Raw genomic sequence first — 57,468 nt, forward strand, 5'->3', positions numbered from 1 at the left:
TGCTGGTGATTGCCCTGGTTTTTGGCATCACCATTCAAGTCATGGCGCAATCGCGCGGGGTCGCCGGCTTCTGGAAGGCGCGTGATCATGAGGAACAACTGCATAAGGCCTACCGGGGAATCAGCGAGGGTGCGAAAGAACTGCGCATGCACCGCGCTCGGCGTCGCCGAATCTTCGGCGAACAGATCGAGCGTACTGTCGATGCGATCAGGGACATCAATCGGCGCGCTATCAATACCTATGTGTTGGCGACCGCTTTCGGCTCGGCACTGTTCTTCCTGTTGATCGCCTTGATCCTTGGCTGGGCGGCCTTCCGCACCATGGAGCCCGCGGTGCTCAGCGGGTTCGTGCTGGTGCTGCTCTTTCTCAAAGGGCCGATGGACCAGATCGCAGGCTCCCTTCCGGGCATAGGGCGGGCCAAGGTGGCGTTTCAACGCATTGCAGACCTGTCGGCGCGCTTCGCGAGTCCGGAGCCGCATTTGCACCTGGACCGAGATCCCAGTGAAGTCGATTTGAAGGCGGGGATCGAACTGCGCGGCGTGCGCTACGCCTTTGACGCAGCCGAGGGAGGCGAGCCCTTTGAGTTGGGTCCGATCGATCTGCAACTGCGCAAAGGCGAACTGGTATTCGTTGTCGGGGATAACGGCTCTGGCAAGACGACATTGATCAAGCTGCTGCTCGGGCTGTACGCACCGCAGGCTGGCGAGATATTGCTCGATGGGAAGGCGGTCACGCCGCAGACGCGCGACGACTATCGGCAACTGTTCACCACGGTGTTTTCCGATTTCTACCTGTTCGAGGATCTGGTGGCAGGTGGGGATGGAGCTCAGGTTGAGGCGCTGCCGCAGGCCGCGCTGCCGTATCTGGAGCGGCTGGAGATTGCCCACAAGCTCAGCGTCAAGGACGGTTCTTTCAGCACGATCGACTTGTCCACTGGACAGCGCAAGCGGCTGGCGCTGGTGCATGCTTACCTGGAGGGCCGGCCGGTGCTGGTGTTCGATGAATGGGCCGCTGATCAGGACCCTACCTTCCGCCATCTGTTCTATACCGAACTGTTGCCGGAGTTGCGCGCCAAGGGGCATTTGCTGGTGGTGATTTCGCACGACGACCGCTACTTTCATCTGGCCGATCGACTCGTGTGCATGCGAGCGGGGCAGGTCAAGGAAGAAAAAATCCAGAAGATCAAGGGGACAGAAGGGGCCAGTGAGACCGATGAGCATGTGGGCGATGACGCCCTCATTACCGTCTAAGTTGCTTCTGATCGCATGAACATGCCCAAGACCAAGCTTGTCTATATCTGGTCCCTGAGAAACGCCGCCGCCGATCAGGCTGGGCAGCATGTCCCCTACAAAGGCGGCCTCAGGTATATGAAGTCACCACTGGAGTATCTGGGGGAGGCGCTCGAAAGGACCGCACTGGGAGATGCATACAGCCTGGAAGCCGTGATTTACGACGATGACGAGGAATCGCCACGCGACCGAGAGAAACTTCGGGACTATGGCTTTGCGTATCGGCCTGACAGGCGCTGGTTCTATCCCCCAGAGCTATCGATCCAGGGGCGCAGAGTGAACGATCTCCTGCACGCGATCCCTTCTTCTTATCGACGGGAGCCACTGCATGCCCCGGAACGCGGGCCTGGCAAACAGGCGTTCGAGAAAAACCTGCAGGACAAGCTGATCGACCTGGGGGCTGAACTGGTGTTGCTCGATGGTCTGCTGGTCATTCTCGATCGGCTGGTGCGTCCTGGTGCACCGTTCCATCGCAAGATCGTCAATATCCACCCGGGCATCACCCGGCTGGAATCTCCGTATGAGCGCCGTGGTGCATGTGCGACGCTCGATGCGTTGTACGGTGCTCGTGGTCTTGAAGTCGTGGATTGGACCTCGATGGAAACGCGGGCAGTGCCTCCACTTCTGATGACTGGTGCTTCGTGTCACTACGTGGACAACGGCATTGATTCAGGCGAGGTCATTGCCGACGTTCTGAAGACTGATATTGACCCAGCCGACACCATCCTTGAGCTTCGCTGGAACAATTTCACGAACAGCTTGTTTCCTGCGCTTCAGCAGGGGCTGGAAGTATTGGCTGGGCAGCATCGCAAAGGCCATGCAAGGCATTCAGAGATTGAGAACGCCTGACATCACGCGTGCGCATGAACAATCGAGCGGGATTGGCGAAATCAACCGGGCGATCACCCAGCTGGACCACATGACCCAGCAAAACGCCGCCCTGGTCGAAGAATCCTCGGCGACCGCAGCGGGCCTGAGAGGGCAGGCCCAGGCGCTGTCGCGCACGGTGACGGTGTTCAAGCTCGAGCCTGGCGTTCTTCCCGTGGCCCTGGCGCCCTCGTATCCACCCCCGCGCTGAACCGCCTCACCCTGGCGCCTTGAGCGGCGGGACAGTCCGGACCTGCGGGGCCCGCCACCGCGCGCTTGTCGGTCTGCGCAATGCCTGCCGGTATGGGGGCTTTGCACCGGGGGGGGCGCCGCACTTTTCAAATTGTCCGAATGCAGAATCTTCTCGAGCGCATCGCCAGCGCGGTGCGTCCATTGGCCCGCACGGGCCGCGTGCCCAGCTATATCCCCGGTTTGGCGGATGTAGAACCTTCGCAGTTCGGCATCGCCATTGCCACGCTGGAGGGCGACATCTACGCAGCCGGCGACTCTGACCAGCCGTTCTCGATCCAGAGCATTTCCAAGGTATTTGCGCTCACCCTGGCGATGCGTCTGAAGGACGATGAACTCTGGGCGCGTGTAGGGAGACTGCCCAGCTCGAACCAGTTCAATTCGCTCATCGAACTGGAACTGGAGGAAGGCAAGCCGCGCAACCCGTTTCTCAATCCCGGTGCGCTGGCGGTGTCCGACATGCTCAGCAGCCGCAACACCCAGATGGAACTGGCCGTGCTGTCGCTCCTGCGCGATCTTTCGGGCAATGCGGCGCTGCAGTACGACCTCGATGTGGCAAAAGGCGAGTTCGCGTGCGCGCACAGAAACCTGGCGGCTGCGCACCTGATGAAGAGTTTTGGAAATTTCCGCAACCCGGTCGAGGACGTCGTGAAGGCGTATTGCGCCCAATGCGCGATCGCAGCCAGCTGCAAGGACCTGGCGGTGGCCGCACTGTTTCTTGCCAATGGCGGTGCTGACCTGCGCATGCACCAGGTGCTGGAGGCCCGCTAGGCCCAGCAGTTGTGCGCGCTCATGATGAGCAGCGGGACCTACGAAGCCTCCGGTGAAACTGCATTCAGCATAGGGTTGCCGATCAAGAGCGGAGTCGGTGGTGGCGTCCTCGCCGTGAATCCCCGGTTTGGCGCGGTGTGCTCCTGGTCGCCGCCATTGGACGAGAAGGGAAACTCTGTCGCCGGGTTGAAAGCCATCGAGCTCGTTACTGCCGAACTGGACAGAACGGTTTTTTCTTGACGAGAACCGCAAGCCAACGGGTTGAACCTTCGCCTGGTTCACACCTGCGCCAAGGACGGCGAACTGCATCGCACCGGCCGCACCAGACCATGTTTGATCCGATCACCCTACGAAGATGAGCGGTCCCTCACCAGGCCGTTGAGCTTGAAGTTTGCACCCGCGCGCTGAGTGCAAGTCCATGCTTCAAGTCCCAATGCATGGGGTGCTGCTTTTTCGTTGTGGCGGAGACTGGGTAGCCGGCTATCTAGTCGTAGCAAGGAGCACGCGGACACAAGTTAAGTTAAGTTAAGTTTGTCGTTCATCCTGTAGGCCATGCATCTTCAGCCAATGCCGGGCTGACCAATTGCACGCTCATCGGCAGAGCTGATAGCGTTGTAAAGCCTCTTGCCTAACGTAGTCTGGTTGGCGCGATCAAACGCCTCGGCACCTGCCCATGAGGTACCAAAAGCAACAACGCCAAGCCGTTCCAGAATTGCAAGTGACTCGACCACGTTTTCGCTTGGCAACATGAATTCCCTCTCTTTCTCTTCAGAAGTCGACACCACAACGTCTGGAAGCCCTTTGGTGTAAATCTGCAAGAATTTCCCATCCGGTCCAGAAATACTGTAAATAGACTTAAAAATCCGCGCGTCAAGAGGTGTCATTTCTTTGAGAATCGAAACAAAAGAAACCCTTGGTTCAACGCTATCAATCGAATTGACCATAAGTTGCACCCAAAGGTCTAGCAGACTGTCATCAGTTTGAAGGCTGGCCTGTGTCACTGCTTCACCAACAAAATTAAGCGGTAGCTTTTCTATTGCGGTGTGGGGAAGTTTTCGAGCGTTGAACTCTTCCTCCAATTTTTTGTTGAGCCTGAGTCGATTAAGGGTGCGTTCAGCTTTGAGGTTATCTACGTGTTTTCCAAGCCATTGCTCTAACACCCCTTCCAGGTGCTTGCCGATATAACTGCCTGTCTTTTGTGCGGATTCAAGCAGCGTGTTGGCAGTCTTCGCAACTTCCTGTACTGCCTTAGCGCTTTCCTCAAACGACTTCTCGTCCATAGATTTATCCCCCTGGTATGCCATAGCGCATCGCCATCGATTTCTGACGTTTCCCGACATGTAGAGGACATGCCGACACGACTGCCCGCGCATCGCGCTTGCAAACGATGTGTGCCGACACAGCCGACGAAATTGACATATTAAGCGGGTAGGCGCGGCGAAGTCTCGACCGCGCGCCGCGGTGTATGTCGGGGTTTGGGGGCGATTTCGGGGAGGCGGCGGGGGTGGTGGCCCCGTGCGCGCGGCCGCGGGCACGGCTGCCCTAGGGGCTGGTAGGGGGCGCCGAGGCTGCAGGACAGTGGGGATGTGAGCGCAAAAACTCGCGCTGCGGCGGCCTGTGCAGTGGCCGGTGGGCGCGGGGTTACGGCGCCAAGGCCGGGGCGCTAAGTGCGTCGGTCAGAAGGTAACAGAACACCCAGCTGCGCGAGCCGCTTTCGATCCCGCAAGTACAGCACATTCACCCCGCTGACAGCGTGCGTGCCTTCAGTACGTAGCCTTGAAATCTTCAGGGCGGCATCTCCTAAATCCGCTTAGGCATTGGTTCTGTAGGACATCTAGTGAACGGGGAAAAAAAGCACTCTGCATGGAGTGCTAATTTTTCGTTCTGGCGGAGACTGTGAGATTCGAACTCACGGACGGTTGCCCGTCGGCAGTTTTCAAGACTGCTGGTTTAAACCGCTCACCCAAGTCTCCGCAAACTGGCGCGTATTCTAGCCGGCCTCCACGCCCCGTCCCTGCGCATCAGGCCGCCTGCAGCAGGCCCTTCTTCTCGATGAAGGCCACCACCTCGTCCAGACCCTGCAGGGTTTTCAGATTGGTCATCACGAAGGGCTTGGTGCCGCGCATGCGCGTGGTGTCGGCGGCCATCACGTCCAGGTTGGCGCCCACGTGCGGGGCCAGGTCGGTCTTGTTGATGACGAACAGGTCGCTCTTGGTGATGCCGGGGCCGCCCTTGCGGGGGATCTTCTCGCCGGCGGCCACGTCGATCACGTAGAGCGTGAGGTCGCTCAGCTCGGGGCTGAACGTGGCCGCGAGGTTGTCGCCGCCGCTTTCGATGAAGACGACGTCGGCGTTCGGAAACTGCGCCAGCATGCGGTCGATGGCCTCCAGGTTGATGGAGGCGTCTTCGCGGATGGCGGTGTGGGGGCAGCCACCGGTTTCCACGCCCAGGATGCGTTCCGCGGGCAGGGCGCCGCTCACCGTGAGCAGGCGCTGGTCTTCCTTGGTGTAGATGTCGTTGGTGATGGCGATGAGGTCGTGCTTGTCGCGCATGGCCTTGCACAGCATTTCCAGCAGGGTGGTCTTGCCCGAGCCGACGGGGCCGCCGATGCCCACGCGCAGCGGGGGCAGGGGCTTGGTGCGGTGGGGGATGTGGTGCAGTGCGGTGGTGGTGGTGTTCATGATCGGAAGAGGCGGGAGTATTGGGTTTCATGCTGCGCCGACAGGATGGCGAGCATGGGCGAGAAGGCCTGGCGGTCCGCGTCGCCGGTGTGCAGCGCGGCGTCGGTGGCGGCGGGAATGGCGGCGGCCAGCCGGGCCAGGATGCGCTGGCCCGCGCTCTGGCCCAGGGGAACGGCCTTGAGCGCGGCCTGCACCATGTTCTCGGCCCAGCCGAAGGTGTAGGCCAGCAGCACGTCGCGCGCGCCGGCTTCGGTGCCGGCGGCGGCCAGGGCGAAGGCGACAGGGTAGGTGGGAGTGGGCGGCAGGGCGGCGAGCGCGGCCACGTCGTGCAGCCGGGCGGCGTCGCCCGCGTGCTGGTTGCGCAGCCAGTCGGCGAGCGAGCGGCCCATCTGCTCGGTCTGCAGGCGCATTTCGCTGGTCTCGCGCGTTTGCAGCACCCAGTCGTTCAATTGGCGCACGCGGGCGTGGTCGGCGGCGCGCCAGGCGGCCAGGGCCTGCTGCAGCACGGCCATGTCGCCGCGCGCCTGGGTGAGCTGCAGTTGCGCGGCCAGCCATTCGGCGGCGGCGGCTTCGGTGGTGACGCCGGCGCGCTCCACCGCCACTTCCAGTCCTTCGGAGTACGAGAACCCGCCCACCGGCAGCGCCGGCGAGGCCAGCCAGATGAGCTGCAGCAGGCTGGCGGCGGGCAGGGCCGTGGGGGTTTGGGGTGGTGGGGCGTTGCAGTCGGGGGCCGTCATCCCGGCGTCAATCAATGGTTGTGGTGCGGGTGATCGCACTTCGCATGGTCATGGTCATGGTCGTGACCATGGGCGTGCGCATCGCCGTGATCGTGGCCATGGCTTGCATGGCGGTGCCCGTGGTCATGCCCATCGCCGTGCGCGGGGCCGGCGGCGTCGTGCGAAGGGGCTGCGTGGTCGTGGCCGTGGTCATGGGCGTGACCGTGGTCATGGCCGTGGTGCCCGTGCCCATGGTGCCCGCCCGCCGCATAGGCGCCGCCCTCGGGCTCGAAGGGGGCATCGATCGCGTTCACGATGAGGTGCATGGCGCGCAGCATGTCGGCCAGCACGTGGTCGGGCTCGATCTGCAGGTGGGTGGGCGTGAGTTCGATGGGCACGTGCCGGTTGCCCAGGTGGTAGGCGGCGCGGGTCAGATCGAAGGCGGTGCCGTGGTGGGTGCAATGGGTGATGCGCAGCACCGCCTGGGGCGCGGCGATCACGCGGACCAGGGCGCCGTCCTCGGCCACCAGCACGTCGCCGCCGCGCACGGCGGTGCCCCGGGGCAGGAAGATGCCCAGTTCCCGCCCGGTGGAGTCGGTGGCGGCGAATCGGCTTTTCTGGCGCGTGTCCCAGTCGAGTTCGAGGGTGGCGGCGCGCTTGACGAGCACGGGCGCGAGGCCCTTGCCCTGGGCGATGCGTTTGGAGACTTGAAGCATGCGTGCGATCAGAACAGAAAGTAGCGCTGCGCCATGGGCAGCACGGTCGCGGGCTCGCAGGTGAGCAGCTGGCCGTCGGCGCGCACGGTGTAGGTCTGCGCGTCGATCTCCATGCGCGGCGTGTAGTGGTTGTGCACCATGTGCTGCTTGCGCACGCCGCGCACGCCGCGCACGGCGCTGAGTTGCTTGGCCAGGCCGAAGCGCTCGCCGATGCCCGCGGCCAGCCCGGCCTGCGACACGAAGGTGAGCGAGGTGCGGGCCAGCGCACCGCCGAAGGCGCCGAACATGGGCCGGTAGTGCACGGGCTGCGGCGTGGGGATGGAGGCGTTGGGGTCGCCCATGGCGGCCATGGCGATGAAGCCGCCCTTCAGGATCATGGCGGGCTTGACGCCGAAGAAGGCGGGCTTCCAGATCACGATGTCGGCCCACTTGCCCACCTCCAGGCTGCCCACCTCGTGGCTGATGCCGTGGGCGATGGCGGGGTTGATGGTGTACTTGGCCACGTAGCGCTTGATGCGCGTGTTGTCGTTGCGCGCGGTGTCGCCGTCCAGCGTGCCGCGCTGGGCCTTCATCTTGTGGGCGGTCTGCCAGGTGCGCAGGATGACCTCGCCCACGCGGCCCATGGCCTGGCTGTCGCTGCTCATCATGCTGATGGCGCCCAGGTCGTGCAGCACGTCTTCGGCCGCGATGGTTTCCTTGCGGATGCGGCTCTCCGCGAAGGCCAGGTCTTCGGCGATGGAGGCGTCCAGGTGGTGGCACACCATCAGCATGTCCACATGCTCGTCCAGCGTGTTCACCGTGTAGGGCATGGTGGGGTTGGTGGAAGACGGCAGAAAGTTGGCCTCGCCCACCACGCGCAGGATGTCGGGCGCATGCCCGCCGCCCGCGCCTTCGGTGTGGAAGGCGCAGATGCCGCGGCCCGCCACGGCGGCGATGGTGTTCTCGACGAAGCCGCTCTCGTTGAGCGTGTCGGAGTGGATGGCGACCTGCGTGTCGGTGGCGTCGGCCACGTCCAGGCAGTTGCTGATGGCCGCCGGCGTGGTGCCCCAGTCCTCGTGCAGCTTGAGGCCGATCACGCCCGCGTCGATCTGCTCGTGCAGCGCGTCGGGCAGGCTGGCGTTGCCCTTGCCCAGAAAACCGAGGTTCATGGGAAAGGCGTCGGCCGCCTGCAGCATGCGCTCGATGTTCCAGGGGCCCGAGGTGCAGGTGGTGGCCAGCGTGCCGGTGGCCGGGCCGGTGCCGCCGCCCAGCATGGTGGTCACGCCCGACGCCAGGGCCTCTTCGATCTGCTGTGGGCAGATGAAGTGGATGTGGCTGTCGATGCCGCCCGCGGTGACGATGTTGCCTTCGCAGCTGATGATCTCGGTGCCGGGGCCGATGACGATGTCCACGCCCGGCTGCGTGTCGGGGTTGCCGGCCTTGCCGATGGCGGCGATGCGCCCGCCCTTCAGGCCGATGTCGGCCTTGACGATGCCCCAGTGGTCCAGGATGAGCGCGTTGGTCAGCACCGTGTCCATGGCGCCCCCGGCCGTGGGGCCGGTGCCCTGGCCGTCGCGCGTGCGCTGGCCCTGCGCCATGCCGTCGCGGATGGTCTTGCCGCCGCCGAACTTCACCTCTTCGCCATAGGCGCCGGCGCGCAGCGTGTAGTCCTGCTCCACCTCGGCGATGAGCCCGGTGTCGGCCAGGCGCACGCGGTCGCCGACGGTGGGGCCGAACATCTCGGCATAGGCGCGTTTGGACACAGTGGCCATGGGAATGCTCTCCAGCTCTCTGGCGGTTCGAAAAAGGATGGGGTCGGTGTTCAGGCGGCGGCCGGGGCCGGCGGCTCGCCCAGCGGCCCCTGCGTGAGGCCCCGAAAGCCGTACACCGTGCGGTCGCCCGCGTAGTCCACCAGCTCCACAGTGCGCTGCTGGCCGGGCTCGAAGCGCACGGCCGTGCCGCTGGCGATGTTCAGCCGCATGCCGCGCGCGGCGTCGCGGTCGAAGCCGAGCGCGCCGTTGGTCTCGGCGAAGTGGTAGTGCGAGCCGACCTGGATCGGCCGGTCGGCGGTGTTGCGCACCACCAGGGTGAGGGTGCGGCGGCCGGTGTTGAGCGCGTGCTCGCCGTCGTCGATGAGGAGTTCGCCGGGGATCATGGGGTGGGCTCGCAGTGGGATGGTGCAGTGGTCGATGCGTTGGGCCGCTCAGGCCATGCGCACGAGCAGCGTGGCGCCCAGCAGCGCGGTCGAGGCGCCCGCCGCCACGGCCAGCCAGCGGTGGCGCGCCACCACGGCATGGCCCAGGGCGATGCCGGCGGCGTGCAGCGCGGCGGTGGCGATCACCATGCCGGCCAGGGCCAGCCACTGGCCGCTGCCGCCCAGTTCGGTGCCGTGCGCCGCGCCGTGGAAGAACGCGAACGCGCCCGCCAGCCCCGCGGCCAGCGGCAGGGCCAAGTGGCGGCGCCAGGCGACCAGCAGGCCCAGCACCAGCAGCGAGGCGGCGATCATCGGCTCCACCGCCGGCACCGCCACGCCCAGGAAGCCGGCCGTGGCCCCTGCCACCAGCAGCGCCACGAAGGCGGCGGGCGCCAGCCACACGGGGCGCACGGCCAGTGCGCTCCACACGCCCACGGCCAGCATGGCGGCCAGGTGGTCCAGGCCGGTGAACGGGTGGACTAGGCCGTCGAGGAAGCCGGCGTCGGCATGCAGCGCGTCCTCCGCGCCATGGCCCGGGTGGGCGAAGGCGAGGGCGGGCAACAGCAGCAGCGCGGCGGCGGAGACGAAGGAACGGGTTTTTGCTTCTTTTTTCATAGCATCAAGGGCAATGGGTACTAGGGCATGAAGGGAATTTGGTTCAAAAACCCGTCACACGATGGGCTGGTGCACGGTAACCAGCTTGGTGCCGTCGGGGAAGGTGGCCTCCACCTGGATGTCGGGAATCATCTCGGGCACGCCCTCCATCACGTCGGCCCGCGTGAGCACCGTGCGGCCCTCGCTCATGAGCTGGGCGACGGTCTTGCCGTCGCGCGCACCCTCCATCACGGCGGCGCTGATGAGGGCCATGGATTCGGGGTAGTTGAGCTTGAGTCCGCGCGCGCGGCGCCGCTCGGCGAGCAGCGCGGCGGTGAAGATCAGGAGCTTGTCTTTTTCGCGGGGGGTGAGTTCCATGGCGCAGCGGGCGGTGGGAGGGCAAAGGGGATGGAATGCCGCATGGTAGTCAGCAATCGCCATGCCCGTCCATACGCCGGATGGCGGTGGTGGCCCCGCGTGGCATGGAACCTGCACCCCGCGCCCCTGCCCCCATGACGCCCGCCAGCCCCGCCACCGCCCCCGCGGCCCCTTCCCCGGCCCCTTCGTCGCCAGCGCCCGCCGACCACCTGGCCGCCGTGCCGCAGCAGGTGGTGAAGGTGCGCCGCGACTACAACAGCTGGGTCGCCACCGAGACGATGGAGGACTACGCGCTGCGCTTCACGCCGCAGCGCTTTCGGCGCTGGTCCGAATGGCGGGTGGCCAACACGGCGTTCGGCGCGGCCTCGTTCCTGGTGCTGGAGGCGGTGGGCGCCACGCTGCTGGTGCAGTACGGTTTTTTGAACGCCTTCTGGGCCATCGTGGCCACGGGGCTCATCATCTTCCTGGCGGGCCTGCCGATCAGCGTGTATGCCGCGCGCTACGGAGTGGACATGGACCTGCTCACGCGCGGGGCGGGCTTCGGCTACATCGGCTCGACCATCACCTCGCTGATCTACGCCACCTTCACCTTCATCTTCTTCGCGCTGGAGGCGGCCGTGATGGCCTATGCGCTGGAGCTGGCGCTGGACATCCCGCCGCGCTGGGGCTACCTCATCTGTGCGCTGGCGGTGATCCCGCTGGTCACGCACGGGGTGTCGGCCATCAGCCGGCTGCAGGTCTGGACGCAGCCGCTGTGGCTGGTGATGCTGGTGGTGCCGTTCGTGTACGTGCTGGCGCGCGATCCTGGTGCATTCGCGGGGGTGGTGCACTACGGCGGGGAATCCGGTGCGGTCTCCACGTTCAATCTGCCCTTGTTTGGTGCGGCGCTCACCGTGGGCATCGCCCTCATCACCCAGATGGGCGAGCAGGCCGACTACCTGCGCTTCATGCCCGCGCGCACGCCGGCCAACCGCTGGCGCTGGTGGCTCGGGGTGCTGGCCGGCGGGCCGGGCTGGGTGGTGCTGGGCGTGGTCAAGATGCTGGGCGGCGCGCTGCTGGCGTACCTGGCGATCAGCCACATGGTGCCGGTGGAGCGCGCGGTGGACCCGAACCAGATGTACCTGGCGGCGTACGAATACGTGTTCCCGCACTACGGCTGGGCGGTGGCGGCCACGGCGCTGTTCGTCGTCGTCTCGCAGATCAAGATCAACGTGACCAACGCCTACGCCGGCTCGCTGGCGTGGAGCAATTTCTTCTCGCGCCTGACGCACAGCCACCCGGGGCGGGTGGTGTGGGTGGTGTTCAACACGCTCATCGCGTTCATGCTCATGGAGATGAACGTGTTCAAGGCGCTGGGGCAGGTGCTGGGGCTGTATTCCAACCTCGCCATCGCCTGGATGATGGCCGTGGTGGCCGACCTGGTGGTGAACAAGCCGCTGGGCCTGTCGCCCCGGGGCATCGAGTTCAAGCGCGCGCACCTGTACGACATCAACCCGGTGGGCGTGGGGGCCATGGCGCTGGCTTCGGGGCTGTCCATCGTGGCGCACCTGGGGCTGTTCGGGCCGCTGGCGCAGGCCTTCTCGGCCGTGATCGCCATGGTGACGGCCTTCGTCGCGGCACCGCTCATCGCCTGGGCCACGCGCGGGCGCTATTACCTGGCCCGGCCCGCCGGTGCCCAGGCGCCGGCCGTGGGCACGCCCGGGGCCTGGGCGGTGCAGCGCTGCGTGGTGTGCGAGCGCGAGTACGAGGCGCCCGACATGGCGCAATGCCCCGCCTACCGCGGCACCATCTGCTCGCTGTGCTGCACGCTGGATGCGCGCTGCGGCGACATGTGCAAGCCCCACGCGCACCTGGCCGTGCAGTGGAGCGCGGCCCTGCGCTGGGTGCTGCCGCGGCGCGTGTGGCGCATGCTCGACACGGGCCTGGGTCACTTCCTGCTGCTGATGCTGGTGATCGCGCCGCTGCTGGCCGCGGTGTTCGGGCTGTTCTACCACCAGGAGCTGCAGACGCTCACCCCCCTGGCGCCCGACAGCGGCCCGGGCACCGCCGCCGTGCCGGGCACGCATGCCGCGCTGCGCTCGGGGCTGCTCAAGGCCTATCTGGCGCTGCTGGTCATCTCGGGCATCGTGGCGTGGTGGCTGGTGCTGGCGCACAAGAGCCGCAAGGTCGCGCAGGAAGAATCCAACCGCCAGACCCACCTGCTGCAGCGCGAGATCCACCTGCACCGCCAGACCGACCAGGCCTTGCAGGAGGCCCGCCGCATCGCCGAGCACGCGCGCTCGCAGGCCGAGCAGGCGCGCGGCGTGGCCGAGGAAGCGCGTGAGGAGGCCGAGGGCGCCCGGCTGCTGGCCGACCAGGCCAACCAGGCCAAGAGCCGCTACATCAGCGCCATCAGCCACGAACTGCGCACGCCGCTCAACAGCATCCTGGGCTATGCCCAGCTCATGGGCGAGGACGCCGCCGTGCCGCCGCACCGCCAGCAGGCCGTGAGCGTGATCCGCCGCGGCGGCGAGCATTTGCTGTCGCTCATCGAAGGCACGCTGGACATCGCCCGCATCGAAAGCGGCAAGCTCACGCTGCAGGTGCGTCCCATGCGCTTTGCCGACTGCCTGCACGAGATGTGCGACATGTTCGAGCCGCAGGCGCGCGCCAAGGGGCTGGCGTTCCGCTTCGAGCCGCAGGGCACCTTGCCCGAGTGGGTTCGCGGCGACGACAAGCGCGTGCGCCAGATCCTCATCAACCTCATCGGCAACGCCATCAAGTTCACCGCCAGCGGCCATGTGCGGCTGTCGGTGCGGCACGCGCGCGAGCTGGCCCTGATCGAGATCGAGGACAGCGGCCCGGGCCTCACCGAGGCCGAGCGCGCCAGCATCTTCGAGCCCTTCGCGCGCGGCGCGGCCAGCAGCCAGGGCGCCGCGCCCGGCGCGGGCCTGGGGCTCACCATCGCCAAGATGCTCACCGAGCTGATGGGCGGCGAGATGACGGTGACCAGCACGCCGGGCGCGGGCGCGCTGTTTCGCATCCGCCTGTTCCTGCCCGAGGTGCACCCGGGCGCGGTGGGCGAGGCCCTCGGCCCCGCGCGCCTGCGCGCGCCGCGCCGGGGCTACGCCGGCCCGCGCCGCCGCCTGCTGGTGGTGGACAACGAAGAGGCCGACCGCGAGCTGCTGGTGCAGTTGCTCGCGCCGCTGGGCTTCACCCTGCGCACCGCTGCCAGCGGCCACGACGCTCTGGACCTGATCGCGGCCGGCTACCGGCCCGATGCGGTGTTCATGGACCTCGCCATGCCGGGCATCGACGGCTGGGAGACCATCCGCCGCCTGCGCCAGCTCGAAGGCGCCGTGCAAGGCGCGCAGGCGCCCGCGCACATCGCTGTGGTCTCCGCCAACGCCTTCGACAAGGGGCTGGAGAACGACGTGGGCATCCGCCCCGAGGATTTCATCGTCAAGCCCGTGCGCCACAGCGAGCTGCTGGACTGGCTCGAGCGGCGCCTGGCCCTGGCCTGGATCGAGGACGTGCCGGCGCCGTCCGCGCCACCCGCTGCGGGCCCGACCTCGGAGCCGCCCCGGGGTCCCGCCGCCAAGGCGCTGCCCGATCCGTCCCGCCTGCCGGCCCTGTCCGAAGCCGTCGAGCTGGGCTACTACCGTGGCGTGCTCAACCAGCTGGGCGCCATCGAGGCCGCGCAGCCCGGGTGCGCGGCCTGGGTGGGCGAGGCGCGCGATCATGCGCGGCAGTTCCGGTTCGAGGCCATCGCCCGCATGGTGGCCGAGGCCGCCGCATCCCATCCTCCTTTCCCATGACCGCGATCGCCATGCTCCCCACCGATGTGCTGCCCCTGGATGCCACCGCGCAGGCGCTCGACCGCACCCGTGCCGACGTGGTGCTGATCGTGGACGACGTGCCCGACAACCTCGCCGTGCTGCACGACGCGCTCGACGAGTCCGGCTACACCGTGCTCGTGGCCACCAATGGCGAGACCGCGCTGTCGCGCGCGGCGCAGGCGCTGCCCGACGTGGTGCTGCTCGACGCGATGATGCCGGGCATGGACGGCTTCGAGGTCGCGCGGCGGCTGAAAGGCCTGCCGGCCACCGCGCACATCCCCATCATCTTCATGACCGGCCTGACCGAGACCGAGCACCTGGTCGCCGCGCTGGACGCGGGCGGCGTGGACTACGTGACCAAGCCCATCAAGCCCAAGGAGGTGCTCGCGCGCATGAACGTGCACCTGCAGGGCGCGCGCCGTGCCCGTCAGGAGATCCGCCAGGCCGGCCAGGCGCGCAACGCGCTCGACGCCTTCGGCTACGCCAGCATCACCGTTCGCGCGAGCGACGGCCGGCTCATGTGGCAGACCGCCCTGGCGCGCGAGCTGTTGCACGGCTACTTCGGTGGCGGTGCGGCCACCGGCGCAGCGGGCGGGGCCGTGCCGGTGCCCGCCTTCGCCCCCGCGCCGGTCACCGAGTGGCTGCAGGCGCAGCTGCCACGCCTGGCCGATCTGGCCGCGCAGCAGCTGGAGCCGCCGCGCCTGGTGGTGGAGCAGGGCGCGCGCCGCCTGTCGTTCAGCCTGCACCAGCAGACCGGCGACAGCGAAGGCGGCGGCGACTGGCTGATCGTGATGCGCGAGGTGTCCGACGCCGCCGTGATCGAAGCCATGGGCCTGTCGTTCAAGCTCACCGCCCGCGAGGCCGAGGTGCTGTACTGGCTCGTCAAGGGCAAGACCAACCGCGACATCGGCGACATCCTGGGCGCCAGCCCCGCCACGGTCAAGAAGCACCTGGAGCGCGTGTACGTGAAGCTGGGCGTGGAAACGCGCACCGCCGCGGCCGGCATCGCCATGGCGCGCATCCGGCAGACGCACCCGCAGTTCGAGGGCTGAGCGCCACGGCGCGCGGGCCCCGGTGGCTGCAGCGCTGGGCGCTAGAAACGCACCCCGGTGGACAGCCGCAGCATGTTCTGCGGCGTGAAGTTGACCTGCGGGTCCCACGCGGCGCGCACGAACCACTCGGGCCAGTCGTAGCCCACCGACAGGCCGGTGCGGCGGATGAACCGGCCGTCCACCGTGCCCTGCTTGGCCAGCAGGTCCACGGTGAGCCGCTGGCCGCCCGGCCGCGGGCTGCGCCACACGAGGTGCAGGTTCTGCTGGTCGGGGTTCTGCCGGTTGTCGCGCACCAGCTGCAGCGCCAGGGTGTCGCCGCTGGTGAAGCGGTGGCTGCCGTACACGCTGTAGGCGTCGTTGGGGTCGAAGTTGAGGTTGGCGTAGTTGCGCAGGTTGGTGCGTCCCAGGCCGGCGCCCACCACCCAGGTGGTGCCGGTCTCCACGGCCAGGCTGCCACCGACGAAGCCGCCCGAGGCGATCTGCACCGAGGGCAGCACCCGCCAGTCGCCGAAGGCCAAGGTGCTGTCCCACCCCGCGCGCGGCATGGAAAAGCCCAGCGCGGGCGAGCGGAACGCGCCCACCCACCAGTGGTCGTCGCCGCGGGTGTAGCGCAGGTTCACGTCCAGCCCGGGGCCCGAGGGCAGGCCGCCGCCGGATACCTGGTAGAGGCCCGTGGTCAGCTTGAAGGGCAGGGGCGTTTCGGGATCGGTGTCGGTGGCCGCGTGGACGGCCGGCGCGGCGAGGGCCGCGGTGCCGAGGGCCGTCAGCACGGCGGCGCGCGCCAGGCGGCGCAGCGGGGCGGACGGCCGAGGGGAGGGCAGGGCGTCAACTCGCACGGCGGCCGATCTCGATCAGGCGGTTGTCCGGCAGCCGGAAGTAGTCGGACGCGCGCGCCGCGTTGCGCTGCAGCGATCCGAACACGGCCTTGCGCAGGGCGCCCAGCCCTTCGAGCCGGCCCGTGCCCAGCGAGGCGCGCGAGGTGAAGTACGAGGTGGACATGGACTCGATGTGCAGGCCCTTCTGGTAGGCCAGCAGGCGCAGGTATTCGGGCACGTCGGGCCGCTCCATGAAGCCGTGGCTGGCGGTCACGCACCACACGCCGTGGCCCAGTTCCTGGGCGTGCAGGCGATCGGCGGCCGGCACGCGCGGCACCGGGCGGGTGCGCACGGCCAGCACCACCACGCGCTCGTGCAGCACCTGGTTGTGCTTGAGGTTGTGCAGCAGCGCGTGCGGCACGCTGTCGGCGTCGGCGGTCATGAACACGGCGGTGCCGCGCACGCGGTGCGGCATGCCGTGCGCCAGGGCCTCGATGAAGGGGGCGAGCGGCATGCGCTCCTGCGCCGCCGCCTGCTCGGCCACGCGCCGGCCCTTGGCCCAGGTGGTGAAGACGAACATGACCAGCGCCGCCACCGCCAGGGTCAGCCAGCCGCCGTCGGCGATCTTCAGGCTGTTGGCCACGATGAAGGTCACGTCCACCAGCGCGAAGCAGCCCACGCCCAGGCCCACGGCCAGCGGGTTCCAGCGCCACAGCCGCAGCGCGACCACGCCGGCCAGCAAGGTGGTGGTGAGCATGGTGAGCGACACCGCGATGCCGTAGGCGGCCGACAGCGCGCTGGAGCTGCGAAAGGCCAGCACCAGCAGCAGCACGCCGGCCATGAGCAGCCAGTTCATCGTGGGCAGGTAGATCTGGCCGATGGCGGTGCCCGAGGTCTGCACGATGCGCATGCGCGGCAGGTAGCCCATGCGGATGGCGTGCGCCGTCATGGAGAACGCGCCCGAGATCACGGCCTGCGAGGCAATGACGGTGGCGCAGGCGGCCAGCACCACCACGGGCACGGTGGCCCAGGGGGGAAAGAGCCTGAAGAACGGGTTGTCGATGGCCGCGGGGTTGGCCAGCACCAGCGCGCCCTGGCCGAAGTAGTTCAGCACCAGCGACGGCAGCGCGATGAACAGCCACGCCAGCCGGATGGGCGTGGCGCCGAAATGGCCCATGTCGGCATACAGCGCCTCGCCGCCCGTGAACGCGAGGAACACCGCGCCCAGCACCGCCAGCGACTGCGCTGGGTGCGTGGCCAGGAATTGCACCGCCCAGCGCGGGTCGATGGCCTCCAGCACGTGCGGGTTCTGCGTGATCTGCCAGAGGCCGGACACCGCCAGCACGCCGAACCACAGCACCATCACCGGCCCGAACACGCGGCCCACCGATTCGGTGCCCCGGCGCTGCACGAGGAACAGGCCGATCAGCACCAGCAGCGTGATGGGCACCACGTAAGGCTTGAACACCGGCGTGGCCACCTCCAGCCCCTCGACCGCCGACAGCACCGAGATGGCCGGGGTGATGAGGCTGTCGCCATAGAACATGGCCGCGCCGACCAGGCCCAGCCCGGCGACGGCCTTCCACGCCCACGGGCGGGCGCCGCCGCGCTCCAGCGCCTGCGCGGCCAGGCCCTGCAGCGCCAGGATGCCGCCCTCGCCGTCGTGGTCGGCGCGCAGCACGAACACCACGTACTTGAGGGTGACCACCAGCATCAGGCCCCACAGCACCAGCGACAGCAGGCCCAGCACCGCGGCGCGGTCCAGCGCCACGCCGTGCTCGGGGTTCAGGCATTCCTTGAAGGCGTAGAGCGGCGAGGTGCCGATGTCGCCGAACACCACCCCGAGTGCGGCGATCATCAGGGCGGATCGGGCGGCGAAGCCGCGGGCAGCGGGCGCGTGGCCGGGCGCCGGAGTGGAGGTCATTGCGGAGTGCGGGGCAGTGAAGGGTCGGCGCATTGTGCGCCGGCGGCTGCGCGCGGTCACGGGCGGCGCGAACCCGGTGATGCCGGCGCGCAACGCTGTGGGAAGGCTTGGGGCCGAAAAGGCCTCCAGCGCAATTTCAACTAGGGCGTATTGCTATCAATTGAATAGCATTTCGGCGGCCGTGCCTTCGTGGCCCGGCACCGTATCGGCCCGCCCCGCCGTCACATGCCCAGCGATTTGAGCAAGTCGTCCGTGTCGCTGGACGACGCGGCGGCCGGCACCGGGGCCGCGGCCTTGGGCTCGCCGGCCTGGGCGATCAGCGCGTCGGGATCGGGGGCTTCCTGCGGCTCGAAATCGACGAGCTTGATGAACTCGGTGCGGTCGATCGCCAGCTCGAGGTAGAAGATGTGGTTGCTGGCCGTGTAGAAGGTCACGCGGCGCGCCTCGGGCTTGTCCAGGTTGGCGTCCACGCTCAGCATCACCTGCTTGTTCAGCGCCAGCATCTTGGGCTGGTTCTGCGTGATGTGCGTCTGCAGCTCGCGGCGCACCTTGCCGGTGAAGTCGCCCACCACCTGGTTCATCAGCTCGCCCATCACGTTCGACACCTCGTCCGAGGTGTAGGAGCTGGCCAGGTCGTCCTTGGACATGCCCATGCTCAGCAGGTAGCTCTGGTAGAGCTCCATCGCCGCTTCCTTCGAGAAATTGATGATCACCAGGCCCGAGAACCCGCCGTCGAACAGCACGAAGCAGCCGATGTCGGGGCGCAGGCAGGTCTTGGTGATGCGCTGCACCATGCCGGAGTAGTGGATGGGGCTCTGCGTGGCCACGCTGAGCACGCGGGTCACCGAGTTGCAGAGGCTGATCAGCAGGTCTTCGGTGCCGTAGACGATGGAGGGGGTTTGTGCGCTCATGGTGTGCAAGGGGAAGGGGAGGGGGACGAAAAAGGGGCTCTGGAAAAAAGGCCGGGGCGGTTCAGCGCTCCGGGGTGTCGGAGATGCGCCGGGCATACACAGCCAGCACGATGCGCTCCGAATGCACGAGGTACTCGTTGAGCTGGTCCGAGGCCTCGCGCAGCTTGCCCGCCTCGAACAGATCGACGATCCTGACGTTCATGTCCACGTACGGCGCGTGCAGGAACTCGGGGTCGTTCAGCAGCCCGAAGGCCAGCCGCAGTTCGGCCAGGATGTGCGAGAACATCACGTTCAGGCGCTCGCTGTCGGCCAGCTCCACGATGGCCATGTGGAACTCCATGTTGGCCGTGCCCACGCCCTGCCAGTCGGCCGCCTCGCGGCAGCGCACCGCCGAATCCACCGCCTCGCGCAGGTGCTTCTTGGCGGGGTGGCGCGGGTAGGCCTGGGCGATGGCCTGGCATTCGATGAGCCGGCGCACGCGGTAGATGTCGATGATCGAGGCGATGCTCGGGATGGCCACCGAGACGCCGCGGTTGGGCTCGTACTTGACCAGGCCTTCCTTGGTCAGCAGGCGGAAGACCTCGCGCAGGGTGTTGCGCGAAATCTCCAGGCTTTCGCTCAAGGCGGCCTCGGACAACCGCTGGCCGGGCGAGAACTCGCCCTTCACGATCTTCTGGCGGATCAGCTCCGCCGTGCGTTCGTTCAGGGTCTGGGCGTTCGTGGGGGTTTCGATGGTCATGCCTGGGCGGTTCGGGGTGGGCGTGCGGCACGGCGTGCGCAGGCCGGGATCGGGTTTCGCACTTTGTAGCAGATCGGCCTGCTTCGCAAGAATCCACCCTGTGGAATACCGCTTTCTAACCCCTTTTCCTAGGGTTTGTCCGGGTCGGTTGCCCGCCCTGTTGTTGGGCAAAATCGACCAATCGTGAAACAAATTGGTGCCGGTTGTCTCTTCATAGTGCATCGATTGTTCAACAACTTGAAGTTTTTCAAGGGTTGATCCCCGATTTGTTGTTCATGGATTGGCATGCAATTTGCGTTGTGTGTCGTGCCGGTCCAGACCGCGCTCGGGCAGCAACCTCCCATTGCCCGCGCGCTGCCAGGCCGGCAATGGGGCCCTACGGTTGTCCGCACCTCTTCGCCAACGGCGGCGGGGCGCACGCGAAGACCGGACCGGCCAGGGCTGTACGTATTCAAGGAAGTTCAAGATGCAAAACGTAGTCAATCTGTGGCCGCTCATCGGGGTGGCGGTCATCATCGTGGGGTTCATCCTGCGGTTCAACCCGATGCTGGTGGTGATCGTCACGGCCATCGCGACGGCGTTTGCCGCCGGATTTCCGATCGACAAGATCCTGGCCACCATCGGCACCGGTTTCATCAAGACGCGCAACCTGCCGCTCATCATCCTGCTGCCCCTGGCGGTGATCGGGCTGCTGGAGCGCCATGGCCTGCGCCAGCATGCGCAGAACTGGATCAGCAGCATCAAGTCGGCCACCGCCGGCCGCCTGCTCATCGTGTACCTGGGTGCCCGCCAGCTCACGGCCGCCATCGGCCTGACCAGCCTGGGCGGCCACCCCCAGATGGTGCGCCCGCTGCTCGCCCCCATGGCCGAAGGCGCCACCGAGGCGCGCTACGGCAAGCTGCCCGACCGCATCCGCCACAAGCTGCGCGCCTTCTCGGCGGCCACCGACAACGTGGGCCTGTTCTTCGGTGAGGACATCTTCGTGGCCTTCGGCGCCATCGTGCTGATGTCCACCTTCCTGCACGAGGCCGGCATCGACGTCGAGCCGATCCACATCGCGCTGTGGGGCATTCCGACCGCGATCTGCGCGTTCGCCATCCACGCCTGGCGCCTGCACCGCCTGGACGGCGTGCTGGCCCGTGAACTGGCCGCGCACGCCGCCGAAACCGCTGGCCGCAATGGCAACGGGAACGGCAATGGCGACGGCACCCTCTCCAGCGCCAAGGGAGCATGAACATGACACTGACCATCCAACACCTGTACTACCTCGTCGGCGCCATCCTGGCCATCACCGCGGTGATGACCGTGGCCGACCGTGACAACCCCAAGCGCTTTTCCAGCGGACTGTTCTGGGCCCTGTATTCCCTGGTCTTCCTCATCGGCGACCTGCTGCCGCCCATCTGGGTGGGCGCCGGCGCCGTGGTGATGGCGCTCATCGCCGGCTTCGGCGGCGTGGGCGCGGGCAAGCACACCCCCCGCACCCCCGCCGAGTACCAGACCAGCGCCAAGCGCCTGGGCAACCGCCTGTTCATTCCCGCGCTGGCGATTCCGCTCATCACGATGATCGGTACGCTGTCGGCCAAGCACCTGTCCGTGGGCGGCGTGCCGCTGATCGACCCCAAGAACACCACCCTGGTGAGCCTGGGCGTGGGCTGCGTGCTGTCGCTGGCCCTGGCCTGCTGGCTGACCCGCGAGAGCCCCGTGCAGGGCCTGCGCGAATCGCGCCGCCTGACCGACGCGCTGGGCTGGGCCCTGGTGCTGCCGCAGATGCTGGGCATGCTCGGCCTGGTGTTCTCCGACGCCGGTGTGGGCAAGGCCGTGGCGTACATCACCACCAGCTACATCAACATGGACATCCGCTTCGTGGCCTGTGCCGTGTACGTGATCGGCATGGCGCTGTTCACCATCATCATGGGCAACGGCTTCGCCGCCTTCCCCGTCATGACGGGCGGCGTGGGCGTGCCGATCCTGCTGGGCGTTTACCACGGCGACCCCGCCGTGATGGCCGCGATCGGCATGCTCTCGGGCTACTGCGGCACGCTGCTGACCCCGATGGCCGCCAACTTCAACATCGTGCCCGCCGCGCTGCTGGAGCTTCCGGACAAGAATGCGGTGATCCGCGCACAGGTGCCGACGGCCCTCGCGCTGCTCACGTGCAACGTGTTCCTGATGTACTTCCTGATGTTCCGATAGTCCGAAGAAAGGCCGCCCCGTGTCCGACGCCGCCCCCCACACTGTGCTGCTCACCGGCTTCGAGCCCTTCGAGCGCGATCCGGTCAACCCCTCGTGGGAGGTGGCGCGTGCGCTGGACGGCTGGCAGCATGGGGGCGCCACGGTGCGCTCCGTGCAGCTGCCCTGCGTGTTCGGCAAGGCCGCGCAGGCGCTCGATGCGGCGCTGGCGCAGTGGCGGCCCTCGCTGGTGATCTGCCTGGGCCTGGCCGGTGGCCGCGCCGAGGTGTCGCTGGAGCGCGTGGCCATCAACCTGGACGATGCGCGCATCGCCGACAACGCCGGGCAGCAGCCGGTGGACACCGCCGTGGTGCCGGGCGCCCCGGCGGCGTACTTTTCCACGCTGCCCATCAAGGCGATCGTGCGCGACCTGCGCGCCGAAGGGCTGCCGGCCGCGGTGTCCAACACCGCGGGCACCTTCGTGTGCAACCACATCTTCTACGCGCTGATGCACCGCCTGGCGCAGCAGGCCGCAGGCGCCGCCACGCTGCCGGGCATTGCGGCGCCTGCGCGCGGCGGTTTCATCCACGTGCCGTACCTGCCCGAGCAGGCCGCGCGCGTGGGTGGCGGCGCGCCCAGCGTGGCGCTGGACACGCAGGCACAGGCCCTGCGCGCCGTCATCCGCACGGCGCTGTCCGTGCGCGAGGACGTTCGCGAAACCGCCGGGCAATTGCATTGACCGGCATGGGCATATAGACGGGGCGCTGCGCGCAGCGCTCCGCGGGTTTGAGATATCGGCGGCACCGACCGCCAGGAGAACGACGATGAAAATGGATCTGAACAGCGACCTGGGCGAGAGCCTCGGCGCATGGCGCATGGGCGATGACGCGGCCATGCTGGGCATCGTGAGCAGCGCCAACGTGGCCTGCGGCTTCCACGCCGGCGATGCCGCCGGCATCCTGCGCACGCTGCGCGAGGCCCAGGCCCGCGGCGTGGTGGTGGGGGCGCACGTGGCCTATCGCGATCTGGTCGGTTTCGGTCGCCGCAACATGGACGTGGAAAGCGCCGACCTCGTGGCCGACGTGATCTACCAGATCGGCGCGCTGCAGGGCCTGGCCAAGGCCGCCGGCACCGAGGTGCGCTACGTGAAGCCCCACGGCGCGCTCTACAACACCATCGCCCACGACGCCCGCCAGGCGCGCGACGTGATCACCGCGCTGCGCGAGATCGACGACCGCCTGGTGCTGGTGGCGCTGGCCGGCTCGCCGCTGATCGGCTGGGCGCGCGACGCCGGCCTGCGCGTGGTGGCCGAAGCCTTTGCCGACCGCGCCTACACCCCGGCCGGCACGCTGGTGTCGCGCCGCGAAAAGGGCGCCGTGCTGCACGACGCCGCGCTGATCGCCGAGCGCATGCTGCGCCTGGTGTCCGACGGCGTGATCGAGGCCATCGACGGCAGCCAGGTGCGCATCGGTGCCGACTCGATCTGCGTGCACGGCGACAGCCCCGACGCCGTCGCGATCGCGCAGCAGGTGCGCCAGCGCTTCGAGCAGGCCGGCGTGACCATCACGTCGTTCGCAGGGCAGTCCGCAGCATGATGCGCTTCCTGCCCGTCAACCTGAATGCGGTCATGGTCGAGCTGGACGACCTCGACCAGACGCTGGCGCTGCTCGCCTCGCTGCGGCGCGAGCCCATCGACGGCATCGAGGAAATGGTGCCCGCCGCGCGCACCATCCTCATCCACTTCCGCCCCGCCGTGCAGTCGCTGCCCGCGCTGGTGGACGCCATCGCCCGGCGCGACGTGAGCGCGCAGGCCGAGCGCAGCACCACGCTGATCGAGATCCCCGTGCACTACGACGGGGAAGACCTGGCCGAAGTGGCGCACATGCTGGGCATCACCCCCGAAGAGGTGATCGCGCGCCACACGGGCAGCGAATACACCGTGGCGTTCACCGGCTTCGCGCCGGGCTTCGGCTACCTGACCGGCGGCCACCCCAGCCTGAACGTGCCGCGCCGCACCACGCCGCGCACCCGCATCCCGGCGGGCGCGGTGGGGCTGGCGGGCACCTTCAGCGGCGTCTATCCGCAGGCCAGCCCGGGCGGCTGGCAGATCATCGGCACCACGCCCACGGCCATGTGGGACCTGGGGCGCCCCGTGCCGGCGCTGCTGCAGCCCGGCGACCGCGTGCGCTTCGTGGATATTGCTACTAAAAATGTAGCAGAATGCCCTAGTGAAACATGTGCTGAGGGCCAAAAAGGCACTGAAACCGCACCGGCACCCGCCGGGCCCCCTGCGGCCACCGCGCTCGAAGTGGTCTCGGCCGGCCTGCAGACCCTGTTCCAGGACGTGGGCCGCCACGGCCAGGCGGGCCAGGGCGTCTCGGCCTCGGGCGCCATGGACCAGGCCGCCTGCAAGGCCGCCAACCGCCTGGCCGGCAATGCCTCCGACGGCGCCTGCCTGGAGACGGTCAACGGTGGCCTGCAGCTGCGCAGCCGAGGCGACACCGTCGTGGCCGTGACCGGCGCCGATGCACCGCTGACCCTCACCAACGCGGCCGGCCTGCGCTGGCCCGTGCCGAACTACCAGCCCATCGCCCTGGGCGACGGCGACACGCTCACCGTGGGCGAACCGGTGGCCGGCACGCGCTGCTACGTGGCGGTGCGCGGCGGCTTCGCCGTGCAGCCGGTGCTGGGCAGCTGCGCCACCGACACACTGGCCCGCGTGGGCCCGGCGGCGGTGGCCGGCGGCGACGTGCTCGGCGTGCTCGGCGTGCGGCCCGTGGTGGGCAGCGCCGTGGTCGGCGCGCCCGAGGTGCCGCCGGCCGGCCTGCCCACGGTGCACGAAGACATCACGCTCGACGTGGTGCTCGGCCCGCGCACCGACTGGTTCACGCCCGATGCCGTCGCCCTGCTGGCGGCGCAGCGCTGGCGCGTCACGCCGCAGTCCAACCGCGTGGGCATCCGCCTGGCGGGCGACGAGCCGCTGGCGCGCGCCGTGGGCGGCGAGCTGCCCAGCGAAGGCACCTGCATCGGCGCCATCCAGGTGCCGCCGAGCGGCCAGCCCGTGCTGTTCCTGGCCGACCACCCGCTCACGGGCGGCTATCCGGTCATCGGCACCGTCGCGCCCCACCACCTGGACCGCGCGGGCCAGATCCCGGTCAACGCCTGGGTGCGTTTCAACCCGATCCGCGAATTCGAAGCCATCACGCGCGGCGCTGCCGCCTGACGGGCCTGAACGAGCACCCCCTTACCGAACACCGATTACCGAGTCCCTGACATGAAAAAAGTCCTCATTGCCAACCGTGGCGAGATCGCCGTCCGCATCGCCCGTGCCTGCGCCGACTACGGCGTGGCCTCCGTGGCCGTCTATGCCAATGCCGACATCGACGCCGTGCACGCCCGCATGGCGGGCGAGGCCTACGGCCTGGACGGCGACCGGCCGGCCGACACCTACCTGAACATCGAAAAGCTGCTGGCCGTGGCCCAACGCAGCGGCGCCGACGCGGTGCACCCGGGCTACGGCTTCCTGTCGGAAAGCGCCGCCTTCGCGCAGGCCGTGATCGACGCGGGCCTGACCTGGATCGGCCCCTCGCCCGAGGCCATCGCGCGCCTGGGCGACAAGGTCGAGGCCCGCAAGATCGCGCTCAAGGTCGGCGCGCCGCTGGTGGCCGGCACCTCCGAGCCCGTCAAGGACGCCAGCGAGGTCATCGCCTTCGCCGAGCAGCACGGCCTGCCCATCATCATCAAGGCCGCGTTCGGCGGCGGCGGCCGGGGCATGAAGGTCGCCTGGCGCATGGACGAAGTGGCCGAGCTGTACGACTCCGCCGTGCGCGAGGCCGTCACCGCCTTCGGGCGCGGCGAGTGCTTCGTCGAGCAGTTCCTCGACCGTCCCCGCCACATTGAGGCGCAAGTGCTGGCCGACACCCACGGCAACGTGCTGGTGCTGGGCACGCGCGACTGCTCGCTGCAGCGGCGCAACCAGAAGCTGGTGGAAGAGGCGCCCGCGCCCTTCCTCTCCGACGACCAGCGCGCGCGCATCCACCAGGCGGCGCATGACATCTGCGCCGAGGCGGGCTACGCCAGCGCGGGCACGGTGGAGTTTCTGCTCAGCGGCAGCGGCGCCATCTCGTTCCTCGAAGTGAACACGCGCCTGCAGGTGGAGCACCCCGTGACCGAGCAGACCACGGGCATCGACCTGGTGGTGGAGCAGTTGCGCATCGCCGATGGCCACCCACTGGCCGTCACCGAAACGCCGCGCCCGCTGGGTCATTCCATCGAGTTCCGCATCAACGCCGAGGACGTGGGCCGGGGCTTCCTGCCCACGCCCGGCCCGGTCGTCTCGTTCGCCGCGCCGTCCGGCCCCGGCGTTCGGGTGGACAGCGGCGTGCAGTCCGGCTCCACGGTGCCGGGCACGTTCGATTCGCTGATGGCCAAGCTCATCGTCTCGGGCGCCACGCGCGAGCAGGCGATCGCCCGCGCACAGCGCGCGCTGCGCGAGTTCAAGATCGAAGGCGTGGCCTCGGTGCTGCCGTTCCACCGCGCGGTCATCGGCCACGCGGATTTCGTGGGCGGCGACGGCTTCAAGGTCCACACCCGCTGGATCGAGACCGACTTCGCCCCCGACCTGGCCGCCGCCCTGCGCGCCGAACCGGTGGCCGACACTACCCTGATCCGCACTGCGATGGAGATCGACGGACGCCGCGTCTCCCTGGGCCTGCCGCCCGAGCTGCTGCGCGGCCTGCAGTCCGTGCCGGGCGGCGCCCCGGCTGCACCGGGCGCGGGCGGCAGCGACAAGGCGGAGCAGGACCCCAATGCCGTCGGCGCCCCCATCGCCGGCACGCTGCAGACCTGGAAAGTGGCCGAAGGCGACACCGTGGCCAAGGGCGACGTGATCGCCGTGATGGAAGCCATGAAGATGGAAATGCAGGTTACCGCGCACCGCGCGGGCAAGATCGCCCTGAGCGCGGCGGCCGGCAGCTACCACGCGGCCGGCACGGCCATCGCGCGCATCCAGGACTGAAGAAGCCCTGGCGCCTGAACGGAGCGGCCTTTGGAGCCTTCCTCCAGCAGGGCTTTTCGGCGATCCGTCGCCGGAAAGCCCATCTTTCGATTGCTGCCCGCGCTGGAGGCCCCGGCGTCGGCGGCTATTTTTTTGTTGAAGGGTTCGCGCTGTGTGCGCGCCTTGCTTTCTTTCGCTTGTCCCATCGAGTGCCGTCGGGTCGGCGGGCCGCCATGGTGGACCCTCATGGAGGGCTTGGCCGATGGCACAGAGGAGGGTAGTCTTCGGGCTCGGCTGCGAGCCCGTGCTGCCCTCGCCGCTCCCCTGCGGGCGCCTTCAGCGCGGCGGCCCAGGCGGGTTGAGCATTCACATTTTTTGAATCATTGCGTCAATTCCATTGAAACTTGACGCACAAAAGGCTATCTACACTGCGCCATGCCTGAGTGTTGCATCGCAGCATTCCACCCCACGAAACCCAGACCACCATCCATGACGCCTCCTCTGCCACGATCGTCCCGCTACGGGGGCATGGCCATCGCCCTGCACTGGATCCTCGCTCTGGCGCTCATCGGCATCTTCGCGGTGGGGTTGTACATGACGGGCTTGCCGTTCTCGCCCCAGCGCCTGAAGCTCTACAACTGGCACAAGTGGGCCGGCGTGACGATCCTGGCGCTGTCCACCCTGCGGCTGATCTGGCGCCTCACGCACCGCCCACCCGCGCTGCCGCCGGCCGTGCAAGCGGCCATGCCCCGCTGGCAGCACATCGCGCACCACGGCACGCATCACCTGATGTACGCACTCTTTTTCATCGTGCCGCTGGTCGGCTGGGCCTACAGCTCGGCGGCCGGCTTTCCCATCGTGTTCCTCGGCGTGCTGCCGCTGCCCAGCTTCGTGCCCGTGAGCCCCGAGCTGGCCGAGGCCATCAAGCCCTGGCATGAAATCACCGCCTATGCCCTGGCGGCGCTGGTCGTGCTGCACGTGGCGGCCGTGGTCAAGCACCAGGTCATCGACCGCGACGGCCTGCTGTCGCGCATGCTGCCGGGCCGGGGCTGATCGATCGTTTCGCTGGCCGTGCAGGCGCCGGGGTGCCCGGCCTCTCGGCCGGTTCTTCCTGAATTTTTGGTTTGTTGTTGACTGACGGAGTCCTGTCCATGAAATATTCGATGACGCTGGCTGGCCTCGCGCTGGCATCCACCACGCTGCTGGCGGCCGCACCGGCATTCGCCCAGCAAAAACTCGTGCCCGAGCAAAGCGAGATCACCTTCGTGAGCAAGCAGATGGGCGTGCCGGTGGAAGGCAAGTTCAAAAAGTTTGATGCCCAGGTCGCGTTCGATCCGGCCAAGCTGGCCACCAGCAAGATCGCCTTCACCGTCGATACCGGCAGCGCCACCCTGGGCGTGAAGGAGTCCGACGCCGAACTGCCCAAGGCCACGTGGTTCAACGTGCCCAAGTTCCCGCAGGCCACCTTCCAGTCCACCGCCATCAAGGCCCTGGGCGCCGGCAAGTACGAAGTGGCCGGCAAGCTCAGCATCAAGGGCGCCACGCAGGACGTCACCGTGCCCGTCACGCTCGCCCAGAGCGGCGCGACCACCACGGCCACCGGCGCCTTCGCCATCAAGCGCCTGGCCTTCAAGATCGGCGAGAACGAATGGGCCGATACGTCCATGGTGGCCGACGACGTGCAGGTCAAGTTCAAGCTCGCGCTGACCGGCGTGGGCAAGCTCTGAGCCTCGGCTTTCGCCCGCTGAACCCCGTTTCTTGTTTCTTGTTCCCGTTTCTGTTTTTTCAACCCGGAGATATCGACATGCGCAAATCCCTCTTCGCCCTCGCCGCCGTGGCTGCAACCCTGGCCGCCGGCGCCGTGCAGGCCCAGACCGCCACGTATGCCGTGGACCCGACCCACACCTTCGCCACGTTCGAGATCAGCCACTTCGGCGCCAGCGTGAACCGCGGCCGCTTCGACAAGAAGGAAGGCACCGTGCAGCTGGACAAGGCCGCCAAGACGGGCAAGGTGGAACTGACGATCGACATCACCTCGATCAACACGGGCGTGGCACCGTTCGACAAGCACCTGCAAAGCGCCGACATCTTCGACGCCGCCAAGCACCCCACGGCCAAGTTCGTGGGGGACAAGTTCACGTTCGACGGCGACAAGCTGGTGTCCGTGGCCGGCGACCTGACCATCAAGGGCAAGACCCAGCCCGTGACCTTCAAGGCCAACCAGTTCGCCTGCTACCAAAGCCCCATGCTCAAGCGTGAAGTGTGCGGCGGCGACTTCGAAACCACCATCGACCGCACCCAGTTCGGCGCCGACTACGGCGTGCAGTACGGCTTCCCCAAGAACGTGCGCATCGTGGCGCAGATCGAAGCCGTCAAGCAGTAAACCTTTCCCCCATGGCCTTCGGGCCGTGGGCGGCCAGGGCCGGGCCCCGCGTGCACGCCGCTGCGCGGGACCGGCCCTTTTTCGTGGCCGCGCGCCCGCGGCGCCTGCCGGCAAAGCGGGGGTGCGTGCCTTGGCTTCTTTTCCGAATGAACGAGGATGAAACAGGTTTTATGAGACCCCTGATGAAACGATGCATGCCGGCCGCCCGCCAGGCCCTGGCCATGGCGGTGATGGCGGGCGCCGCCGCCGGCGCCTGGGCGGGCGAGGAGGCGGCACGCATTCCCGCCATCAAGCTGTACTCCACCCCGGACCACCACGCTGCCTTCGTGCGCGGCACGGTGCCGGCGCTGCACAAGATTCCCAGCCAGCAGTTCTGGCTGAGCAACTCGGTGGAGCTGTGGGAGCAAAACACCCACCCGGCGCCCCGCCGGCAATACGTGGTGCCGCTGCAGGGCGTGCTGGAGTTTCGCGTGAGCGACGGCTCCACCTTTCGCCTGGCTCCGGGCACGGTCTTGCTGGCCGAGGACACCCAGGGCGAAGGCCACAGTTGGAAGATCGTGTCGAACGACAAGGAGTGGGTGCGCGCCTATATCCCGATGGTGTCCGAAAATGATGAATTCGAAGCGGACAAATAGCTTGGAATTTCTTCGCTAAGTGCCTGTCCTCTCGCCATTTTCGAATGGCATCGCATATTGAGAGATGCTAAGGAAGGTCTGCAAAACCCCATTCGAGAGACCACCGCAGTCTAATGGCGGACCTGTGCTCGCCTGACGCTTGAGCAATCTGCCTACTCGGGCCAATTACCCTCATTTGCAGGCCTGTTTCAGGCCCGGTGGCGCCGCTTTGGCACCTCGTAAGCGCACCTACCCCTGCAGTTCCATGATGCGCTTCCTGGCCATCCACAGATTGCCCAGCGCAAACAGCATCATGAGGCGCGCCGTGTTCTTCTCCAAGCCCCGGTAGCGCACCTTGGCATACCCGAACTGCTGCTTGATTACCCTGAACGGGTGCTCCACCTTGGCCCGCACGCTGGCCTTGAGCCGCTCAGCCTTGTCCAACAGTTTGTGCAGTTCCCGTTGGGGATCGAGCGCCTTGCGCTTGCCCTGGCGCATGGCTACGTGCCACTTGATCTTGGCCTTGCTCCCCTGCATCTCCTGGCGCTTGTCCACGCCTTGGTAGCCCGCATCGCCCCAGGCATGCTTTTCCTTTCCGTGCAGCAAGCCTGCGGCCTGCGTCACGTCGTTGACGTTGGCGGCTGTGCCTATGACGGTATGCACCAAGCCCGAGTCGGCATCCACGCCAATGTGCGCCTTCATTCCGAAGTGCCATTGGTTGCCTTTCTTGGTCTGGTGCATCTCGGGGTCTCGCTCACCCTCTTTGTTCTTGGTGGAGCTGGGCGCCGCAATGATGGCGGCATCCACGATGGTGCCGGTCTTGAGCATCAGGCCCTGCTGGGCCAATCCGGTGTTGATGGCGGCCAGTACCTGGGGTGCCAGTTGATGCTTCTCCAGCAGATGGCGGAAACGCAGGATGGTGGTCTCATCGGGCATTCGCGCTGCCCCATCGAGGCCGGCAAAGCGGCGGTACAGCGGCCGCTCGTGCAGTTCTTCTTCCATGGCCGGATCGCTCAGGTTCCACCACAGCTGCAGGCAGTGGATGCGCAGCATGGTCTCGATGGGGAATGGAGGGCGGCCGCCAAGGGCTTGGTGTGCGCCGCGGGCGAACGGGGCAATGAGGGCCACCAGCACCGCCCAGGGCACGACCTGGTTCATCTCGTCGAGGAAGACTTCCTTGCGAGTCTTCTTGGGCAACGGGTCCAGGCCCAGGGTGTATTGATCCATGGCGCCATTGTCTTGGATGCTTGGCCTGGTGCTGGGGACGATCAGGCTTGGAGGTTTTGCAGACCTTCCCTAAAAATGCCGTTATCTGGCGGGCCAGATAACGGCATTTTCTTTGGTTCGGCATATATACGATTAATGCGTCAGGAGTTCCGCCCGGCAAGGCAAATGTTCGCTTCGCCGTCGCTTCTTTCGGGTGCAGGGCAAGGCAAAAACAGCAGAGGTTAAGAATTAATAAGTCCAACAGATTATTTATTAACCACTGAAAGATCTATATGACCACTGTCAAATCGCCTGCGTCCTCTGCTTCCGTGACCACCCCGTTGCTCAAGCCGTCCGAATCCAAAAGCGATGGCGCGGGTTCGTCCACGCAAAAGTCGTCCAAGTTCAGCGGAAATTCCGTGCTCGACGGCTTGCGTTCCGCGTTCACCGGCTCGGGCAAGGCCGCGTCCGTGCCTCCCCGCAGCAACAGCATGGTGGTCAGCCAGCCGAAGCGGTTCCATGACGGCAGCGTGCGTCCCGACGCGCTGGTGGCCAAGCGGCACTCCGGCGCGGTCATTCACAGCGCGAAGACGGGCGAGGCGATCACGGTCGGCAACCATTTCGAAGTGGCCACCTACGAGCTGTCCAGCGGCCTCGACGCGCACAGCGACAGCCACATGCACCCCACCAACTACGTGCAGCGCGGCCTGAACCCCGAGCAACTGCTGAAGATGATGGACGACATCGGCGTGCGCAACACCACCTTGATGCCCATTCCCACCTCGCTGCTGCAAGCCAAGCTGCCGGGTGACGATGGCGCGACCACGGCCCTCAATCCCCACGAAATCTCCGAACAGATCGGCGGCGGCGAACATGCGCACCATTGCGGTCCGCTCGAGTTCTACTACGTGCCCAAGAAGATCGAAGACCGCGTGCTCGCCGGCCGCACGAGCGAAGAACTGGCCAGCCGTCCCAAGCTGGACATCGACGACTTCCGCAAGGACCCGGGCCTGATCAAGGAGATCGTCGATGCGTCCATTCTGTACGTGGACACCGCCGTCAACACCGACCTGGCCACGGCCATCAAGAATTCCGGCATGAGCGAGGCGCAGCGCAGCCGCCTGGACCCCATGATCACCGGCCTGCACCTGGGCGACCCGCGCGTGAGCGACCGTCTGCTGCACGAGCTGTACAAGACCAAGGGCACCTTCACCGGCATCGGTGAAATCACGGTTCACAAGGAACTGGTGGAAGACATGTTCGCGGGTGGCCGGTTGCAGGCCAGCACCCAGACTCCGCGCATGGAGCCGCTCACGAAGCTGATGGAAGTGGCCGGGGTCATCGGCACGCCCGTGGTGCTGCACTGCGACATCGACAACCTGCACGATCAGGTCGAAGAGTTCAACAGCAAGGGCAAGGGCAAGGCCTCCGAAGCGCGCCTGCCGGCCAATCTGGAAGGCCTGCGCAAGATGTTCAGCGACCCGCGGGTGCAGGACACCAAGATCGTCTGGGCGCACGGCGGCGGCCTGGGCCGTTTCGTGCAGCAGGGCGAGGGCCATCTGGACGCCCTGAAGAAGCTGCTGGCGGACTGCCCCAACCTGAACCTGGACATTTCGTGGAGCGAAGTGGCCAAGCAGATCGGCAAGGACGACCAGTCGCTCACCGCCTGGCGCGGCTTCATCCAGGACCACAGCCACCGCATCTGCTTCGGCTCCGACACGCTGGCGCCCAAGGAAACCGGCACCTGGGAAGCCACCAAGAAGATGTACGACGAAGGCCTGTTCAAGGGCATGAGCACCGAGGCCAAGCACAACGTGCTCAACGGCACCTACGACCGCGTGTTCGTGGCATCGCGCAAGCAGGTGCGCGACTTCGAGCAGAACGTCCTGACCAAGGAGTTCATGGACACCCACGTCACCAACAACGGTGGCGACCCCGTCTCGGCCCAGACGCTGAAGGACCTGAAGGCCGCAGCGGCGACGGCTTAAGGGTTTTGTAGGAAACAGCCCGGGCGTGGTGGGTGCGGGGCACCCACCACGGGGCACATGATTTGGAGCGATGCGATGCGAATTCCCATTTGGTGCGGCGTGCGGCCTGGTGACGTGGATGAGGGCCAACACCGGCCGAAGAGCGAGGAGGTGCGCCAGGAGCGCACCTCCGGGAAGCGGCTCGATGCAGGCGACATGCCTTCATCGCGGCGCGCTGCGCAGGAGCGGCAAAGCGCATCGTCCGACGGAGCCGGATCAGTGCCCACCAGCAAACCCCACAAGTCGTTCAAGGCCAAGGTGGCCAGCAACTTCAAGAAGGCGGTGGGCATCAAGTCCTCGAAACCGGCGGCGCCGCAAACGGCCAAGCCTTCCGGTTCGTCAGAGGCACCCAAAACGCCCCAGACTCCCGGCAACGCAGGCGGCAAGAATTCCGGGGTGGATGCACCTGGTACAGGCTGGCCACTGCGCAAGCCTTCCATTCAGGCGGCGGCTTATGCATCGACCTCCGGTGTCATACCCAACCCCTCAGAGGGTGTTTCGAGTTCTCCGGAAGAGCCGGAGGCCTTTGAAATGGCCGAGCGCGATGAGATCGTCGAGATCGGCGCCAAGCAGTCGGTACCGACACATGCGCGAGTGCAGAGCGAAGGTGCTCATTCCGGCAGTGCGGATGCCGACATCGACTTCGATGTGGTCGATCTCGGCGTCGTGATCGAGCCGCAACATGCGCGCAACGACAGCGCGGACTCGGACATCGTCTTCGACGGGGGCAACTCCGAGATCGAGATCGAGTCGCAGCACGTGCAAAGCGAGGACGACGGGGGCGGTGACGGTGACGACAGCATCAGCGTCAACAGCCGACGCAGTTCGGCCCCGTCGGCTGCCGATGGGGCTGCCGCAAGCGAGATCCCAGCCCAGGACCTGCGGCGCCAGGACGGCCTGTCCAAGCTCAAGAAGGTCACCGAGGGCATCAAGGAAGGTGCGTTCAAGCACGGCTTCGGTATCTCGAGCACCACCACGTCGCCTCCCTGGAACCCGTTCCGGAGCAATGTCTCGTCCGCCGCGCCGAAGTTCGGCAGCTTCGTCGGCCAGGAAGGCGCTTCGGCCGTCAAGGTGCCCAAAACGCTGCAGCAGGCCGCGCCCCGTGTCGGCCGCACCTTGCCCAAGGAGGGCAGGCGTGCCGAAGATCTCCGGAAGGAGCCCACCATCTTCGGAACCATCGTGAATTACTTCGATGGTCCAGCCAACCGGAAGAAAGCCTTGGAAGCCAGCGTGCTGCAACTGAAGGCCGCCACGGGCATCTCGGTTGGCGAGTCCGTCGTCCTGGTCAAGGCGCTTGCCGCCCACAGCAAGGACACGGCGCAAGCCGAGCGCCTCCTGCAGGCCCTGCCGCAAGTGCGCCTGGTGGCCGACCTGCTGGCTCCGCCCGCAGACGGCGTCAGCGCCGAGGTGCAGCTGGCCTGGAAATTCGCGGCCGAGATCGAAAGCACTCCAGGGGCCAAGGGACTGGACCTGCTGAGCAAGATCACCGCGAAGCCCGAGGGCGCGGCGGATGGCGCGCCGGCCCTGGCCGCGGCGCAACGCGGCCCGATGCGCGCGTATCTGCGTGCCGCCGCCGAAGTGGCGCGCATGGCGCGCGCCGCAGCCAACCCCGTCCCTGGACTCGATCCGGCCAGCATGTTCGACCATGGCCGGCTGGGCAGGACCATACAGGCCACGCCCAATGGCTGGCCCGGCCGCGCGGGGGCGCCCATTGCCAACGGATCCTCGCTCTCGCTGGCCGAGAAAGCGCTGCTGGCCGTGCGCGATGAGCTCGACCCCGCCATCCAGGAGGTCCATGGCTGCCGTTTCGCCGTGCAGATGCTCCGTGGTGGCATGGCCACCGACAAGCCCCGCAACCCGGACGGCAGCAAGAGCGAGTTCCACAAGACCGAGTCGCGTGCGGCCAAGGGCGTGGGCATGCACCTGAACCGCGCCATCGCATCGCCCACGGGCTTTCAGCGCATCGCGGACACGTTGCGCTACGGCTCGCTGCACCACGGCAAGAGCCCCTTCTACGGCTACGACGCCATCGTGTCCTCGCGCGGCAAGAACATGGGTTTCGAGCTGTCGCACATCGGCGGCATCCACGAAGGCCGGGCCATGAAGGACATGGTCGATGTGCTGGAGTCCACCATTAAGGCGCGTGGAGGCCTGGAGAACGGCGCGCTGCCCAGTGCACAGGACACCGTGGACGCGCAGGCGCTGCTGGATGACAGCGGCGCGGGCGGTTCTCTGCTGCGCAACATGGTGCGCTCCGAGATCCTTCTGCGCGCCAAGTCCGAGGCGCTGCTGCTGCCCCGCCTGGCGCGCGGCGACAACCTGTCGGAACCTGCCATCGCCCAGGTGCGCCAGGCGGTGATGGCGGCCATCCAGTTGCCGGAGGCGGCACCCGACGACGCCGGCCTGGCCGACCCGATCGGCGCACTGGTGGATGCTGCGCTCGCTGAACAGAACCTGCCCCTCACCCCCGCCCGGCTGCTGGCATGGTCCGGCGATGCGGGCGGGCCGTCCGACGCGCAGTCGGCCCTGGAGATGCAAACCTACCGGCACGAAGCCGGCCAACCCGACTGGAAGGCCTTCTCGACCGCATTCGCCCGCGTGTCGCAAGACCCTCAGGTGAGCGTGCCACCCAATACCGCGATGAAAGGCAAGACCCGCGTCGAAGCGGCGGAAATCCTCGCATCGATGATTCGCGGCGAAGAACTGGGATCGGGGTTCTCGCTGGCCAACGCGGGCAACACCCAGGGCACCACCCGGAACGTGACCGAGGTCATCTCGGGCCTCCTGTCCGCCGGCACCGTGTCCCTCCGTGCCGACCTGGGCGGCGGGCGCACCCGCATCGTTTCCTTCGAGTCCGGCGTCTCCACAGACCGCAGCTCGCTGCGCATGAGCGTCTCCACCGTCAAGCGGGTGCAGGAAGGAGCGGGCGCCTCGCTGGGTTTCAGCGTCGGCAAGACCGAGGCTGCATCGTTTTCCGCCTTTGTCGGTGGCGACGTGGGCCACAGCTATGAACTACTGGACCAGGAAGGCGCGGTGTTCGGATTTCCCCGCCACAAGTCCGGCGGCGTGGGCGGGGACCGGGACCTGGCGCAGCAGAAGGCCCGCCTGATCAAGCTGCTGATCGGCGTGCCCGATGAAGCCGGCCCCTACCAAGCCCCGGGCAACAAGGAAGACCAGTCTTCGCTCGTCAAGCGTGCCTACCAGGAGTTCGGCGACACGATCTCCATCGGCGCATTCGAAGTGCGGCAAAAGGACCACCGCCTCACCGGCAGCACGTCCGGAGGCGTTGGGATGACGGTGGGCGACTTGCGCGTGGGAATGCCCCAGGCAAGTGTCGGCGGGGAGATGCGGCTGGGCACCCTCGAGTATCGTGACACCTCGGGCACGCTCAAGGTCATTCGCGAGTCCGAGTCCAAGGCGTTCAAAGCCACCGTGACAGGCGCGCTGGCATCGCTGAGCGGGCTGATCGAAGGCGCCACCGCGCCGGCGGCCGTGCCGGGGCAGCCTCCCGTGGATGCCGTCACCAGCATGACATCGCTGGGGGCGGCCACCTTCGGCTCCGCTTCCGCCGATCTCTTCCGGGATGGCGAGACGCGCACCACCACCCGCATCCTGTACGACGACCAGGAGCTGCCCACCAGCTTTGCCACGCAGACCTTGGTCACCAGCAAGGACTTCGTGAACAACCTGGCGGCGGACGTGGAAAACTTCGCCGAAGACAAGGCCAAGAAGTTCTTCCCCGCCCGGCACGGGGCGGACCGCGACCACGCCGTGCAGACCGAAAAGAAGATCCTCGGCGAATTCGCGGGCCAGCTGCGCGAGCACCGCGACCTGACCGGCACGTCGCAGCTGTATTGGGAGTGGGGCCCCAACCATGTGGAGACCAGCAACCTGCTGGAGGCGGACCGCGCACTCTCGGAAAAGCTGGGCGACAAGGAAGCCGCCAAGCATGCCGAGCGCGAGATCGACACCATCCACAAGGACCCGGGCTACCGCGAGGCGCGCTTCTTGATCAATGCTAACGAACAGTCGGCCAGCGACATCCGGGGCGTGAACGGGATGATGGGCATCCGCCACGACGTGAGAACCAGCGCCAGCGTTCGATCGTTGAACTTCACCTGAGTCGGTGTGCGCGGGAGCGGTGGGGGACGAGGCATCGGCCATGCCACCCACCGCTCCGGGCTGAACCCCATCCATCGCCGGGCGGATGGATGGAGGCGCCGGCGCGGGCGCCTCTTTCCGAGGTACACACGCAGCGCGCGTGGCATCGGTGCCCCGGTCAAGTACGCGAGGCCACCTGTCGCGGCCAAGCCAAGCACGCTGTCGCCATGGCCTGATCAACAGGCTGCATGCACCCCTTTCGCGTCAGGGGGTCAGGGCTTGCCGCCGAACTGCCCTTTGTTGCGGTTGTTGGCCTCGTTGGTCTCCTGGACCGTGTTGGACCGGTCCGCAATCGCCTCGTATTCGGCTTGCGACAGCAGGAACCCGGTCTGAACCGACAGCGCCACCTGCTGACCGGGTTGAAGCGCCGGGATCTTGGGGCTGAACACCTTGAGGCTGCCGCCGGGCGGCACGACGCGCAGCGCCAAGTAGCAGGCAGCAGAGGGCCCTGCACCCTGGTTCTTGACCTGCACCGTGATGACACCGCCATCGAGGTTGGGCGAATCAACGCTGGGCACCACCAAATCAGGCAAGGCCTGTGCCGAGGCGGCGCAGGCCAGCGTGAGCGATGCGCAGAGAAATACGTACTTCGAAGAGGACTTCATGGTTCGGACTCCTGGTGTGTGTGCCGCACTGGGGAGTAGTACGCGGCTGGTGCGGCGGCAACTGCGCTATAGAAGCGGGGCGGTTTCCTTTCTTTATGCAACCGCCGGAAGTCATTGCTCAGGCGCGGCGCAGGTATGTACCGCTGACTACGATCTTTGCGCATTTTCCAACTCATGGGCGAATCTGTAATTAACTACTCGACGCCTTGTTTCTGACGCATCATACGCAAGCAATTGAAAAATATTCAGCGGGGGGTTTTGTTTGCCGCGATGCTGGTTTTATGCTTTCCTCTGGATTCCTTGCCATGACCAGAAAAAGTTCTTTCGGTAGCTTTATTTTTAGGTAATTTTATTTCTCACTCTCGACTGAGGAATTTTTGACATTGGATATATAGCGGCTTAGGGCGTATACGTGTAGCCCGCTATCCAGTCTTGGAGACTGTTGTTATCCTATCATTCATATATTCATTTGAAGGATGTACATCCAAGCTTTGATAGGCCAGTCTGGTGGGGAGGCATTGGAAAGGGTAGTGCAAACGCTATTTTCTTCGTCAATTAATATGCTAAGCCCGAATAGACTCCTTGCTGCAGCTGAGTGTTGTTTTGTTTGATCAGCGAATTGCGAATTTTCTTGCCTAGCGTTTATAATGATTAAAATAATGAATTGTAATTAATTTTTTGAATTCAGATGGTTTGAAAATTAATTATTACTCTTTGGTTAACCATGTGGCTGCCTGTCTTAATATTTCATTTAAATTAATGGGGCCGCCATAGGCGGAAAAACTGTATTCTGTAGCCTTGATATGTACCCAGTTCTGATCTGAAGATTCTGTCGCGTAGGTGAACGGTGTTCTTTTATCATCATCTTTTATTTGAATGCACCATCCTGGATTGTCGATGTTTTTGATTTCAATCCCAAATTCATGCTCCCATTGGCCGTTGCATTTGATTTGATACCATTTTGTAATGATTTCAATTGCATTTAACGAGCTCATCTGCAAAGTCCTTTCTCTTTGGCAAGACGCCTCGCTGTTTTGACGTCTTATTTGGTTTCGGCCGCGACGGGACTGCCGCCTTGAGATTGCCGTCAGCACAATTAGGCCATCCTTAAATTTTATGGATTTAGGAGTTATGGAAGGTTAATCGGTACATCAAGAAAAAAGAGGATGAAAAGTGATAGATGCCTTAGTCATAATTGGCATTGTTGCTATTAAATAAATAGCAAATGGCGAAAAAACAACACAGTGCAAAGCATTTGGCCAATGGCTGTGGCAGGTTTGTGTCGGCGAGGGTCGTTGCAACTGGTTTTTAGCAAACAGACTGTTGAGGTGATTAGTTGAAATCAAAATCTGCTGAATGACTGAATTTTCCTTTATTCTTCTAAGCTCAATAATTGATCTGATATTTTTTTCTTAACTTTTTCTAAATCTTCTATGTACCTGGTGAAATTTATTTTTTCCCCGATTATTTTTTTTGATTCATAATCTTTCCAAATAAAAAGGTAATTTCTTTGATTGGTTGTTGCAATAAATGCAAATTCACCATCAAAAATCTCGTTATTTATTGGTATGGCGCTAAATTTTTCGAGTGCTTCATAATTAATATTAATTTTATTGAAGCTTTCCTCTATATTTTCATTTAATACAACTACGCCGTTATTTTTGGTTAGCCTATCTATGGTGATTTGAATTTCTTGTTCCAAAAGTCCGCAGACTGACCACGCGTCTGGATTTCCTATAATGTGATCGTTGATTTTTATGAGAATATTGCAAAATATCTCCTGTGTTTGAAGAGAAATTTCTACCGGATATGTAATTTCGTTGTTCATTTTGGTTGTCTAGCAAGAAGGTACTGCTTTGCCCTCTTTATGCATTTTTCTCAGTCGCTTTTCAACATCAGAAGGAATTTCCAGTCCTCGACCTTGAGATTCATCACCATTCCAGTGCATTTTCCCGTCGTTACTATTTCCAAAGCGATGAATTACTCCTTTGTCATCAATTGCATACCAATGTTGTCCTTTTGCGTCGGGGACAGAACGTTTGGCCAGTGCTGCATGATTGCATGGAAGCGTCGATGTTTTTGAACCTCCTCCTCTGAATTTTCCTGACGAGGGATCATGATGTCCAGGGTTTTCGTATTGAGGTTTTGGGCCATGGTATCGACCTGCTTTGGGCAGTCGATTAAGTCCTAAAGGGTCAATCCATGTATTTGGATTTGAGGCATATTGAAAGAGGTTAATTCCCCCATTCAAACCAATTGGATCTTGATTAGCAAACCGCCCTATGATCGGATCATAATAACGAAACCGGTTGTAGTTCAGCCCAATTTCCTCATCGAACTGCTGCCCCTGAAATCGGAAGGGTTGCTCAATGGGTGGCGGAGCGGATGAACAACTGCTAGCGCTTTCGATGTGGTCAGTTCCCGGCCCATGTCCCATTCGACGCTGGATAAGGCCGCCATCTGTTCCTGTCCTCGCCACGGTCCGCAGCGTGGCCTCTCCCCACACCTTGTAATCCGCCGCCCAAGCGATGCGCCCTTGCGCATCCGTCAGCTCCAGCGGCGCCCCGATCTGGTCGCACTGGTACCAGTAGGTGTGCCGGTTTTCCTCTGTACCTTGGATGCTGGCCAGCGGCACAAAGCTGTCGGGCTCGTAGACAAACAGGCTTTCCCTGCCTCCCCGTTGGCTGTGCACCATCAGGTCGCCATCCCACGGGAAGAAGGTGGTGCCAAAGCTGTCGGATTTGGTTACCCGGCGCCCCAGCGCGTCATAGGCATACCGCGTGGTCTGCGTCACGCCATGGCGTTCGGTGATGGCTTCGACCAATTGATGGTTCGCGTTCCATCGCAGCGTCGTGATGCTGGCGTTGCCACCTTTCTGATTGCCCCGCGTGCGCTTCGTCACATTGCCGTGCACGTCGTACTCGAAGTGCATGTCCTGGTAGAAGCGCAGGCGGTTGTCACCCACCACGCCCAGGCCGGCCCTGGCTTCGCTGCTGTGTTGCCGCCCGACCTGCGCATCGTCGCCATCCAGCAGATTGTCCGCCGGATCGAACGCGAACAGTTCGCGCGGCTGGTGGCTGCCAGCCCCGGGCAGGGCGGCCAGGATGCGGCCCGTGGGGTCGTAGCGGAAGTCCTGGCGCCCGCGCAGGGTGTCGCCCCGGGCCACCAGTTGGCCCGAGAGATCGTAGGCATAGGCCCGCTCCAGCAACGGCTGCGATGCCGCCACATTGCCGCTGGCGCGATGACCGATTCGATGGTGGATCAATCGACCAGCCGCGTCATATTCGGCAGATGACATGCTGGTTCACATGGTCACGGACGTTGGTGAACCAGCCCACGATGGTGCTGGAAGGATCGTGCTTGCCGCGGTCCATCGCGCCGTAGCGGTTGGACATGTCGGTGCCGTGTTCCTTGATGGTGCCCAGCGGGATCAGGATGGCTTTGCTGTTGTTGCTGTGCCAGGCCGTGCCCTGCTTGCCGCTGGTCTTGAGCTTGACGGGCGTGGCCGGATCGAATGTCCAGCCGTTGGCCACCTGCGTGATCGCGCCCTCGCCGCCGCTGAAGATGTGCGTGCCCATCAGGAGAAGAGAGGGAGGAAAACCATTAAGACTGTTTTAGGCCGCCAGCGCAGGTGTCGCATGCTTCGTTAGCTATTGATTCAGGAGCAAAGTGGGCAGAAAGAGTCACGCGCACCAAAGATCTGAGTAAAAAGCGGCGGATGCCCTAGTGCTGATTGGCTTGGTTGCTATTGAATGCATAGCGAAGCATGGATGAACGCTGTAGCGCGAAGCGGTAGCTGCATTTACTTTGATGCTGGGGAAAGTATGCAAACCCCGTTTGAGAGGGTTTGCAAAACCCCTGTTTTCAGCCAAGCATCGCTCGTAGCTAGATCGCTCAAAGTGTTTGAGCGATGGCGTCCAATTCTTCAATCTTATCCTTGCTGGTTGTGATCAACGCTTTACTTATCGTGAACCCATCTCTGGGGGATGCAACAAAAGCTGGTGTTTCCTTTGGAGCCGGAAATCTATGCATGTCTTTGGCGACTTCAGAGCACCGAGCAACAAGTGTTCTGGCAGTGAGCACACAGTCCAAAAGTTTGGATTCCAAATATTCGAGATTGACCGTCTGACCAATGAGCTGAACCTCTTTGAGTTCTGCCAGAAATCTGCTTTTTTGAACATGCGCCTCTTCACTTGTGTGCTTACTTGCAACCCAGAGACCGCCAATAGCATCATTCGCCATGCGGACAAAGTGTTTTGCGGAGGCTCGTGAACTTTCTCGTGCATGTCTTTCCGTGCCGTTTGCTACCCAAATTGCAACCCCAATTGCTGCTACGGAGCCTATTGCCTGGATCCAAGCTGCGGCTGTCTGTCCGGACATAACATCAATTACCTTTGACAAGCCGAATGCGATATGGAGTATTCCCATAAGTGCCGCAGCAGAAATCAAAAAAAGCAGTGACCAGTCACTAAATTTGAATGCTTTTTGCATAAATTCTCGGTATCTCTGAGATCAAATTGTGTCAGTACTCGTAAACCTGTTGAGGACGCAAGCTCGGACTTGTATCTCTGTAACCTGTCGGTTTGCTCATGGCAAATGCTACTTGGACCTGTGCGCCATCTGGGAACCTAAAACCCGGATCCCAGCCACTCAGCGCCCTTATAAACCAACGCGTTGCAACGCTCAGACTTGCAACCTCAAAGGTTTTGAGAGGTTCCCATCTGCTAGGACTGACGGTTATGTAACAACTTCTCCCAAGGCGAAAAATGCCCGCTCCCTTAGTTTTGATTGGCTTAACTGCTATTGAATGCATAGCGAATAAAGGATAGTCCATCAAGACGAAGCCGCCCAACTTCTGATGTTGCGTAGCACTTTAATTTTCCTTGCTTTACGTCTCCAATTTATCTGCCCAGTCCGTCAATGTTTCATCATTTGGGTTTTCGGGATTTTTGTATATATTTGAATAAAAATACTCGGATTCCGCGATTGAGCGCACTTGATCAAAAATATCATTTGTTTTTTCGAAGCCATTGCTGATCGGTATGGAAAATGCGAGCGCTCCCCCGCCTGTTCCATCAATCGAACCGGCAAGTTTGCTATGAACTAACTCCGTTATTCTTGAAATTTTTGCTTCGTCCAGATTTTCTAGGTAAATCTGTATGCAAAAATTGCCACCATGCTTTAATAGTCGAGCTTTACCTTCTTCGTTTAATGATATGAGATCATTTTTTGCCAGTCCTAATGCCAATCCAGGCGACGCGAGCAATCGATATGATCCGTCGTCTAATGGCATTGCGGGTAGTTCCTCGTGAACGGGGCCATTTTTATTATGGCCGGCAAGAATTTTAATAATTGAAAAATTATCTTCCATATGGGGCTCCACAGCTGCCTCTTTCAACACATGACATGCCATCTTTTGCATAACCACTATTTCCAGCACTGAGATTGCAGGCAGCTCCTTCTAGTGCAATATTTTCATCGGCTAAATTTCCACCTTTTGATGTTGGGACATTTTTGTGTCCTAGATGCATATCTGCGGGATTTGTTGAGGTCTGGCCGCATCGCCAACATTTAAAGGTCCCGCCAGCTGCCGCTAAAAGTTTGTCCCGGCACTCCTGTTGTCCCGTTCGAGTTCCTCCTCCAACCTTGCTTTTTTGTATATCGCTCGGTGTTGCTCCCGCGCCATCTGGTAGTGCAACTTTAGAGGGGGCTTTCTTAGGCATTAATCCATAGGCGTCAATATCGCCAAATGGATTAACAACGTAAAAATAAAAGTTCGCGTCTCCTTTTAGGCCAATTGGGTCTTGACTGGCAAACCGCCCCACAGTCGGGTCGTAGTATCGGAACCGGTTGTAGTGCAGCCCGGTTTCTTCATCGAACTGCTGCCCCTGGAACCGGAAGGGTTGCTCAATGGGCGGGAGGATGGATGAACGGGCGCCGGCACCGTTGCTCTGGTCCGTTCCCGGTCCATGCCCCATGCGACGCTGGATAAGGCCGCCATCCGTTCCTGTCCTCGCCACGGTCCGCAGCGTGGCCTCTCCCCACACCTTGTAGTCCGCCGCCCAGGCGATGCGCCCTTGGGCATCCGTCAACTCCAGCGGCGCTCCGATCTGGTCGCACTGGTACCAGTAGGTGTGCCGTTTTTCTTCGGTGCCCTGGATGCTTGCCAACGGCACGAAGCTGTCGGGCTCGTACACGAACAGCGCCTCCTTGCCCCCACGCTGGCTGTGCACCATCAGATCGCCATCCCACAGGAAGTGCGTGGTGCCGAACGAGTCCGCCTTGGACACTCGCCGCCCCAGCGCGTCATAGGCATAGCGCGTCGTTTGAGTGACCCCATGGCGCGTGGTGCTGGCCTCCACCAGTTGGTGATCGGCATTCCAGCGCAGCTGGACCACCTCATGGTGCCCCGCTTTCTGATTGCCCCGCGTGCGCTTGGTCACATTGCCGTGCACGTCGTACTCGAAGTGCAGGTCCTGGTAGAAGCGCAGGCGGTTGTCACCGACCACGCCCAGACCGGTCCGACCGTTGGCCGCATTTTGTTGCCCGACCTGCGCCTCGTCGCCATCCAGCAGATTGCCTGCGGGGTCGAACGCGAACAACTCCCGCGGCTGGTGGCTGCCAGCCCCGGGCAGGGCGGCCAGGATGCGGCCCGTGGGGTCGTAGCGGAAGTCCTGGCGCCCGCGCAGGGTGTCACCCCGGGCCACCAGCTGGCCTGAGAGGTCGTAGGCATAGGCCCGCTCCAGTACGGGCTGCGTGGCGATGTTGCCGCTGGTGCGATATCCGGCGCGGTGGTGCACCAGCCGTCCCGCAGGGTCGTACTCGTAGCGGCTGGAGACAGCCCCCTGGCTGCGCTCGACCTCGCGGTGCAGGGAATCGCGTTCCATGTCGGCGATGACCTGATGCGGCAAAGGCGCATGGCCCGTAACCTCGGGCTGGGCGATGTTGATCTGGTGTAGGTGGCCGGAGCCGTAGAACAGCCAGTTCAGCGTGCGCCCATCGGGCAGCAGCGTCTGCGTGCGGTTGCCCAGCGGGTCGTACTGGTGGCGCAAGCTGCGCTGCATGTCCTGACGGCCGGCCATTGCTGCTCGGCCTATCCGTGGCGGCAGACCGGGGCCACCCTGGCCGATGAGCGTCTGCGTTTCGCTCAATAGCTGCCCCACCGGGTCGTAGGCGAAGGCCAGGTGCGCGGCGCCATTGTTCGCCTGGGTCAGCCGGCCCAGCGCGTCGTAGCGGTAGGTGGTCTCCTCGGGCGGGCCTTCGTCGCCATGGGCGCGCTTGGCCAGCAGCCGGCCCAGCGCGTCGCGCTCGAAGTGGGTGACCTTGCCCGGCCCGGCCTCGCTGCCGCCCGCCTCGATCAGGTGGGTCAATTCGCTGGCGGCGTTGTACACGTAGCGCTGCCAGCGGCCATCGAATCCGATCTCGTCGGTGAGCTGGTCGCGCAGGTTGTAGCGGAAGGTGGTCTGCGCACGGTTCTCGTTGTCCAGGGCGATCAGGCGGCCCGCGCGGTCGTAGTGGTAGGCCAGGGTGCGTCCGGCGGCATCTATGCGGGTCAGGGGCCGGCCCACGCCGTCGTAGGTGTAGCGCGTCGTGGCGCCCAGCGGATCGGTATAGGCGAGCAGGTGGCCTTCGCCGTTCCAGGTGTACTGGTGCAAGGCGGTGGCGCTGTCCGTGCCGGGCTCGGCCACATGGACGAGCCGGCCCGCGCTGTCGTAGGCGTAGCGCGTTGCCTGCCCCAGCGCATCGGTGCGCTGCACCAGCTGCCCCAACGCGTCGTAGGCAAAGCGCGTGGTGCGGCCCGAGCAGTCGGTGTAGGCAATCAGGTTGCCCGCCTCGTCCCAGCGCAGCACCTTCTTGCCGCCCTTGGCATCGATCACCTCCACCGGCCGGCCCAGGCCGTCGTACTGGTACGCCGTGGTCTGCCCGAGCGGATCGGTCATCTGCACCAGATTGCCATGGCGGTCGTAGGCACGCCGCCACTCGAAGCCCATCGCATCGCGCAGCGTCGTCACCAAGTCCATCGCGTTGTACTGCAGCGCAGTGGACTGCCCCAGGGCGTTGGTGATCTGCGTGAGGTTGCCACGCGCGTCGTGGCGCAGCGTGGTGCGCCGGCCCAGCGGATCGGTGCTCCCTTTGGCCGTGCCGGTGGCATCGAACGGCGTCTCTTCCCTCAATTCCTCGGGTGTGCCCTCGGCAGTGACGGTGGCCACGATGTTGAAGCGCGCGTCCCAGTGGTAGGCGGTCACGCGCCCCAGGCCATCGGTGTGGCGGGTGATGCGTTCGTGCGGCAGGTAGGCGAAGCGGTCATCGTCCTGGCCGGGGATGGGCGCATCGGCGCACCATGAGCGCAGCACGCGGCCCTGCGGGCCTTCCGCGTCGTACTGGGCGAAGTAGCGGTGGCCGCTGGCCTTGCGGTAGCCGACCAGCACGCCCGAGCGCCAGGCGTACTGGCGGTAGGGCAGGTCGCCGTGGTGCGTGGCGACGAGCTGGCCTTGCGCGTCGTAGGCATAACGGGCCAACACCTGGGGCGCGGATTGGCCGGGCGCCAGCAGCTCGACGGCGGCCAGGCGTGCGCCACCCAGCGGGTCGGTGGGCACAGCATCGGGGGTGTGCGGCGTCCAGGCCAGCCGCACTTGCCGCCCCGCCGAATCGGACAGGCCGACCAAGCGCGGCAGCGCGAAGGGAGACGCAAACGACCCTGCACTGGCCACACTGACGCCGCCATCGGCCATGGCCTGCTCGCGGGCCTGCCGCGCGCTCCAGGTCAGCACCTCGCCCGTGGCGGTATCGGTGTCGCCCGCCGCCCAATGCAGTGCCACGGCATTGCCGTTGGCATCCTGCAGCCGGGCCAGCGGCAGCCGCCATTGCTCAGGCGCATGCTGGCGGTAGTGGTGCTCCAGTCCGCCCTTGTGCGCGACGACCCACAGGCCGTCCTCTGGATGGCGCACGGTGAACTTCTCATACGGGTCGAACCACTCGCCGCCCAGAGCGACGTGCGGCAACGGCACATGGCGGCCCGCTTCGTCGAGCAGCACCATGCCGTCGGCGGACAGGCGCAGCTCCTGCGCCATCGGGTGGCTCCAGCCGCGGCCCCAGGGGCCGTCCTCGGCGAGACCCGAGCGGTAGCGGCGGCGCCAGACCAGGGGAATGGGGCCGGGCAGGGTGAAGTCGGTCTCGTCCATGAGCTTCTGGCCGCTGGACAGGATGACCGGCCCGCCGATGGCGCACGATTCGCACGGGCCCTTGCCATTGGGGTGCTGGCGGTCGCTGTGCTCATTGGTGGGGTGCGTGTCGTTCTTGCCCTCGGTCTGCGTCTTGCGCTTGAAGCGCTTGCCCGCGATCGCGGCCAGCAGGGCCGCACCGCTGCCCAGCAGCCACTTGGCCAGGCGCACGCGGGCGGCCTCCAGTTGCGCGGGGGTCATCTCCGAGCCCCAGGTCTCGGTGATGGAACGGATCTCCTCGGCCGCCTGCACGGCCGCCTGGCCCGTGCCGACCACGCGGTCGGCCATCACGGCGCCGCCGGCGATCTGGCCGACGATGGGGACGCCCTGCACGGCCGTGGCTGCGATCGACACGCCCAGGCCCACATAGGTGGACGGGTCCTTGAGCATCTCCATGATCGCATCTACCTCTTCCTGGGCTGCCTGGCCGAAGTGGCGGGCCTCCATGCCTTTCAACACCTTGCCGGCGTTGTCGATCATCTTCTGGGTCTCGGGCGAGAGCCGAACCAAGATGGCGTTGGTGAGGGTGGTCACGCCATTGACGACCATCTCGCCGGCCTCGTGCACGACGGATTTGACGTAGGTGACATGCTGGTTCACATGGTCACGGACGTTGGTGAACCAGCCCACGATGGTGCTGGAAGGATCGTGCTTGCCGCGGTCCATCGCGCCGTAGCGGTTGGACATGTCGGTGCCGTGTTCCTTGATGGTGCCCAACGGTATGAGGATGGCCTTGCTGTTGTTGCTGTGCCAGGCCGTGCCCTGCTTGCCGCTGGTCTTGAGCTTGACGGGCGTGGCCGGATCGAACGTCCAGCCGTTGGCCACCTGCGTGATCGCGCCCTCGCCGCCGCTGAAGATGTGCGTGCCCATGCGTTTTTACTTCCCTTGCAATTGTTGGTTCTTGTTCTGGAGAAAGCGGGCCGAGTAGGTCGGGGCCGCCGGGCCGGTGCCGGCCGCAGGGGCGCTGGGGCTGCGCTGCGCGGCCGCCTCGGTGGGAAGGGTGCGCTCCAGTGCCACGGCGGCAGCGGCGGTGCCTTCGTCCAGCGCCCACGACAGGATGGAGTTGGGCGCGCGCGCATCGTGGCGCACGCGCTGCGCGGCCAGGGCCCAGTGCACCGGGCCGGTGGCCGCACCGACCTGCCCGATCGCGGTCGCGGGCTCCCAGTCGATGGGGTCCCACGCTGGCGCCACCCGCGCCCGGGCGCTGATCTGTGCCATGGCGCGCCAGGTGGACCCGTCGAAGTCCGAGACGGTATAGCCCACGTTGTCCGCTTGCCAGCCCGCTTGGGCCAGTGCCGAGCGCAGCACCTCCTGCAGCGCGCCGGGTTCCGGGTCCTGCTGGGGGCGGCGATGCGCAGTAGCCTGGGCCGCCAGCGCAGGCGGGTGCAGCACCAGCCCGCGCCCGGTGGCATCCCGCGTGTCCGGGGCGGCTTGCAGCCAGAGCGCGGCGGCGGCTTCGCTGGCGATGCATCCATCGCCATGCCGGTCCGTGAGCAACGCACCACGGCCGTAGGCGTCCTGCAGTGTGGTGGCGTCGAGAAGGCTGTCCACGGCCATCAGCAAGGCGGCTGCGCCGGGTGCATGCTCGACTGGACGAGGGCATGTTCCGAGGGCCTGCAGTGCAGCAAAGCCCGCCGTGGAACCGCCGCGGGCGATGTGGCACGGCACGGCACCGAGCGCTGCGCTGGCCCCGGAGCCCGCCCAGCGCCCGAGTTCGGCCAGGGCCTGCAGCCAAAGCTCGGCGCCGTCGCGGTCGCTCAGCCGCTCGGGCAGGGCCAGCGCGATGCGGCTGGGCGCGGCCTCTGCGGGGTTGGTGTTCTGCGGTGTCATCGAAGACACCATGTCGGCCAGCGCCGCGCCGAGCAGCCGGGCCAGGCGGGGGAGATCCGTCTGGCCGGCCGTGATCTCCGGGCACGGTGCGGTGGTGATCGCCTGGGGCCCGATGTCGGGGTGGATCTTTTTCTGGAACCGCTTTTGCTGACCGACCCATGAGGCAGCGGATTGCCAGGCACTGGTGCCGGCCGAGGTGATGGCGCCGGCGTGCGCGATGTGCCAAAGGCCTGGCGCGGCGGAAGTGGCGGGGGCCGTGGAAGGGGTGGACATGTCGAAGCGATTCAATTCAGGGAGAGGGCCGGAGACGAAGAGGCCGCTCGTGGCGCGCGGGCGTGGGCCGTGACGTGGACCAGGCCGAGCCGCTCCAGCGCGGGCGGCACGATCACGGCGCGCCACAGCAGCGAGGCGCGCTGCGTTGCGGTGTCCACCAGCAGCGTGTCCCAACGCAGTTCCTGGGGTGGGAGCAGGGTGCCGCCGGCGGTCTCCGCCTGCACGGTCAGCGCGAGCGGGGGCCACGTGAAATACAACGGGGCCCCTTCCGACATGCCGTGCAGGACCAGGGCATGGCCCGGGCGGGGGCTTTCGCGCAGCTGCAGCGCATCGGGCGCGGCGTTGTGGTGGCGCGGGTCGAAGTCCTCGGGCAGGTCGGGCGCGCGGGTCGATTGCCAGGTGTCGCCGAAGGTGCCCTGCAGGTCGCGGCGCGGAACGTGGTGGGGGGACACGTGGCCGAGGGCGATGGGTTCGAGGGTGTCGTCCCAGGTGATGATGGCCCGGTCCAGCGGTTCGAGCCACGGCAGCGGCGCGCCCCGGGCGGCGGCCGCGCTGCGGTACCAGCCCATGCCCTCCGGGTTGGGCTCGAAGGCGTTCACATGGCCCGTCTGCGGGTCTTTCTCCTGCCCGCCGAAGGCGAAGGGGCGCAGCAGCGGAATGCGCGACGCGGTGGCCTCGCCAGAGGCCCGCAGCCTGCCGATGGCCCCCAGTTCCGGCAGCCAGGTGCGTGGCGCGAACGCGCGCAGTTCGATCAGGCGCCGCGACCCGCCATGGGCCAGGTAGTCCACCGCGGCGTCGATGCTTGGCACGGGTCGGCCTTGCGGTGCGACCGCCCAGCCGTTCACGATGCAATCGAAGCGGGGCTTGGGCGGCACGTACTCGGATTCCAGGCAGGTCCAGAGTTCATGCGCGCGGGGTGCGGTGGCGGCGGCCTGGGCGGCGTCCAGGGGCAGGTTGCCGAGTGTCTGGCGCTCGCCCTCGCGGGAGATGGCGGCCTGGTCCTGTGCCGCCGCGAGCCGGGGTGGCAGGCCCGGGGCGGCCGCCAGCTGCCACGTGCCCTTGACGATCACCAGGGCCGCGCTGCGCCGCTCGGCATCGCGGTGCGGAAAGACCTGCGCGCGGAACGGCGTGTGGTTGAGAACCGGGCACGTCATGGCGCGGGCGGATCGGCTTGCAGGCTGTCCATGAGCTGCACGGTTTCCACAGCGGCCATCTGCCGTGCGGCAAGGTCCTCGTGGGATAGCGGAAACGGGCGGTGGGTCACTGCCGCATGCTCCATGTAGAGCCAGCTTCGCAGCGCATGGCCGACGTTGAAGGCTTGCGCGAGGCGATGGGTCTGCGTGATCGGCCCGCCCGAACGAATGCGGATGGCATCGAGCGCCCAGAGGCGGTCCTTGAGCGCGGCGTCCGTCCAGCGGGTGATGTGGGCCGGCTCCAGCCCCGTGCAGCCGTTGGCCGCGAACACCTGGCAGGCGAGGACGCGCAAGGCGCGCTGGCGCTCGCCGGCCGTGCCTTGGGTGTTCGTCAGCTCGCCCGGCACCTGCCCGAACACCAGACGCAGCAGGTCGCGTTCGCCGGGCTCCACGGGCCGGTCTTGCCGCTCGATGAAATCGAGCACCGGCAGCAGCCCTTCGATGCGCCCCGCGAGGGCGGCGACCCGCAGCGCGGTGTCGTTGGGCACCCGAAGCCCTTGCAGGACGGCGCCCAGGGCCGTTTCGGGTTCGCGCGCGGTCCACAGCGCCAGCGCTGCGTCGGCCGCGGCGGCCCAGCCCACGGGGTGCGATTGCTCGGTGGGGCCGTCTGCGGCGGTAATGCGGTCGATGTAGTGCCGCAGTTCAGGCTTCAGCCGATGGCCGCCCATGGTGCCCAGAGCCTGCAGCGCGGTGATCTGCCGGGCGAGGTCCTGACCTTGCAGCACGGCCTTCCATTGTTCTTCTGCCCGGGGGGGCACCTGCCCCATGCGCGCGCAGGCCAGCAGGCACGCATCCGGGTCCGCGCCGCGCACCGCTGCCGCGTGCACCCCGGCGATGTGCTCGGGCAGGGCGAGCCGCCCGGCCAGCTCCACACCGCAGGCCAGCAGGTGCGCGTCGTTCGATGCCAGCAGGTGGCCGCAGGTCTGCGGCGCGGCATAGAACCACAGCGCGTCCCGAACGGACATGGGTTGGGCCGCGAGCAGGCGGGCGATCCCCTCCAGTCGCACGGACGCATCGGGTTCGTACCGCTCCGCGAGCGCGATGCGCACGAAGGCCGCCCCCGCGATTTCTTCGGGGCGGGTCTGCGCCTGCGCCTCCACGCAGGCCAATTCGTCCAGGCACGCCGGCCCGTAGTAGCGGCAGACGTCCATCAGCGCGTCCAGCCGCTGATCGACGGCCTTGAGGGCCCGGACGGTGTAGGCCGGGCGCAGAAGCCCCGCCCGGCGCCCATAGGCGCGCACGGCGATGCCCATCTGCCGGGCCAGCATGCCGGGCAGTGGAGGGGGCGCGGAAGGGCGAAGGCGAGTGATCATGGGCCAGGCGAAGAAAAGCAAGCAGGCAGCGGCACCGTCGGAAACCCTATCGGAACCGGAGAGGGCAGCCAGGGCATCGCACAGCGGACGCAGGCGCGATGCATCGCGGCGAACCGGGTCAGTTCAACTCGATGGAGCCGCCTTCGATGCGATGGGTTTCGACGGCGGCCGAGGTGATCTGGTGACCCCGGGTCTCGACCGAGCCGTCCTGGGAAAACTGCATGCGCGCATCGGCGCAGCGCAGCAGCACGCGGCTCACCGCACTCACGTCCAGGTGGGTCACTTCGAGCGACAGCGCGCCGGTGGCCCGGTCGAACTGCCAGGGCGGTGTGGCCGGCGCGCCGGGGCAGGGCCAGGCGGCGACGATCAGCGAGGGCAGGGGCCCGCCGCCCGATGCCGGTGCTTCCTGCCCGGAACCCAGCGCGGCCAGCACGAATTGGCCTTCGATCACGCCGGGCACTTGAGAGGCCAGTTCCGCGCGGTATTCGCGGCCCTGGCAGCGAAGGACCACGGTTCCATCCGCATCCTGGCGCAGGACCTGGGCGGGCTGGAGCGACCACGCGGTGGCGGGGTCGGCGGCGGGGCCTTCCGAAGGCGGGGTGCTTCGGAGCATGCGGGAATCAGTTTTCATGGATGCCTCCGGAAAGCGTGGTGACGTCGCTTGCGCCGATGAGGCGGATGCTGTTGCCGTTCACGGTGATGGTGCCGTCGGCCTGGAGGATGAGCGAGCTGGAGCCCACCTTCAGGGTGATCGTTTCGGCATCCATGGTGATGCTGGAGCCGGCTCCCCCGCCGCCTTCGCCACCGCCCGAGGGCGCGGTCACGTTCTTGGCCATGCCGCCGCCGGCATCTCCGCCGCCCCCGCCACCGCCTCCCACGTTGAGGCTGTACTTGGTGCCCACCACCGTGCTCTGGTTGGTGCCGACCTTGACGTCCTGGTCGCTGCCCACGGTGGTGCTCTGGTTCTTGCCCACGATGGTGGCCATGATGGCGCCCACGTTGAGGTTGTAGACCACGCCCACGTTCTCCATGCGGCCGACGCCCACGTTCTGCATCGAGGCGATGCCGATGGTCTCGGTCTTGAACTTGCCGACCTTGATCGACCAGTTGCTGCCGATCTTGTCCTTCTCGTTCCTGCCGATGGTCTTGGTGCGGTTCTTGCCGATGCTCACCGTCTCGTCGATGCCCACGTCCTCGCGACGGTTGTCGCCGATGCTGATCTTCTCGTCGTGATCCACGCGCTCCGTGCGGTTGTTGTGCACGGTGATCTTTTCATCGCGGTCCACGGTCTCGGTGCGGTCGCGGTGAATGACGTTGGTCTCGTCCCGGTCGATGGTCTTGCGCCGATCATTGCCCACCCACTTGTCCTCGTCGTTCTCGACTTCGGTGAGCTGGTCTTTCTGCGCATGCAGCCACAGCTGCTCGGCGCCGGCCTTGTCTTCGAAGCGCAGCGCGTTCGCGTCGCCGGCGCCATTCTTCAGGCCCGGGCCGAAGGCGCCGCCCTTGCTCGATTTGGTCTTGATGCCCGACTGCGTCGCGTTGCCGGGCAGGCCCCAGGGGGGCATGTTGTCGGCGTTGTACACGCAGCCCAGGATGATGGGGTAGTCCGGGTCGCCGTTGAGGAAGTCGACGATCACCTCCATGCCGATGCGCGGAATGAACACGTTGCCGAACTGCGGCCCCGCCCAGGTGGAGGACACGCGCACCCAGCAGCTGGAGTTCTCATCCATCGCCCCGATGCGGTCCCAGTGGAACTGCACCTTCACCCGGCCGTACTGGTCGGTCCAGATCTCCTCGCCCGGCGGGCCCACCACCACGGCCGTCTGCGGGCCCGTGGTGCGAGGGCGGGGCGTGGCGACGACGGGGCGGTAGGGCATGGCGGTGGGGTGCACCTCCATCGAAAAGCGCTGGATCGACCCGCCCTGGGTCTGGCCCACGCCGTTCAGGCCCAGGCTGGCCTGGGCGTTTTCCTCCAGGTAGTACTCGACCGACACCACCAGGTACTGCTGGTTCTGGTCTTCGCGCGGGTAGTTGTCCAGCACGATGGTGTAGCCGGGGGCGATGCTGCGCTTGTTCAACTTCGCGTGGGCGCGGTGGTGGCCGGCCAGGCCGGTTTCCATCTGCAGCCGGGTGTAGGTTTCCCCATCGGAAAACTCGGTGTAGCCCCCGGGCCACTCGTACCTCTCGTAGCTGTCGTGGGCATGCCCTGGCGGGGACTGGCGCATGTCGGACAGATCGGCGCGCGGCTTCTTGAAGTCGTAGTCGTCCAGGTAGGCCCGGCCGGGCTGCACCTGCTGGCCCATGTGCCAGGAAAAGATGTGTTCCCGGTCGGCCAGGGCGGTCTTGCCCGGCGGGTGGAAGGGAATCACATGGCCGCCCGGCAGCGGGCTGTGCGAGCCCATCACGTCGTCGGCGAACACCAGCGTGTGGCTGCCGGGCTGGTGTTCGAAATACCAGTAAATGCCTTCGGATTCGCACAGCCGCGCGATGAAGGCGAAATCGGTCTCGTGGTATTGCACGGTATACGGCCGCACGCGATAAGCCCGGGAGAGCTTTTTCTGCATCGGCTGGCCGTATTTCTGCAGCACGCTCTCCACGATATCCGGGACGGTCATTTCCTGGAAGATCTTGAAATCGCTGCGCCGCGTGGCCAGCCACAGCCAGGGGCGCAGCACCATGCGGTAGGCGTAATTGGCCGAAGTGTCCTGGCCCTGCATGCCAAAGCCCGTGGCAATACCGTCCAGGTAACGCCGGCCCAGTCCCTCGGTCTCCACCACGACCGTGGCAGCGAGGCCCAGCAAGGCTTTCGGGTCGATGCCCTTGTTCTTGGAGATCAGGTCGATCTCGAATTCAAACAACGCGGACAGCGCCTCGCTTCCTTTCAATTGCCTGAATTGCAACGCCTCTCCCAGAGGCGTTTGAATTGTTACCCGGCGATTAGTCATGCGAGAAATTGTTTCTTAGCTTTGAATCGGGTCCGCATTATGCTGGCGATGCCTGCCCATCGGCACCGCGCGTTTGTGCGGCGCAACAGCCTCAATTGCATCCAGATGTTCGTGGGGTTATCTGCCACTGCGTCCGTTGTGGTTTCAGCGGGGTTGTGGTGGACTGCGAAGTGATCCGGCAACCGTGGCCGGACGCTATGCAACCAGATAAAAAAGGGAATCCATGGGAGATGCAGTTTTCGGCCCGCAGCGGCCATGCTCGGTGGAGCTTGACGGCGACAGCATTCTGTTCGGCTTCGATCCCGCGTCCACGACCTGGCGGCACGCGCAAACGCCGGCGCAGCGCATTTTGGCCAGGCGCCCGCACTGGGTGATCGACGACCGCACGGCGGCCGGCCTCCAGGCGTACGACCTGGTGCGGGGCTACGAGGCGCCTTTCGACAGTGCGCCGCCCGAGCTTTTCCCCCGCGGGCCGCAGGGCCCGTTCGATACCGAGCCGCACCCGTCGCGCATCGTGGTCCTGCAGGTGGGGGTGAACGACCACGCACGTCCCGGCTTCGACATCGAGGCGTTCGAGGACGATTACCGCGGCCTCATCGGCTTCGTGCATTCGCTGGGGCATGCCGCCGTGGTCACCGGGATCACCCCGGTCTCCGACAAGATCTTCGGCCCCGCGGCGCTCGCCACCATGCAGGCGATCAATGCGGCCATCCGCCGGGTGGCGGCCGACACACGCACGGTGCATGCGCACTGGGATTCGATGCCGTTTTCGGTGGACAGGGACACGACCGACGGCATCCACCCCACGCAGGCCGCCTCGAACCGCCTGGCCGACCGCCTGACGGTGGCGCTGGAGCGCACCTTCCGGCTGGGCGCATAGCGCAAGCGGCCATGGCCTGCAAGGGCATGGGCAGGGCTGCGGGGTCCGCCGTTGCCAGGGCAGCACAAACCCGCGGGCTGGTGAATTCCCTGCCCGGCGGGCGCCGAGACGGTGATACAAAAACACCAGCGGGCTGGAAGGCCGGCCTGCACACCCCCTTCAAGAAAAGGTCGTCCGCATGCCCGCACTCGCCGCTTTCCTCCAGGAGGTCAAGCTGCCCACCATGCCCGAGGTGGCCCACAGCCTGATCCAGACCCTGCACGACGACGACATCCCCTTCGAGAAGGTGCGCACCGCCATCTCCAAGGACCCTTCGCTCACCGCCAAGCTGGTCCGCATGGCCAACAGCGCGCGGTTCGGGCTGCCGCGCCAGGTCTCCTCGCTCGACGACGCCATCAACATGGTGGGGCTCAACCAGGTGCGCACGCTGGCCCTGGCGGCGTGCATGACGGGTTCGTTCGCCGACGCGCCGGGCGTGGACCGGCAGGAGTTCTGGAAGGAAAGCATGGCCTGCGCCGGCTACGCGCAGTGGCTGGCGCGGGCGCTGGGCACCGATGTGCAGCAATCGTGGCTCACGGGCTTCATGGTGCGGCTGGGCGAGCTGATCATCGCCCAGAAGGCGCCGAGCGAGATCGTGGAGATCGAACGCCTGCCGCACCTGCCCGGCGGCCGCTGGCAGCGCGAGCAGAGCCTGCTGGGCTTCACCGAAGGGCAGATCACGGCCGAACTGGCGCGGCAGTGGAAATTCCCCGACGAGGTGGTGCGTGCGCTGGAGACGGCCTCCGACCCGCTGGCCAGCCCCTCGTTCTGCCGCCTGGGCGCCATCGTGCACGTGGCCACGCTGCTGGCGGAGATCGCCGTCGGCCCCAAGGCGAGCGTGGCGGAGACGATCGGCGCGTTGCCGGACGAACTGCTGCAGGCGCTGCAGCTCGATCCCGGCTGGCTCGCCGACCACCTGCCGGACCCGACCGTGTTCACCGACACGTCGGCGCTGTAAACCGATCCATCCATCCGCCCGTCAGCGGAGCGGCGCCCACGGAGACGCCAATGAAAAGGCCGGCGAAAGCCGGCCTGACGGGCTGGGGTGCAAGGCCCCATGGAGCCTGCCGCCTCAGCGGTGGCCGCTCGTGTCCATGCGTTCGGTCTTGGCGTCCAGCAGCACCTCGGGCTCCTGCGCGTCCACCCAGTTCGGGTCGTTCAGGCGCTGCTTGAGCTTGTTCTCGTCGAGGTCGCCGGTCCACTTGGCGACCACGATGGTGGCCACGCCGTTGCCCACCAGGTTGGTGAGCGCGCGCGCCTCGGACATGAAGCGGTCGATGCCCAGGATGAGCGCCAGGCCCGCCACCGGCACATGGCCCACCGCCGACAGCGAAGCCGCCAGCACGATGAAGCCGCTGCCCGTGATCCCGGCCGCGCCCTTGGAGGTGAGCAGCAGCACCAGCAGCAGCGTGATCTGGTGCGTGATGTCCAGCGGCGTGTTGGTGGCCTGCGCGATGAACACGGCGGCCATGGTCAGGTAGATGGAGGTGCCGTCCAGGTTGAACGAGTAGCCGGTGGGAATCACCAGGCCCACGGTGGTCTTCTTGGCGCCCAGGTTCTCCATCTTTTCCATCATGCGCGGCAGCACGGATTCGCTGGAGGACGTGCCCAGCACGATCAGCAGCTCTTCCTTGATGTACTTGATGAACTTCCAGATCGAGAAGCCGTGGAAGCGCGCGATGGCGCCCAGCACGATGAAGATGAACAGCAGGCAGGTCAGGTAGAACGAGCCCATCAGCTTGCCCAGCGACAGCAGCGAGCCCACGCCGTATTTGCCGATGGTGAACGACATGGCGCCGAAGGCACCGATGGGCGCCACCTTCATGATGTAGCCGACGATGGTGAACAGCACGTGCGAGGTCTTCTCGATGAAGTCGAACACCAGGGTGCCGCGGCCGCCGAAGCGGTGCAGGGCGAACC

46 protein-coding genes, 1 tRNA gene and 1 pseudogene (2 of these 48 running past the window's edge) are annotated in these 57,468 nt (G+C 65.6%); 20 read left to right on the forward strand and 28 right to left on the reverse strand.

Annotation, left to right across the window (positions count from 1 at the left end):
- The 4 genes and pseudogenes from AVTE2539_RS03050 to AVTE2539_RS03065 form a co-directional block, all read left to right on the forward strand.
- On the forward strand, positions 1 to 1,250 hold the 3' portion of the coding sequence (locus AVTE2539_RS03050; protein ID WP_284402370.1) for a cyclic peptide export ABC transporter. It extends 475 nt beyond the left edge of the window; only the last 1,250 of its 1,725 coding nucleotides appear in the window; its start codon lies beyond the left edge, outside the window; its stop codon occupies positions 1,248 to 1,250.
- Between the two features lie 21 nt (positions 1,251 to 1,271).
- Positions 1,272 to 2,138, forward strand: a complete 867-nt coding sequence (locus AVTE2539_RS03055) for a formyl transferase (protein ID WP_284408313.1) — start codon at positions 1,272 to 1,274, stop codon at positions 2,136 to 2,138.
- 70 nt (positions 2,139 to 2,208) lie between these two features.
- Positions 2,209 to 2,367, forward strand: coding sequence for a chemotaxis protein (locus AVTE2539_RS03060; protein WP_284408314.1), 159 nt, complete (start codon positions 2,209 to 2,211; stop codon positions 2,365 to 2,367).
- Positions 2,368 to 2,507: 140 nt separating this feature from the next.
- Positions 2,508 to 3,416, forward strand: a pseudogene (locus AVTE2539_RS03065) (glutaminase).
- 320 nt (positions 3,417 to 3,736) lie between these two features.
- Here the strand turns inward: AVTE2539_RS03065 and AVTE2539_RS03070 are convergent.
- The 9 genes from AVTE2539_RS03070 to AVTE2539_RS03110 form a co-directional block, all read right to left on the reverse strand.
- Positions 3,737 to 4,456 carry an Abi-alpha family protein gene (locus AVTE2539_RS03070; protein WP_284408315.1) on the reverse strand — a complete coding sequence of 240 codons (720 nt, stop codon included), beginning with the start codon at positions 4,454 to 4,456 and terminating at the stop codon, positions 3,737 to 3,739.
- A gap of 605 nt (positions 4,457 to 5,061) precedes the next feature.
- Positions 5,062 to 5,149 (reverse strand) — tRNA-Ser (locus tag AVTE2539_RS03075).
- Between the two features lie 48 nt (positions 5,150 to 5,197).
- On the reverse strand, positions 5,198 to 5,857 hold the full coding sequence (gene ureG, locus AVTE2539_RS03080; RefSeq protein WP_284408316.1) for an urease accessory protein UreG: 660 nt from the start codon (positions 5,855 to 5,857) through the stop codon (positions 5,198 to 5,200).
- The gene (locus tag AVTE2539_RS03085) at positions 5,854 to 6,594 is read right to left on the reverse strand and encodes an urease accessory protein UreF (protein ID WP_284408317.1); all 741 of its coding nucleotides are present in this window, start codon (positions 6,592 to 6,594) and stop codon (positions 5,854 to 5,856) included. Before AVTE2539_RS03085 ends, ureG begins: the two co-directional genes overlap by 4 nt.
- Positions 6,595 to 6,605: 11 nt before the next feature.
- Positions 6,606 to 7,289, reverse strand: coding sequence for an urease accessory protein UreE (gene ureE / locus AVTE2539_RS03090; protein WP_284408318.1), 684 nt, complete (start codon positions 7,287 to 7,289; stop codon positions 6,606 to 6,608).
- An 8-nt stretch (positions 7,290 to 7,297) separates the two neighbouring features.
- Positions 7,298 to 9,040, reverse strand: a complete 1,743-nt coding sequence (ureC, locus tag AVTE2539_RS03095; RefSeq protein WP_284402365.1) for an urease subunit alpha — start codon at positions 9,038 to 9,040, stop codon at positions 7,298 to 7,300.
- A gap of 50 nt (positions 9,041 to 9,090) precedes the next feature.
- Positions 9,091 to 9,423: an urease subunit beta gene (locus AVTE2539_RS03100; RefSeq protein WP_272564743.1), complete on the reverse strand. Its 333-nt coding sequence runs from the start codon at positions 9,421 to 9,423 to the stop codon at positions 9,091 to 9,093.
- A gap of 48 nt (positions 9,424 to 9,471) precedes the next feature.
- Complete coding sequence (locus AVTE2539_RS03105) at positions 9,472 to 10,077, reverse strand: HupE/UreJ family protein (RefSeq protein ID WP_284408319.1); 606 nt, start codon at positions 10,075 to 10,077, stop codon at positions 9,472 to 9,474.
- 54 nt (positions 10,078 to 10,131) lie between these two features.
- Complete coding sequence (locus AVTE2539_RS03110) at positions 10,132 to 10,434, reverse strand: urease subunit gamma (protein WP_092745910.1); 303 nt, start codon at positions 10,432 to 10,434, stop codon at positions 10,132 to 10,134.
- 134 nt (positions 10,435 to 10,568) lie between these two features.
- Here AVTE2539_RS03110 and AVTE2539_RS03115 point away from each other — a divergent pair, with 134 nt between their 5' ends.
- Together AVTE2539_RS03115 and AVTE2539_RS03120 are read left to right on the forward strand one after the other, a co-directional pair.
- Positions 10,569 to 14,231: an ATP-binding protein gene (locus AVTE2539_RS03115; RefSeq protein WP_284408320.1), complete on the forward strand. Its 3,663-nt coding sequence runs from the start codon at positions 10,569 to 10,571 to the stop codon at positions 14,229 to 14,231.
- Positions 14,232 to 14,242: 11 nt separating this feature from the next.
- Positions 14,243 to 15,304, forward strand: coding sequence for a response regulator (locus AVTE2539_RS03120; RefSeq protein ID WP_502868885.1), 1,062 nt, complete (start codon positions 14,243 to 14,245; stop codon positions 15,302 to 15,304).
- A gap of 41 nt (positions 15,305 to 15,345) precedes the next feature.
- Here the strand turns inward: AVTE2539_RS03120 and AVTE2539_RS03125 are convergent, their stop codons facing one another.
- The 4 genes from AVTE2539_RS03125 to AVTE2539_RS03140 form a co-directional block, all read right to left on the reverse strand.
- Positions 15,346 to 16,140 carry a hypothetical protein gene (locus AVTE2539_RS03125; protein WP_284408322.1) on the reverse strand — a complete coding sequence of 265 codons (795 nt, stop codon included), beginning with the start codon at positions 16,138 to 16,140 and terminating at the stop codon, positions 15,346 to 15,348.
- Positions 16,130 to 18,043 (reverse strand): potassium transporter Kup, encoded by a 1,914-nt coding sequence (locus AVTE2539_RS03130; protein WP_442867327.1) that lies wholly within the window; start codon positions 18,041 to 18,043, stop codon positions 16,130 to 16,132. Before AVTE2539_RS03130 ends, AVTE2539_RS03125 begins: the two co-directional genes overlap by 11 nt.
- Positions 18,044 to 18,264: 221 nt before the next feature.
- Complete coding sequence (locus tag AVTE2539_RS03135) at positions 18,265 to 18,954, reverse strand: DUF3334 family protein (protein ID WP_284402360.1); 690 nt, start codon at positions 18,952 to 18,954, stop codon at positions 18,265 to 18,267.
- A gap of 61 nt (positions 18,955 to 19,015) precedes the next feature.
- A complete protein-coding gene (locus AVTE2539_RS03140; protein WP_272564733.1) occupies positions 19,016 to 19,693 on the reverse strand; it encodes a GntR family transcriptional regulator in 678 nt (225 codons plus the stop codon).
- Between the two features lie 466 nt (positions 19,694 to 20,159).
- Between AVTE2539_RS03140 and AVTE2539_RS03145 the strand changes: the two genes are divergently transcribed.
- From AVTE2539_RS03145 to AVTE2539_RS03190, 10 genes are all read left to right on the forward strand, one after another.
- On the forward strand, positions 20,160 to 20,927 hold the full coding sequence (locus tag AVTE2539_RS03145) for a DUF969 domain-containing protein (protein ID WP_284402359.1): 768 nt from the start codon (positions 20,160 to 20,162) through the stop codon (positions 20,925 to 20,927).
- A 2-nt stretch (positions 20,928 to 20,929) separates the two neighbouring features.
- On the forward strand, positions 20,930 to 21,886 hold the full coding sequence (locus AVTE2539_RS03150) for a DUF979 domain-containing protein (protein ID WP_284402358.1): 957 nt from the start codon (positions 20,930 to 20,932) through the stop codon (positions 21,884 to 21,886).
- Between the two features lie 19 nt (positions 21,887 to 21,905).
- Positions 21,906 to 22,601 carry a pyroglutamyl-peptidase I gene (gene pcp / locus AVTE2539_RS03155; RefSeq protein WP_284408323.1) on the forward strand — a complete coding sequence of 232 codons (696 nt, stop codon included), beginning with the start codon at positions 21,906 to 21,908 and terminating at the stop codon, positions 22,599 to 22,601.
- Positions 22,602 to 22,686: 85 nt separating this feature from the next.
- Entirely contained in the window at positions 22,687 to 23,457 is a 771-nt protein-coding gene (locus AVTE2539_RS03160) for a LamB/YcsF family protein (RefSeq protein ID WP_284408324.1), read from the forward strand.
- Positions 23,457 to 25,085, forward strand: a complete 1,629-nt coding sequence (gene pxpB / locus AVTE2539_RS03165) for a 5-oxoprolinase subunit PxpB (RefSeq protein ID WP_284409402.1) — start codon at positions 23,457 to 23,459, stop codon at positions 25,083 to 25,085. The genes AVTE2539_RS03160 and pxpB overlap by 1 nt, the downstream gene beginning before the upstream one ends.
- Before the next feature lie 51 nt (positions 25,086 to 25,136).
- Positions 25,137 to 26,879: an acetyl/propionyl/methylcrotonyl-CoA carboxylase subunit alpha gene (locus AVTE2539_RS03170; protein WP_284408325.1), complete on the forward strand. Its 1,743-nt coding sequence runs from the start codon at positions 25,137 to 25,139 to the stop codon at positions 26,877 to 26,879.
- Between the two features lie 468 nt (positions 26,880 to 27,347).
- Positions 27,348 to 27,911, forward strand: coding sequence for a cytochrome b (locus tag AVTE2539_RS03175; RefSeq protein WP_284408326.1), 564 nt, complete (start codon positions 27,348 to 27,350; stop codon positions 27,909 to 27,911).
- Between the two features lie 98 nt (positions 27,912 to 28,009).
- Positions 28,010 to 28,585, forward strand: a complete 576-nt coding sequence (locus tag AVTE2539_RS03180) for a YceI family protein (RefSeq protein WP_284402353.1) — start codon at positions 28,010 to 28,012, stop codon at positions 28,583 to 28,585.
- 77 nt (positions 28,586 to 28,662) lie between these two features.
- Positions 28,663 to 29,241: a YceI family protein gene (locus tag AVTE2539_RS03185; protein WP_284408327.1), complete on the forward strand. Its 579-nt coding sequence runs from the start codon at positions 28,663 to 28,665 to the stop codon at positions 29,239 to 29,241.
- Between the two features lie 182 nt (positions 29,242 to 29,423).
- Complete coding sequence (locus AVTE2539_RS03190; RefSeq protein WP_284408328.1) at positions 29,424 to 29,876, forward strand: cupin domain-containing protein; 453 nt, start codon at positions 29,424 to 29,426, stop codon at positions 29,874 to 29,876.
- A gap of 228 nt (positions 29,877 to 30,104) precedes the next feature.
- Here AVTE2539_RS03190 and AVTE2539_RS03195 read toward each other — a convergent pair whose 3' ends face one another.
- The gene (locus AVTE2539_RS03195; RefSeq protein WP_284408329.1) at positions 30,105 to 31,082 is read right to left on the reverse strand and encodes an IS5 family transposase; all 978 of its coding nucleotides are present in this window, start codon (positions 31,080 to 31,082) and stop codon (positions 30,105 to 30,107) included.
- Positions 31,083 to 31,354: 272 nt separating this feature from the next.
- Between AVTE2539_RS03195 and AVTE2539_RS03200 the strand changes: the two genes are divergently transcribed.
- Positions 31,355 to 33,049 carry an amidohydrolase family protein gene (locus tag AVTE2539_RS03200; protein ID WP_284408330.1) on the forward strand — a complete coding sequence of 565 codons (1,695 nt, stop codon included), beginning with the start codon at positions 31,355 to 31,357 and terminating at the stop codon, positions 33,047 to 33,049.
- 570 nt (positions 33,050 to 33,619) lie between these two features.
- Complete coding sequence (locus AVTE2539_RS03205; protein ID WP_284408331.1) at positions 33,620 to 37,210, forward strand: hypothetical protein; 3,591 nt, start codon at positions 33,620 to 33,622, stop codon at positions 37,208 to 37,210.
- A 251-nt stretch (positions 37,211 to 37,461) separates the two neighbouring features.
- On the opposite strand, the gene AVTE2539_RS03210 is transcribed toward AVTE2539_RS03205, so the two are convergent.
- The 13 genes from AVTE2539_RS03210 to AVTE2539_RS03270 all read right to left on the reverse strand — a co-directional run bounded on the left by AVTE2539_RS03210 (position 37,462) and on the right by AVTE2539_RS03270 (position 54,629).
- On the reverse strand, positions 37,462 to 37,854 hold the full coding sequence (locus AVTE2539_RS03210; protein WP_284408332.1) for a CARDB domain-containing protein: 393 nt from the start codon (positions 37,852 to 37,854) through the stop codon (positions 37,462 to 37,464).
- Between the two features lie 707 nt (positions 37,855 to 38,561).
- Positions 38,562 to 38,849, reverse strand: coding sequence for an Imm53 family immunity protein (locus AVTE2539_RS03215; RefSeq protein WP_284408333.1), 288 nt, complete (start codon positions 38,847 to 38,849; stop codon positions 38,562 to 38,564).
- Between the two features lie 377 nt (positions 38,850 to 39,226).
- Complete coding sequence (locus AVTE2539_RS03220; protein ID WP_284408334.1) at positions 39,227 to 39,682, reverse strand: hypothetical protein; 456 nt, start codon at positions 39,680 to 39,682, stop codon at positions 39,227 to 39,229.
- Positions 39,683 to 39,691: 9 nt separating this feature from the next.
- Positions 39,692 to 41,152 carry an RHS repeat-associated core domain-containing protein gene (locus AVTE2539_RS03225; protein WP_284408335.1) on the reverse strand — a complete coding sequence of 487 codons (1,461 nt, stop codon included), beginning with the start codon at positions 41,150 to 41,152 and terminating at the stop codon, positions 39,692 to 39,694.
- A complete protein-coding gene (locus AVTE2539_RS03230) occupies positions 41,133 to 41,432 on the reverse strand; it encodes a hypothetical protein (protein ID WP_284408336.1) in 300 nt (99 codons plus the stop codon). Before AVTE2539_RS03230 ends, AVTE2539_RS03225 begins: the two co-directional genes overlap by 20 nt.
- A gap of 316 nt (positions 41,433 to 41,748) precedes the next feature.
- A complete protein-coding gene (locus tag AVTE2539_RS03235) occupies positions 41,749 to 42,345 on the reverse strand; it encodes a hypothetical protein (RefSeq protein ID WP_284408337.1) in 597 nt (198 codons plus the stop codon).
- A gap of 397 nt (positions 42,346 to 42,742) precedes the next feature.
- Complete coding sequence (locus tag AVTE2539_RS03240) at positions 42,743 to 43,225, reverse strand: DUF4265 domain-containing protein (protein WP_284408338.1); 483 nt, start codon at positions 43,223 to 43,225, stop codon at positions 42,743 to 42,745.
- On the reverse strand, positions 43,215 to 47,945 hold the full coding sequence (locus AVTE2539_RS03245; RefSeq protein ID WP_284408339.1) for a DUF6531 domain-containing protein: 4,731 nt from the start codon (positions 47,943 to 47,945) through the stop codon (positions 43,215 to 43,217). The genes AVTE2539_RS03240 and AVTE2539_RS03245 overlap by 11 nt, the downstream gene beginning before the upstream one ends.
- Before the next feature lie 6 nt (positions 47,946 to 47,951).
- Positions 47,952 to 49,178 (reverse strand): hypothetical protein, encoded by a 1,227-nt coding sequence (locus tag AVTE2539_RS03250; protein ID WP_284408340.1) that lies wholly within the window; start codon positions 49,176 to 49,178, stop codon positions 47,952 to 47,954.
- 11 nt (positions 49,179 to 49,189) lie between these two features.
- On the reverse strand, positions 49,190 to 50,332 hold the full coding sequence (locus tag AVTE2539_RS03255) for a DUF2169 family type VI secretion system accessory protein (protein WP_284408341.1): 1,143 nt from the start codon (positions 50,330 to 50,332) through the stop codon (positions 49,190 to 49,192).
- A complete protein-coding gene (locus AVTE2539_RS03260; RefSeq protein ID WP_284408342.1) occupies positions 50,329 to 51,684 on the reverse strand; it encodes a hypothetical protein in 1,356 nt (451 codons plus the stop codon). Before AVTE2539_RS03260 ends, AVTE2539_RS03255 begins: the two co-directional genes overlap by 4 nt.
- A gap of 118 nt (positions 51,685 to 51,802) precedes the next feature.
- On the reverse strand, positions 51,803 to 52,315 hold the full coding sequence (locus AVTE2539_RS03265) for a hypothetical protein (protein ID WP_284408343.1): 513 nt from the start codon (positions 52,313 to 52,315) through the stop codon (positions 51,803 to 51,805).
- Positions 52,305 to 54,629, reverse strand: a complete 2,325-nt coding sequence (locus AVTE2539_RS03270; protein WP_284408344.1) for a type VI secretion system Vgr family protein — start codon at positions 54,627 to 54,629, stop codon at positions 52,305 to 52,307. Before AVTE2539_RS03270 ends, AVTE2539_RS03265 begins: the two co-directional genes overlap by 11 nt.
- 223 nt (positions 54,630 to 54,852) lie before the next feature.
- Between AVTE2539_RS03270 and AVTE2539_RS03275 the strand changes: the two genes are divergently transcribed.
- Positions 54,853 to 55,509 carry an SGNH/GDSL hydrolase family protein gene (locus AVTE2539_RS03275; RefSeq protein WP_284408345.1) on the forward strand — a complete coding sequence of 219 codons (657 nt, stop codon included), beginning with the start codon at positions 54,853 to 54,855 and terminating at the stop codon, positions 55,507 to 55,509.
- Between the two features lie 178 nt (positions 55,510 to 55,687).
- Positions 55,688 to 56,506: an HDOD domain-containing protein gene (locus AVTE2539_RS03280; RefSeq protein WP_284407686.1), complete on the forward strand. Its 819-nt coding sequence runs from the start codon at positions 55,688 to 55,690 to the stop codon at positions 56,504 to 56,506.
- Positions 56,507 to 56,620: 114 nt separating this feature from the next.
- Here AVTE2539_RS03280 and AVTE2539_RS03285 read toward each other — a convergent pair whose 3' ends face one another.
- A protein-coding gene (locus AVTE2539_RS03285; RefSeq protein WP_272564701.1) for a dicarboxylate/amino acid:cation symporter crosses the window boundary here: on the reverse strand, positions 56,621 to 57,468 show its 3' portion. 505 nt of this gene lie beyond the right edge of the window; only the last 848 of its 1,353 coding nucleotides appear in the window; its start codon lies beyond the right edge, outside the window; its stop codon occupies positions 56,621 to 56,623.

Origin of the sequence: Acidovorax sp. SUPP2539, assembly GCF_030158975.1 — a bacterium.
Lineage (GTDB): Bacteria > Pseudomonadota > Gammaproteobacteria > Burkholderiales > Burkholderiaceae_C > Paracidovorax.

Excerpts from the sequence above, each read along its gene's own strand:
- AVTE2539_RS03055 (WP_284408313.1), top strand. The coding sequence starts at position 1,272 with ATGCCCAAGACCAAGCTTGTCTATATCTGGTCCCTGAGAAACGCCGCC.
- AVTE2539_RS03060 (WP_284408314.1), top strand. The coding sequence starts at position 2,209 with ATGACCCAGCAAAACGCCGCCCTGGTCGAAGAATCCTCGGCGACCGCA.
- AVTE2539_RS03070 (WP_284408315.1), bottom strand. The coding sequence starts at position 4,456 with ATGGACGAGAAGTCGTTTGAGGAAAGCGCTAAGGCAGTACAGGAAGTT.
- ureG (WP_284408316.1), bottom strand. The coding sequence starts at position 5,857 with ATGAACACCACCACCACCGCACTGCACCACATCCCCCACCGCACCAAG.
- AVTE2539_RS03085 (WP_284408317.1), bottom strand. The coding sequence starts at position 6,594 with ATGACGGCCCCCGACTGCAACGCCCCACCACCCCAAACCCCCACGGCC.
- ureE (WP_284408318.1), bottom strand. The coding sequence starts at position 7,289 with ATGCTTCAAGTCTCCAAACGCATCGCCCAGGGCAAGGGCCTCGCGCCC.
- ureC (WP_284402365.1), bottom strand. The coding sequence starts at position 9,040 with ATGGCCACTGTGTCCAAACGCGCCTATGCCGAGATGTTCGGCCCCACC.
- AVTE2539_RS03100 (WP_272564743.1), bottom strand. The coding sequence starts at position 9,423 with ATGATCCCCGGCGAACTCCTCATCGACGACGGCGAGCACGCGCTCAAC.
- AVTE2539_RS03105 (WP_284408319.1), bottom strand. The coding sequence starts at position 10,077 with ATGAAAAAAGAAGCAAAAACCCGTTCCTTCGTCTCCGCCGCCGCGCTG.
- AVTE2539_RS03110 (WP_092745910.1), bottom strand. The coding sequence starts at position 10,434 with ATGGAACTCACCCCCCGCGAAAAAGACAAGCTCCTGATCTTCACCGCC.
- AVTE2539_RS03115 (WP_284408320.1), top strand. The coding sequence starts at position 10,569 with ATGACGCCCGCCAGCCCCGCCACCGCCCCCGCGGCCCCTTCCCCGGCC.
- AVTE2539_RS03120 (WP_502868885.1), top strand. The coding sequence starts at position 14,243 with ATGCTCCCCACCGATGTGCTGCCCCTGGATGCCACCGCGCAGGCGCTC.
- AVTE2539_RS03130 (WP_442867327.1), bottom strand. The coding sequence starts at position 18,043 with ATGACCTCCACTCCGGCGCCCGGCCACGCGCCCGCTGCCCGCGGCTTC.
- AVTE2539_RS03135 (WP_284402360.1), bottom strand. The coding sequence starts at position 18,954 with ATGAGCGCACAAACCCCCTCCATCGTCTACGGCACCGAAGACCTGCTG.
- AVTE2539_RS03140 (WP_272564733.1), bottom strand. The coding sequence starts at position 19,693 with ATGACCATCGAAACCCCCACGAACGCCCAGACCCTGAACGAACGCACG.
- AVTE2539_RS03145 (WP_284402359.1), top strand. The coding sequence starts at position 20,160 with ATGCAAAACGTAGTCAATCTGTGGCCGCTCATCGGGGTGGCGGTCATC.
- AVTE2539_RS03150 (WP_284402358.1), top strand. The coding sequence starts at position 20,930 with ATGACACTGACCATCCAACACCTGTACTACCTCGTCGGCGCCATCCTG.
- AVTE2539_RS03160 (WP_284408324.1), top strand. The coding sequence starts at position 22,687 with ATGAAAATGGATCTGAACAGCGACCTGGGCGAGAGCCTCGGCGCATGG.
- pxpB (WP_284409402.1), top strand. The coding sequence starts at position 23,457 with ATGCGCTTCCTGCCCGTCAACCTGAATGCGGTCATGGTCGAGCTGGAC.
- AVTE2539_RS03170 (WP_284408325.1), top strand. The coding sequence starts at position 25,137 with ATGAAAAAAGTCCTCATTGCCAACCGTGGCGAGATCGCCGTCCGCATC.
- AVTE2539_RS03175 (WP_284408326.1), top strand. The coding sequence starts at position 27,348 with ATGACGCCTCCTCTGCCACGATCGTCCCGCTACGGGGGCATGGCCATC.
- AVTE2539_RS03180 (WP_284402353.1), top strand. The coding sequence starts at position 28,010 with ATGAAATATTCGATGACGCTGGCTGGCCTCGCGCTGGCATCCACCACG.
- AVTE2539_RS03185 (WP_284408327.1), top strand. The coding sequence starts at position 28,663 with ATGCGCAAATCCCTCTTCGCCCTCGCCGCCGTGGCTGCAACCCTGGCC.
- AVTE2539_RS03190 (WP_284408328.1), top strand. The coding sequence starts at position 29,424 with ATGAAACGATGCATGCCGGCCGCCCGCCAGGCCCTGGCCATGGCGGTG.
- AVTE2539_RS03195 (WP_284408329.1), bottom strand. The coding sequence starts at position 31,082 with ATGGATCAATACACCCTGGGCCTGGACCCGTTGCCCAAGAAGACTCGC.
- AVTE2539_RS03200 (WP_284408330.1), top strand. The coding sequence starts at position 31,355 with ATGACCACTGTCAAATCGCCTGCGTCCTCTGCTTCCGTGACCACCCCG.
- AVTE2539_RS03205 (WP_284408331.1), top strand. The coding sequence starts at position 33,620 with ATGGCCGAGCGCGATGAGATCGTCGAGATCGGCGCCAAGCAGTCGGTA.
- AVTE2539_RS03210 (WP_284408332.1), bottom strand. The coding sequence starts at position 37,854 with ATGAAGTCCTCTTCGAAGTACGTATTTCTCTGCGCATCGCTCACGCTG.
- AVTE2539_RS03215 (WP_284408333.1), bottom strand. The coding sequence starts at position 38,849 with ATGAGCTCGTTAAATGCAATTGAAATCATTACAAAATGGTATCAAATC.
- AVTE2539_RS03220 (WP_284408334.1), bottom strand. The coding sequence starts at position 39,682 with ATGAACAACGAAATTACATATCCGGTAGAAATTTCTCTTCAAACACAG.
- AVTE2539_RS03225 (WP_284408335.1), bottom strand. The coding sequence starts at position 41,152 with ATGTCATCTGCCGAATATGACGCGGCTGGTCGATTGATCCACCATCGA.
- AVTE2539_RS03230 (WP_284408336.1), bottom strand. The coding sequence starts at position 41,432 with ATGGGCACGCACATCTTCAGCGGCGGCGAGGGCGCGATCACGCAGGTG.
- AVTE2539_RS03235 (WP_284408337.1), bottom strand. The coding sequence starts at position 42,345 with ATGCAAAAAGCATTCAAATTTAGTGACTGGTCACTGCTTTTTTTGATT.
- AVTE2539_RS03240 (WP_284408338.1), bottom strand. The coding sequence starts at position 43,225 with ATGGAAGATAATTTTTCAATTATTAAAATTCTTGCCGGCCATAATAAA.
- AVTE2539_RS03245 (WP_284408339.1), bottom strand. The coding sequence starts at position 47,945 with ATGGGCACGCACATCTTCAGCGGCGGCGAGGGCGCGATCACGCAGGTG.
- AVTE2539_RS03250 (WP_284408340.1), bottom strand. The coding sequence starts at position 49,178 with ATGTCCACCCCTTCCACGGCCCCCGCCACTTCCGCCGCGCCAGGCCTT.
- AVTE2539_RS03255 (WP_284408341.1), bottom strand. The coding sequence starts at position 50,332 with ATGACGTGCCCGGTTCTCAACCACACGCCGTTCCGCGCGCAGGTCTTT.
- AVTE2539_RS03260 (WP_284408342.1), bottom strand. The coding sequence starts at position 51,684 with ATGATCACTCGCCTTCGCCCTTCCGCGCCCCCTCCACTGCCCGGCATG.
- AVTE2539_RS03265 (WP_284408343.1), bottom strand. The coding sequence starts at position 52,315 with ATGAAAACTGATTCCCGCATGCTCCGAAGCACCCCGCCTTCGGAAGGC.
- AVTE2539_RS03270 (WP_284408344.1), bottom strand. The coding sequence starts at position 54,629 with ATGACTAATCGCCGGGTAACAATTCAAACGCCTCTGGGAGAGGCGTTG.
- AVTE2539_RS03275 (WP_284408345.1), top strand. The coding sequence starts at position 54,853 with ATGGGAGATGCAGTTTTCGGCCCGCAGCGGCCATGCTCGGTGGAGCTT.
- AVTE2539_RS03280 (WP_284407686.1), top strand. The coding sequence starts at position 55,688 with ATGCCCGCACTCGCCGCTTTCCTCCAGGAGGTCAAGCTGCCCACCATG.